Source organism: Gilliamella sp. X-46 (assembly GCF_057063525.1).
The window spans coordinates 401,918-459,588 of record NZ_JBXSQH010000001.1; the positions used below are offsets into that span (position 1 = coordinate 401,918).

At 36.6% G+C, this 57,671-nt stretch carries 53 protein-coding genes, 1 tRNA gene and 1 riboswitch; of the genes, 26 read left to right on the forward strand and 28 right to left on the reverse strand.

Annotation, left to right across the window (positions count from 1 at the left end):
• Positions 1–386 precede the first annotated feature (386 nt).
• A complete protein-coding gene (locus ACYIAJ_RS02090; protein WP_483559297.1) occupies positions 387–728 on the reverse strand; it encodes a hypothetical protein in 342 nt (113 codons plus the stop codon).
• Positions 729–837: 109 nt separating this feature from the next.
• Between ACYIAJ_RS02090 and ACYIAJ_RS02095 the strand changes: the two genes are divergently transcribed.
• The 5 genes from ACYIAJ_RS02095 to ACYIAJ_RS02115 all read left to right on the forward strand — a co-directional run bounded on the left by ACYIAJ_RS02095 (position 838) and on the right by ACYIAJ_RS02115 (position 3,142).
• A complete protein-coding gene (locus tag ACYIAJ_RS02095) occupies positions 838–1,107 on the forward strand; it encodes a hypothetical protein (protein WP_483559295.1) in 270 nt (89 codons plus the stop codon).
• Positions 1,108–1,249: 142 nt separating this feature from the next.
• Positions 1,250–1,426 carry a hypothetical protein gene (locus ACYIAJ_RS02100; protein WP_483559293.1) on the forward strand — a complete coding sequence of 59 codons (177 nt, stop codon included), beginning with the start codon at positions 1,250–1,252 and terminating at the stop codon, positions 1,424–1,426.
• Between the two features lie 14 nt (positions 1,427–1,440).
• Positions 1,441–2,049: a Sak single strand annealing protein gene (locus ACYIAJ_RS02105; RefSeq protein ID WP_483559291.1), complete on the forward strand. Its 609-nt coding sequence runs from the start codon at positions 1,441–1,443 to the stop codon at positions 2,047–2,049.
• Complete coding sequence (locus ACYIAJ_RS02110; RefSeq protein ID WP_483559289.1) at positions 2,030–2,638, forward strand: lambda exonuclease family protein; 609 nt, start codon at positions 2,030–2,032, stop codon at positions 2,636–2,638. The genes ACYIAJ_RS02105 and ACYIAJ_RS02110 overlap by 20 nt, the downstream gene beginning before the upstream one ends.
• 111 nt (positions 2,639–2,749) lie before the next feature.
• Positions 2,750–3,142: a single-stranded DNA-binding protein gene (locus tag ACYIAJ_RS02115; RefSeq protein WP_483559288.1), complete on the forward strand. Its 393-nt coding sequence runs from the start codon at positions 2,750–2,752 to the stop codon at positions 3,140–3,142.
• 64 nt (positions 3,143–3,206) lie between these two features.
• Here ACYIAJ_RS02115 and ACYIAJ_RS02120 read toward each other — a convergent pair whose 3' ends face one another.
• Positions 3,207–3,569, reverse strand: coding sequence for a hypothetical protein (locus ACYIAJ_RS02120; RefSeq protein WP_483559286.1), 363 nt, complete (start codon positions 3,567–3,569; stop codon positions 3,207–3,209).
• Positions 3,570–4,106: 537 nt separating this feature from the next.
• Here ACYIAJ_RS02120 and ACYIAJ_RS02125 point away from each other — a divergent pair.
• The gene (locus tag ACYIAJ_RS02125; RefSeq protein ID WP_483564265.1) at positions 4,107–5,159 is read left to right on the forward strand and encodes a tyrosine-type recombinase/integrase; all 1,053 of its coding nucleotides are present in this window, start codon (positions 4,107–4,109) and stop codon (positions 5,157–5,159) included.
• 16 nt (positions 5,160–5,175) lie between these two features.
• Here the strand turns inward: ACYIAJ_RS02125 and ACYIAJ_RS02130 are convergent.
• From ACYIAJ_RS02130 to bamE, 5 genes are all read right to left on the reverse strand, one after another.
• Positions 5,176–5,252, reverse strand: a tRNA-Arg gene (locus ACYIAJ_RS02130).
• Between the two features lie 206 nt (positions 5,253–5,458).
• A complete protein-coding gene (locus ACYIAJ_RS02135) occupies positions 5,459–6,241 on the reverse strand; it encodes a hypothetical protein (RefSeq protein ID WP_483559283.1) in 783 nt (260 codons plus the stop codon).
• A gap of 37 nt (positions 6,242–6,278) precedes the next feature.
• A complete protein-coding gene (gene rep, locus ACYIAJ_RS02140; RefSeq protein ID WP_483559281.1) occupies positions 6,279–8,294 on the reverse strand; it encodes a DNA helicase Rep in 2,016 nt (671 codons plus the stop codon).
• Between the two features lie 104 nt (positions 8,295–8,398).
• Positions 8,399–9,367: a tRNA dihydrouridine(20/20a) synthase DusA gene (gene dusA / locus ACYIAJ_RS02145; protein ID WP_483559280.1), complete on the reverse strand. Its 969-nt coding sequence runs from the start codon at positions 9,365–9,367 to the stop codon at positions 8,399–8,401.
• A 296-nt stretch (positions 9,368–9,663) separates the two neighbouring features.
• Positions 9,664–10,086 (reverse strand): outer membrane protein assembly factor BamE, encoded by a 423-nt coding sequence (bamE, locus tag ACYIAJ_RS02150; protein ID WP_483564266.1) that lies wholly within the window; start codon positions 10,084–10,086, stop codon positions 9,664–9,666.
• A gap of 207 nt (positions 10,087–10,293) precedes the next feature.
• Between bamE and bamJ the strand changes: the two genes are divergently transcribed.
• Positions 10,294–10,905: a BamJ family beta-barrel-assembly machinery protein gene (bamJ, locus tag ACYIAJ_RS02155; protein WP_065586230.1), complete on the forward strand. Its 612-nt coding sequence runs from the start codon at positions 10,294–10,296 to the stop codon at positions 10,903–10,905.
• Between the two features lie 41 nt (positions 10,906–10,946).
• Here bamJ and ACYIAJ_RS02160 read toward each other — a convergent pair whose 3' ends face one another.
• Positions 10,947–12,143, reverse strand: coding sequence for an MFS transporter (locus ACYIAJ_RS02160; protein WP_483564267.1), 1,197 nt, complete (start codon positions 12,141–12,143; stop codon positions 10,947–10,949).
• Positions 12,144–12,277: 134 nt separating this feature from the next.
• Between ACYIAJ_RS02160 and dapB the strand changes: the two genes are divergently transcribed.
• From dapB to tamB, 5 genes are all read left to right on the forward strand, one after another.
• Entirely contained in the window at positions 12,278–13,099 is an 822-nt protein-coding gene (gene dapB, locus ACYIAJ_RS02165) for a 4-hydroxy-tetrahydrodipicolinate reductase (protein WP_483564268.1), read from the forward strand.
• A gap of 7 nt (positions 13,100–13,106) precedes the next feature.
• Positions 13,107–13,604, forward strand: a complete 498-nt coding sequence (gene tadA / locus ACYIAJ_RS02170) for a tRNA adenosine(34) deaminase TadA (RefSeq protein WP_483564269.1) — start codon at positions 13,107–13,109, stop codon at positions 13,602–13,604.
• 132 nt (positions 13,605–13,736) lie between these two features.
• Complete coding sequence (gene hpt / locus ACYIAJ_RS02175; protein WP_085247860.1) at positions 13,737–14,276, forward strand: hypoxanthine phosphoribosyltransferase; 540 nt, start codon at positions 13,737–13,739, stop codon at positions 14,274–14,276.
• A gap of 56 nt (positions 14,277–14,332) precedes the next feature.
• Positions 14,333–16,009, forward strand: a complete 1,677-nt coding sequence (gene tamA, locus ACYIAJ_RS02180) for an autotransporter assembly complex protein TamA (RefSeq protein ID WP_483559460.1) — start codon at positions 14,333–14,335, stop codon at positions 16,007–16,009.
• A gap of 1 nt (position 16,010) precedes the next feature.
• Positions 16,011–19,814, forward strand: coding sequence for an autotransporter assembly complex protein TamB (gene tamB / locus ACYIAJ_RS02185; protein ID WP_483559272.1), 3,804 nt, complete (start codon positions 16,011–16,013; stop codon positions 19,812–19,814).
• Positions 19,815–20,573: 759 nt separating this feature from the next.
• Here tamB and ACYIAJ_RS02190 read toward each other — a convergent pair.
• Together ACYIAJ_RS02190 and mnmC2 are read right to left on the reverse strand one after the other, a co-directional pair.
• On the reverse strand, positions 20,574–21,503 hold the full coding sequence (locus ACYIAJ_RS02190) for a hypothetical protein (protein ID WP_160402418.1): 930 nt from the start codon (positions 21,501–21,503) through the stop codon (positions 20,574–20,576).
• A gap of 186 nt (positions 21,504–21,689) precedes the next feature.
• Positions 21,690–22,397: a tRNA (5-methylaminomethyl-2-thiouridine)(34)-methyltransferase MnmC2 gene (gene mnmC2 / locus ACYIAJ_RS02195; protein ID WP_483559270.1), complete on the reverse strand. Its 708-nt coding sequence runs from the start codon at positions 22,395–22,397 to the stop codon at positions 21,690–21,692.
• Positions 22,398–22,484: 87 nt separating this feature from the next.
• On the opposite strand from mnmC2, the gene ACYIAJ_RS02200 reads away from it, so the two are divergent.
• From ACYIAJ_RS02200 to ACYIAJ_RS02225, 6 genes are all read left to right on the forward strand, one after another.
• Positions 22,485–23,216 (forward strand): 1-acylglycerol-3-phosphate O-acyltransferase, encoded by a 732-nt coding sequence (locus ACYIAJ_RS02200; protein WP_483559268.1) that lies wholly within the window; start codon positions 22,485–22,487, stop codon positions 23,214–23,216.
• A gap of 3 nt (positions 23,217–23,219) precedes the next feature.
• On the forward strand, positions 23,220–23,999 hold the full coding sequence (locus ACYIAJ_RS02205; RefSeq protein ID WP_483559267.1) for a methyltransferase domain-containing protein: 780 nt from the start codon (positions 23,220–23,222) through the stop codon (positions 23,997–23,999).
• Between the two features lie 102 nt (positions 24,000–24,101).
• On the forward strand, positions 24,102–25,028 hold the full coding sequence (rfaD, locus tag ACYIAJ_RS02210; protein ID WP_483564270.1) for an ADP-glyceromanno-heptose 6-epimerase: 927 nt from the start codon (positions 24,102–24,104) through the stop codon (positions 25,026–25,028).
• Between the two features lie 15 nt (positions 25,029–25,043).
• Positions 25,044–26,093, forward strand: a complete 1,050-nt coding sequence (gene rfaF, locus ACYIAJ_RS02215) for an ADP-heptose--LPS heptosyltransferase RfaF (protein WP_483559264.1) — start codon at positions 25,044–25,046, stop codon at positions 26,091–26,093.
• Complete coding sequence (rfaC, locus tag ACYIAJ_RS02220) at positions 26,093–27,055, forward strand: lipopolysaccharide heptosyltransferase RfaC (protein WP_160402428.1); 963 nt, start codon at positions 26,093–26,095, stop codon at positions 27,053–27,055. Before rfaF ends, rfaC begins: the two co-directional genes overlap by 1 nt.
• A 23-nt stretch (positions 27,056–27,078) precedes the next feature.
• Positions 27,079–27,279: a YaeP family protein gene (locus ACYIAJ_RS02225; RefSeq protein WP_160402429.1), complete on the forward strand. Its 201-nt coding sequence runs from the start codon at positions 27,079–27,081 to the stop codon at positions 27,277–27,279.
• Here ACYIAJ_RS02225 and ACYIAJ_RS02230 read toward each other — a convergent pair.
• The 3 genes from ACYIAJ_RS02230 to trmA all read right to left on the reverse strand — a co-directional run bounded on the left by ACYIAJ_RS02230 (position 27,272) and on the right by trmA (position 30,814).
• Positions 27,272–28,684, reverse strand: coding sequence for a heavy metal sensor histidine kinase (locus ACYIAJ_RS02230; RefSeq protein WP_483564271.1), 1,413 nt, complete (start codon positions 28,682–28,684; stop codon positions 27,272–27,274). The two genes, ACYIAJ_RS02225 and ACYIAJ_RS02230, sit on opposite strands and share 8 nt — an antisense overlap.
• Entirely contained in the window at positions 28,662–29,348 is a 687-nt protein-coding gene (locus ACYIAJ_RS02235) for a heavy metal response regulator transcription factor (protein ID WP_091349598.1), read from the reverse strand. Before ACYIAJ_RS02235 ends, ACYIAJ_RS02230 begins: the two co-directional genes overlap by 23 nt.
• Positions 29,349–29,716: 368 nt before the next feature.
• Entirely contained in the window at positions 29,717–30,814 is a 1,098-nt protein-coding gene (gene trmA, locus ACYIAJ_RS02240; protein WP_483564272.1) for a tRNA (uridine(54)-C5)-methyltransferase TrmA, read from the reverse strand.
• Between the two features lie 365 nt (positions 30,815–31,179).
• Between trmA and srmB the strand changes: the two genes are divergently transcribed.
• A complete protein-coding gene (srmB, locus tag ACYIAJ_RS02245; RefSeq protein WP_483564273.1) occupies positions 31,180–32,484 on the forward strand; it encodes an ATP-dependent RNA helicase SrmB in 1,305 nt (434 codons plus the stop codon).
• Positions 32,485–32,609: 125 nt separating this feature from the next.
• On the forward strand, positions 32,610–33,212 hold the full coding sequence (locus ACYIAJ_RS02250) for a peroxiredoxin C (protein WP_483564275.1): 603 nt from the start codon (positions 32,610–32,612) through the stop codon (positions 33,210–33,212).
• Between the two features lie 95 nt (positions 33,213–33,307).
• Here ACYIAJ_RS02250 and ACYIAJ_RS02255 read toward each other — a convergent pair whose 3' ends face one another.
• Together ACYIAJ_RS02255 and ACYIAJ_RS02260 are read right to left on the reverse strand one after the other, a co-directional pair.
• Entirely contained in the window at positions 33,308–33,622 is a 315-nt protein-coding gene (locus ACYIAJ_RS02255; RefSeq protein ID WP_483559252.1) for a DMT family transporter, read from the reverse strand.
• A 26-nt stretch (positions 33,623–33,648) separates the two neighbouring features.
• Positions 33,649–33,972 (reverse strand): DMT family transporter, encoded by a 324-nt coding sequence (locus tag ACYIAJ_RS02260; protein ID WP_483559250.1) that lies wholly within the window; start codon positions 33,970–33,972, stop codon positions 33,649–33,651.
• Positions 33,973–34,531: 559 nt separating this feature from the next.
• Between ACYIAJ_RS02260 and ACYIAJ_RS02265 the strand changes: the two genes are divergently transcribed.
• The 3 genes from ACYIAJ_RS02265 to ACYIAJ_RS02275 are packed head-to-tail and all read left to right on the forward strand — an operon-like array spanning position 34,532 to position 36,763.
• The gene (locus tag ACYIAJ_RS02265) at positions 34,532–35,188 is read left to right on the forward strand and encodes a nucleoside recognition domain-containing protein (RefSeq protein WP_065639206.1); all 657 of its coding nucleotides are present in this window, start codon (positions 34,532–34,534) and stop codon (positions 35,186–35,188) included.
• Positions 35,181–35,648, forward strand: coding sequence for a YjiG family protein (locus tag ACYIAJ_RS02270; protein WP_483559247.1), 468 nt, complete (start codon positions 35,181–35,183; stop codon positions 35,646–35,648). Before ACYIAJ_RS02265 ends, ACYIAJ_RS02270 begins: the two co-directional genes overlap by 8 nt.
• Before the next feature lie 14 nt (positions 35,649–35,662).
• Positions 35,663–36,763: a M20 peptidase aminoacylase family protein gene (locus ACYIAJ_RS02275; RefSeq protein WP_483564276.1), complete on the forward strand. Its 1,101-nt coding sequence runs from the start codon at positions 35,663–35,665 to the stop codon at positions 36,761–36,763.
• A 109-nt stretch (positions 36,764–36,872) separates the two neighbouring features.
• On the opposite strand, the gene ribB is transcribed toward ACYIAJ_RS02275, so the two are convergent.
• From ribB to eco, 6 genes are all read right to left on the reverse strand, one after another.
• On the reverse strand, positions 36,873–37,517 hold the full coding sequence (ribB, locus tag ACYIAJ_RS02280) for a 3,4-dihydroxy-2-butanone-4-phosphate synthase (RefSeq protein WP_483559243.1): 645 nt from the start codon (positions 37,515–37,517) through the stop codon (positions 36,873–36,875).
• Between the two features lie 187 nt (positions 37,518–37,704).
• Positions 37,705–37,881, reverse strand: a riboswitch (FMN riboswitch).
• Positions 37,882–37,991: 110 nt separating this feature from the next.
• A complete protein-coding gene (locus ACYIAJ_RS02285) occupies positions 37,992–38,993 on the reverse strand; it encodes an ABC transporter permease subunit (protein WP_483564277.1) in 1,002 nt (333 codons plus the stop codon).
• On the reverse strand, positions 38,994–39,905 hold the full coding sequence (locus tag ACYIAJ_RS02290) for an ABC transporter permease subunit (protein WP_091349757.1): 912 nt from the start codon (positions 39,903–39,905) through the stop codon (positions 38,994–38,996). It lies immediately after the preceding gene.
• Positions 39,906–40,184: 279 nt separating this feature from the next.
• Positions 40,185–41,321 (reverse strand): putrescine ABC transporter ATP-binding subunit PotG, encoded by a 1,137-nt coding sequence (gene potG, locus ACYIAJ_RS02295; protein WP_245176386.1) that lies wholly within the window; start codon positions 41,319–41,321, stop codon positions 40,185–40,187.
• Between the two features lie 101 nt (positions 41,322–41,422).
• Positions 41,423–42,532, reverse strand: coding sequence for an extracellular solute-binding protein (locus tag ACYIAJ_RS02300; protein WP_483564278.1), 1,110 nt, complete (start codon positions 42,530–42,532; stop codon positions 41,423–41,425).
• Between the two features lie 340 nt (positions 42,533–42,872).
• The gene (gene eco / locus ACYIAJ_RS02305) at positions 42,873–43,367 is read right to left on the reverse strand and encodes a serine protease inhibitor ecotin (RefSeq protein ID WP_483564279.1); all 495 of its coding nucleotides are present in this window, start codon (positions 43,365–43,367) and stop codon (positions 42,873–42,875) included.
• Positions 43,368–43,470: 103 nt separating this feature from the next.
• Here eco and ydiK point away from each other — a divergent pair, with 103 nt between their 5' ends.
• Together ydiK and pssA are read left to right on the forward strand one after the other, a co-directional pair.
• On the forward strand, positions 43,471–44,523 hold the full coding sequence (gene ydiK / locus ACYIAJ_RS02310) for an AI-2E family transporter YdiK (RefSeq protein ID WP_483559235.1): 1,053 nt from the start codon (positions 43,471–43,473) through the stop codon (positions 44,521–44,523).
• Between the two features lie 184 nt (positions 44,524–44,707).
• Positions 44,708–46,063 (forward strand): CDP-diacylglycerol--serine O-phosphatidyltransferase, encoded by a 1,356-nt coding sequence (pssA, locus tag ACYIAJ_RS02315; protein WP_483564280.1) that lies wholly within the window; start codon positions 44,708–44,710, stop codon positions 46,061–46,063.
• A 284-nt stretch (positions 46,064–46,347) separates the two neighbouring features.
• On the opposite strand, the gene ACYIAJ_RS02320 is transcribed toward pssA, so the two are convergent.
• From ACYIAJ_RS02320 to nlpD, 7 genes are all read right to left on the reverse strand, one after another.
• Positions 46,348–48,039, reverse strand: a complete 1,692-nt coding sequence (locus tag ACYIAJ_RS02320; RefSeq protein ID WP_483564281.1) for a hypothetical protein — start codon at positions 48,037–48,039, stop codon at positions 46,348–46,350.
• 2,049 nt (positions 48,040–50,088) lie between these two features.
• The gene (locus tag ACYIAJ_RS02325; protein ID WP_483564282.1) at positions 50,089–51,816 is read right to left on the reverse strand and encodes a hypothetical protein; all 1,728 of its coding nucleotides are present in this window, start codon (positions 51,814–51,816) and stop codon (positions 50,089–50,091) included.
• Between the two features lie 364 nt (positions 51,817–52,180).
• Positions 52,181–52,618: a hypothetical protein gene (locus tag ACYIAJ_RS02330; protein WP_483564283.1), complete on the reverse strand. Its 438-nt coding sequence runs from the start codon at positions 52,616–52,618 to the stop codon at positions 52,181–52,183.
• 18 nt (positions 52,619–52,636) lie between these two features.
• Positions 52,637–53,230, reverse strand: a complete 594-nt coding sequence (locus ACYIAJ_RS02335; RefSeq protein WP_483564284.1) for a UbiX family flavin prenyltransferase — start codon at positions 53,228–53,230, stop codon at positions 52,637–52,639.
• 313 nt (positions 53,231–53,543) lie between these two features.
• Positions 53,544–54,122: a thymidine kinase gene (locus ACYIAJ_RS02340; protein ID WP_141683378.1), complete on the reverse strand. Its 579-nt coding sequence runs from the start codon at positions 54,120–54,122 to the stop codon at positions 53,544–53,546.
• A 115-nt stretch (positions 54,123–54,237) separates the two neighbouring features.
• Positions 54,238–54,990 (reverse strand): 2,3-diphosphoglycerate-dependent phosphoglycerate mutase, encoded by a 753-nt coding sequence (gene gpmA, locus ACYIAJ_RS02345; protein WP_065637836.1) that lies wholly within the window; start codon positions 54,988–54,990, stop codon positions 54,238–54,240.
• Between the two features lie 122 nt (positions 54,991–55,112).
• Positions 55,113–56,219 (reverse strand): murein hydrolase activator NlpD, encoded by a 1,107-nt coding sequence (nlpD, locus tag ACYIAJ_RS02350; RefSeq protein ID WP_483564285.1) that lies wholly within the window; start codon positions 56,217–56,219, stop codon positions 55,113–55,115.
• 506 nt (positions 56,220–56,725) lie between these two features.
• Here nlpD and rsmI point away from each other — a divergent pair.
• Positions 56,726–57,553, forward strand: coding sequence for a 16S rRNA (cytidine(1402)-2'-O)-methyltransferase (gene rsmI / locus ACYIAJ_RS02355; protein ID WP_483564286.1), 828 nt, complete (start codon positions 56,726–56,728; stop codon positions 57,551–57,553).
• The last annotated feature ends 118 nt before the right edge of the window (positions 57,554–57,671 follow it).

Consider the following 57,671-nt stretch of genomic DNA (forward strand, 5'->3'; position numbering starts at 1 on the left):
ACAAATCAACTTAACAAAAGAATTAAGCAATACCACGAGTTACTTAATTAGTTAAGCGAGATTCAAGTAGCTAGCTGGAGCATATGAAAGTACAGCGGTTTTGATAGCAATCACAGCAGTACGCATCGGGTGAGCGACTTAATCACTCCCAGCCTCGAAAGAGACCGACTGGCCATCAAGTTCTTTAGTAAGAAGATTGCTTAATTTTATATAGCAACCAGAGATTAGAGGCGGCTACTGGTTGCTGATTCCGCCTAGTGGGTGACTGGATGAATTGTGCAGGTAAACCACCAAGCAGGCTGAGAGGTCTGCGTCTAATATTCAAACCAAATGTCTTTCAACGAGAGCCATCTAGTTTGATAATTAGCAAATAGCTTACAAATAAATTATGAAATGCGTGATAATATTCTCAAAAAGACTCTTGCAGCTGCGATTATATCTGAGCAAGTATAAATGAAAACTAACCCCATTAATAGGAAGGCTAAAAGTGCCAAAACAGAGTTTTTGTTTAGTATCATTTTACATAGCCCTATTGAAGTCATTAACATCAATATGCACCTAGCTAAAAAAACTAAAAATATTAGCCCTGCTCCATAAACTGAGTTTTTAGATAAACAAAAAATTATAAATGTTGATAACTGCAAAACAAAAAAAACAAAAACACCAAACACCCAAAAAGTTACGGTTAGGCTAAGCTCTCCCCTAACTAACCTATTGAATATATTCATATCAGTTCCTTTTGTATAAATAAAACGCATTATACTGCCAAATATATTATTCACAAACTTATTTAGGAGTGAATTTATGAATTAAAACTACCAAATTTCGAGGTGAGTTATGCAATTACATAGAGCTGTAGAGAACGGTTACGAAAAAGCATATTGCAAAATGATGAACGATGTCGAAATGCAAGATGCTAAAGATAATTGGATTGAAACTAGAGCCGAAGAATTAATTAAAAATTTCGGTAACGACAATGATTGGCAAATTGTAGAGCTACTAAAAATAAAGCTAGAAAGCAAAACAATCGACAAAGAAATTTATGACCAATTTATAACCGACATATGCTATTCACAAGCAAAAACTGAGTATAGCAAGAGATTCTGACAGCTCGGAAAGACGAGCACATACTACATCCGCTTGCCCTCTTTTGAGGGCTTTTTGGGGATGACCTAATGTATTTTGACGCTGAGAGCTTCTGATTTAGAAGACATAACAGATTGGTTTTTCAAAGAATTGAGGAAATAGCATGAACACAATCCCAATTGATTACGTCGGCTGTAATGTACATGACACAGACCGATTCAGACTAAATTACAAAATAACTAAGGGCGAACAACTATACGCCCTTTTTTGTACCTACGCTTTGACATTGGGTGGGTTATTTATGTGGTTTAGCTGGATGTTAGAAGTAGCAACGAATTAAAAAGGAATATACAAATGGCAGAATCATTTGAAAAGAAAATTTGGGAAACTCTATCGCAGGTTAATGTTAACGACAAAGTTGAAAAAAAGAACGGATTAACATATTTGTCTTGGGCGTGGGCATGGGGTGTTTTAATGGAGTATTACCCTCAATCCTCATACATAATTAACCCACCAACCACAGAAATGGATGGCTCTATGACGGTTAGCGTAACGCTAACAATAAAAGAGGATAACAACGAGGCAACTCGATTTATGTGGCTACCAGTTATGGATTTTAAAAACCACGCTATTAAGTCACCAAATTCAGTAGATATTAATAAAGCGACCATGCGATGTTTAACTAAAGCCATATCTATGTTTGGGTTGGGTTTTTATATCTATGCTGGTGAAGATTTACCAGAAGAAGAAAAACAGGCGCAAAAAATTAATGAAGATGCGTTAAACAAAAAACGAGAATCATTAATCAAAGCGGTTGAACAATCTGCACAAAAAGGCATTGATGCAATGGGTGAGTTTTGGAAATCGTTATCAATTGAAGACCAAAAACTTATCGGGTCCACTGAAAAGCGCCGTATCTATGATATAGCAAAAGAGGCTAATAATGGAACAGCGAACGGATGAATGGTTTAACGTGCGACTGGGCAAAGTAACCGCAAGTAGAATTAGTGATGTGATGACTAAAACAAAAAGCGGTTATTCGACTAGTCGTCAAAATTACATGGCTCAGCTGATTTGCGAACGACTAACAGAAAAACCAACCGAATCATACTCTAACGCCGCAATGCAACGCGGCACAGAGTTAGAGCCAACAGCTAGAGAAATGTACATACTTAACCAATTTGACGTAACCGTTAAAGAAGTTGGCTTTATTCCCCACCCTACAATCGAAAACGCTGGCGCTAGTCCTGACGGGTTAGTAAATGATGACGGGCTGATCGAAATAAAATGCCCGAATACGTGGACACACTTAGAATTTATGCAATCACTAAAGCCAAAGCGTGAGTACATCTTACAAATGCAATGGCAAATGATGTGCACAGGTCGAAAATGGTGCGATTTTGTCAGTTATGACGATAGATTACCCGATAATTTGAGTTTTAGGTGCATACGAATTCATTACGACGAAGCATTAGCTCAAGAGATAGAAGCAGAAGTTATCAAATTTCTGCAAGAACTCGATGAGCGTATCAAACAAATAGAAGCCTCATAACCGTCCAAGTGACGGTTTTTTTAAAGGAAAGAATTATGACTAGATTAACTAAAACTATCAAAGAGCAAATTTGTAAAAATGCAATTGATCAATCATTAGTGGAGCAAGAAAATGGCAATTAACACAATGACAGCAACGGGTAACGCAGGAAAAGATGCGGAATTACGTTATCTACAAAACAATACAGCGGTAGCAGAATTTCAATTACCAGTTAAACAAGGTTACGGCGAACATCAAAAAACATCATGGATTAAGTGCATTTTATGGGGTAAGGTCGCGGAGGGTTATGCACCGAAGATCAAAAAAGGCGATTTGGTAGTAGTTAGCGGTGAGTTTTATGTTGAAGAATGGCAAAAAGATGGTGCAACATTCACAAGACCGTGTTTGCGAGTATCTCAAATTCAATTGACTAAAAAGCAGGATGAACAACAGCCTCAACAATCTAAACCGCAAACAACTGCGCCAGAACCACCGATGGATTTTGACGACGATATACCTTTTTAAATCAAATGGTTATAAAAAACCGCTCATGTAGCGGTTTTTTATTGTGAGTTATATTATGGAACATCTACCAAGATAATTCCTTATTGTCGGCTTTATTGTTTTCTTCATACATCATTAGTATGTTGCTATAACTACACATATCTAAACCACTATTACAATAATCTTTAATTACCTGATCCATTATTTTTCTATTTTTTGCCTTAGTAGCTTTTTTAAATGCATTTAAATTCTCTTGCTCCATCATTCTCAAATTGGAAGCTTGGCACATATCTAGTTGTTCACAATAATCTTTTTTTACGTTAGCCTTAATATATTCGATAACTTCTTGCTTTTGAGCCTCCGAACCATCAAAGTCCATTGGATGAATAAATTTAGCTTGTGCGGCTGTAGAAAATAACATCGAAAGTAATATTATCTTTTTCAACATAAGAATCCCTTTTTTGACTATTAATTTTTATTAATAATACTTTTTTATATTGTTTTTGAAAGTTCAAAAATCAAAATGAAGTAAATTGTACTTAACAAAGTATAAAATAAAGCTTTTATTGAAGCAAACTCGTTTTATACCACCCTATTCTATTAATTTTACAAATATTCTCACGCCCATTATTTGGCGTACGATAACTATTATCTAAAGGAAACAACCATGACAACACACGAACTAAAAATTAAATCAGAGTATTTTAATACAGCGAATTACTTAGTGTGATTTTTTGATGAGAGATGAGAAGAAATTTTAGGAGTAAATAATGACACCGCTACATGATATGCGATATGTGGCAAAAGCATTGAAACTATCGGAGCATACGGTACGAGCAAATCCTGCAAAATATCACATGTACAAAATCGGGGGCTTTTGGCGCATATCTGAATCGGATTTACAAAATTACATAGACGAGAGCAAGAAAAGAAATAATAATGTTATTCGGCTAGCTCTTGTTAATGACAAAAAGGAGGTTAAAAAATGTCATTATCAAAGAGAAATGGCGTCTATTATATCGACATCCGCACACCAAGCGGCGAACGAATTAGACGCTCTACTGGGGTGAGTGATAAAAAACTCGCTCAGGAATATCATGACAAAGTAAAGCATGAAATGTGGGCAATAAGCCGACTTGATAAGCGTTTAGAACGTACATTTGACGAAGCTTTATTGTTACTACTAAATGACGGAAAAGACCAAAACGATTATGCAACTAAAGTTCGTCATGCAAAATATTGGCGCGCTATTTTTGGTGGTAAAAATTTGTCATCGATTACCGGTGAAATGATAGATAATAATCTGCCAACACATAACGCGAAAAATAAAAAACCATTAGCTCCAGCTACAATAAATAAATATCGCAAAATAATACTTAGGGCGTTGAGTCTAGCTCAAAAGAACAATTGGATTGCCTCCGTTCCATACGTCGGAAAACAGAAAGAACCAAAAGTTAGGGTTAGATGGGTAACAAAGCAACAAGCTCAAGAATTGTTAAGAAACATATCTCTAGGATGGTTGCGTGATGTTTGTTTATTTGCGTTATTAACTGGTGCAAGACGAACTGAAATTTTATCATTAACTTGGGATAAGATAGATTTTCAAAACAAAATAGCTATAGTAAGCAACGATATTGCAAAAAATGGCAAAGCAAGATCGCTGTTATTAAATGATGAGGCTGTTGGGTTATTAAAAAACAGACGACTCATCAATAGCAAGTATGTTTTTGTGAGTACAAATAATAACCCATTAAAAGATATTGATCGACGCGCTTTTAATCGTGCTACGGAAATTTGCAATATTGATGATTTCCATTTTCACGATCTACGCCACACGTGGGCTAGCTGGCACGTTCAAAGTGGAACACCTCTTTTTACATTGCAAGAATTGGGTGGTTGGGAAACGTTGGAAATGGTAAAAAAATATGCGCATTTAAACGCTGAGCATTTAAGCCATTTTTCAAATGCAGTCACATTTTGGTCACAAAATCAAAATAAAGATAATCAAGCTTTGAGCTTGGCGGTTGCAAATCATTGATTATCTTATCTTTTAATGGCGTCCCCTACAGGATTCGAACCTGTGACCTACGGCTTAGAAGGCCGTTGCTCTATCCAGCTGAGCTAAGGAGACTGGGATTGGATTTGTTGATTAGACGCTGTGTATTATATAAAGCTATTTCTATCCGTCAATGATTTTTAATGGTTTATTGCGTTGGATTGTCAAAATATCACCAATCTAGGTGTTTATTTTTTGTTTTGGTCATGAATATAGACGACCTATAAGCAATTTGGTGACTATTTGATATATAGCGCTTTATTTGTTAATCGTTTTTGATTTTAGTTATTTTCCTCTATTTTTTCAGGTTGCTTTATTTTTTTGTTGGCTATTTTGCATAGTTCTTCACATTTGCTTTTTTTCATCACTTCAATAATGTGTGATAACTGTGCTTCAAATGCCGGTTGTTGAGTTATTAGTGTTTCAGCCTTTTCGATAATTTGTAGTTTTTGTTGTTCAGTTATCACATTTGCATAATTTTCAGCCGATTGTTCTAGAGTAGTGATAATATTAAGTTTGGATTGTTCAGTTAAACAGTCCGGTAGTTCCATCCACTTAAATCCACCATAATAGTATTTTAACATTTCTACTTGCATCATTTTTGTACTATATTTTATAACTCCACCCTTCTCCGCTTCTGGAAGTTCTTTATAAAACTGGTTAACCTGCTGTGATATTGCCGCAAAATACTTTATATTAAAATTACTTAATAGAATGATTTCAGCTTGGAATTTTTTTAGGTTATTGGTTAGGTCTTGGCTCGTTAATTGGTTTGATTTATTTGGCGAAAAGATCAAATACATTTCTACTATATAGTTAATATAATTGGTGATTTGCAATTGTTCGTCTAATTTATCGTTTGAAAAATTTCCAATAAGTTTGGGATCGGTGAATTTGCTAAGGATTTCTTTACCTTTTGCTGTATCCAATCTAGGTAATGTTTTTTGAGATTCAATTTGTTTAATTAATAGATAAAACTGCGTGTTGTCAGAGTGATAATTAAAGTCTATCGCATGCGTAAAGCAACTGATTAATATTAATATGACACTTATCATTAACTTCATATTTTGTATTCCTTACATTGTCATGATTAATATTTGCTTATTTAGCCTTGGCAATTTGCGCTTTTAGCATGGCTAGGCGGCTTTGTCCTTGTTGCATTTTTTTTTCGGGAGATAGTTCGTTGCGTTGATCTTGCCATGCCAAGTCATCTTGTGGCAGTTCTAATAAGAATCGACTTGGTTCGACTTGTATTGTTTCTCCAAATTGTTTACGTTGTCGGCTAAATGAAAATGTGAGCTCTTGTTGAGCTCGAGTAATGCCTACATAGGCTAGGCGGCGCTCTTCTTCGATATTGTCTTCATCAATACTGTTTTGGTGAGGTAATAAGCCTTCTGACATACCAACTAAATACACATAAGGAAACTCTAACCCTTTCGAAGCATGCAGTGTCATAAGCTGAACTTGATCGAGCTCTTCTTCGGTTTCGTTACGTTCTAGCATGTCTCGTAAGGTAAATCTGGCAACAGCTTGTTCAAGTGTCATAGCTTCGTCAATATCATCGCCTTTTAACATATCATTTAACCAGCTAACTAGCTGTTCAACATTGCGCATACGCATTTGGCCTGATGCTGGGGATGTGGATGTTTCATAAATCCAGCTTTCATAATTGATACCATGCAGTAGTTCATAAATCGCGTCCATCGGTTCATGATGTGATTTTTGAATAAGCGTATCAAACCAATGAATAAATACCTGTAGCGATTCCATGCGTTTGCCAGATAGTAGTTGAGTTAACCCCATATCATGACTTGCTTGATATAGGCTAATACCTCGGTGATTTGCCCACTCCCCTAATTTTTGGATGGTTGCTGGGCCAATTTCTCGTTTTGGTGTGTTGATAATGCGAATAAACGCATTATCATCATCAGGGTTAGTTAATAACCGTAAATAAGCCATTAAGTCTTTGATTTCAACACGTGCAAAAAACGAGGTTCCGCCCGATATTCGATATGGTATTCGGTATTGCATTAGCATTTTTTCAATAAGACGCGCTTGATGATTACCACGATACAATATGGCATATTGTCCGTATTGGCTATTATTCGTAAAACGATGACCAATAAGATCATTAATAACTTTTTCGGCCTCGTGTTCTTCACTATCGGCCGAGATGATTCTAATAACTTCACCATAGCCAAGCTCTGAGAAGAGTTTTTTTTCAAATATATGTGGATTATTTTCGATTAAGATGTTGGCAACTTTTAAAATACGACCCGATGATCGGTAATTTTGTTCGAGTTTGATTACTTCTAAATTTGGGAAGTCCTGTTTCAGTAATACTAAGTTTTGTGGACGTGCGCCTCGCCAAGAGTAGATTGATTGATCATCATCGCCCACCACAGTGAATTTAGCTCGGTTGCCAACAAGTAATTTGATAAATTCGTATTGGCTAGTATTAGTGTCTTGATATTCGTCAACTAGCAAATAACGAACTTTATTTTGCCACTTTTCGCGGACTTGTTCGTTGTTTTTTAATAATAGTGTAGGTAGTAAGATCAGATCATCAAAATCTAAAATACTACACGATTTTAGTTGTTTTTCGTAAAGTTGATAGCAGTGTGCAAAAAGCTTTTCTTTGTTAGTTTGCGCCCTTGCCATGGCAAGGGTTGAGTCGATAATGTCGTTTTTCCAATTTGATATGGTTGAGCGCAGTTGGTTGATAAGGTCTTTATCTCCATCTAACCATTGCTGTGTGAGTTCTTTTAATAGTGCTGTTTGGTCGTGATCGTCAAATAAAGAAAAGTTCGACTTGATGCCAAGGTGTTTATATTCTTTGCGGATAATATCTAACCCTAAAGTATGGAATGTCGATATTTTTAGCCCTCTAGCCTCTTGTTTGCTGAGCGATTGAGCAATACGTTCCTTCATTTCACGTGCGGCTTTGTTGGTAAAAGTGACGGCAATAATGTGGCGTGGTAAATACTCTTTAACACGAATTAGGTAAGCAATTTTGTTGATGATAACCCGAGTTTTTCCAGAACCAGCGCCCGCTAATACAAGACAAGGGCCTGAAACATATTCGACAGCTTTTTGTTGGCTTGAATTTAAACGCACTGAATAAAAACCATTATGAAAAATGTGGATTAGTATATAACGATATACTAGTTGCGTCCAATTATCATCAATATTTATCGATCATAACCGCTATTTTTTGTCATCTACTTGATGAATGTTAAAGCCTGCTCAACAACGTCAACACCCGCACTTTTTTTGTGGGCATTTTCGCTCAAATAACGTCTCCATTGCCTTGCGCCTTTGTGTCCATTAAATAACCCTAATGTGTGGCGCATGATATGATTTAGCTGTGCCCCTTGTGTCAGTTGCTGTTCAATATAAGGGTAAAGTGCCTGAATCGCTAATTTAGGTTCGATTATTGGAGAGTTTAATCCAAAAATTTGTGCATCAATTTGAGTCAGTAATAGTGGGTTTTGATAAGCTTCTCGCCCAACCATTACACCATCAACATACTTTAGATGGTGTTTTATTTCGTCAATTGTTTTAATACCACCGTTAATCGCGATAGTTAAGTCGGGATAATCTTGTTTAAGTTGGTAAACACGATCATAATCGAGCGGAGGGACTTCTCGGTTTTCCTTTGGGCTTAACCCAGACAACCACGCTTTACGTGCATGCACAATGAATGTATTAGTATAGGGCATGACTTTTTCAATAAATTGACATAAAAATGCATAGCTATCAAAATTATCAATGCCAATTCGGGTTTTTACTGTGACGGGAATATCAACCTGATCTTGCATTTGTGCAACACAGTCTGCAACTAAATCGGCTTTTCCCATTAAACAAGCACCAAACATGCCATTTTGTACACGATCGGATGGGCAACCTACATTTAAATTTATTTCATCATAACCACGTTCTTGTGCTAATTTTGCACATTGTGCTAATGCTTTAGGATCGCTACCACCTAGTTGTAAGCTGACTGGATGTTCTTCATTATTGAAAGCTAAATAATCCCCTTTTCCAAATAAAATCGCGCCAGTGGTCACCATTTCGGTATAGAGTAATGTTTGTTTAGTTAAAATTCGATGAAAATAACGGCAATGCTTATCGGTCCAATCAAGCATAGGGGCAATGGAAAAACGATTTAGACTTGACCTGTTATGCAAAAAAACCTCGACATCAATTAAAAATTTGTTATTTTACTCGACGTTTTCAAATAAAACCACAATATAAATAATAAGAATAGATACAAACCAAATAAATATCTCAATATACGGCTACTGTAAATATTTTTAATTACATTTATCTCTTCAATACTGCTTTTTATAATACACATACCTATTATTATTAATTTATACGGTAGTTATTACTAATAATCGTTGCAAGTTATTACCTTTTATAGGTATAAAATTAAAATAGGTAAACAAAAATCAAAAACCTCGTTAAATAACGAGGTTTTTGATTAAGAGTCGGAGTCAGGATTATCATCATCAGATTTTTTATCAATCGGATCTGATATACCTTGTTTATTCATTTCTTCTAATGATTTTGAACCGTCTAGTTCTGATGCTTTAATGTCTTTTACTAAGCCCATTTCATCAAAATAAACAGCATAACTTCTTTGGCTAACGTCACCATGCTGCGGTTGTTGACGAAAAACATAATACCAAACATTATCACCAAAAACAGAAGTTAACATTGGTGACCCCATAATAAACACAACTTGTTCTTTACTTTGACCTACCTTTAATAGATCAAGAGCATCTTGTGTCACATAATTACCTTGGTTGATATCAGGTCTATATACCCAACGCTCAACAACCGAACAACCAGTTAATAAAACACTCGTGACAATTGTAAAGGCGGTAAATTTACGAAACAGCATCTAACTTTATCCATAAAAAAAATAATAGACTATATTATCGCTGATATTTTGCCTGAGTGCTAGACAAATTGATAAATTCTTTAACAATTAGTTAATAATCAAGTTATCATCAAGTAATGATGCGAATTATCACTTGACTTTTATCCTTGTATCCACCAACTTAATATAGTCATAATAGACGCTTTTTTTAAACAATTAAGGTACAAAATGAAACTAGAAACAATAGATCAAAAAGCAAGTTATGCTATTGGATTACAAATTGGGCAACAATTGAAAGAATCAGGCTTAAATAATTTAGAACTCAATGCATTAAAACAAGCAATGGAAGATGTTTTAGCCGGTAATCCGCCTGCACTACCCTTGCAAGAATTACATGATGCACTACGTCATGTACACGAACAAGCAACAAAAGAAAAAGCCAAACAAGCAGAAAAAATTGCTCAAGCAGGTAAAGATTTTCTTGCCAAAAATCTTGATAAAGATGGCATTAAATCGACTGAATCTGGTTTACAATATGAAATCATCCAACAAGGTGATGGCGCTTTACCTAAAGCAACAGATCGCGTTCAAGTCCATTATACGGGGCAATTGATTGATGGTACTGTATTTGATAGCTCAGTAGAGCGTGGACAACCGGCTGAGTTTCCTGTCAATGGCGTAATTCAAGGCTGGGTTGAAGCGCTACAACTGATGCCTGAAGGTTCAAAATGGCGTTTATATATTCCTCAAGAGTTAGCTTATGGTGCTCAAGGTGCTGGTGCATCAATTCCACCATACAGTGCATTAATTTTTGATGTTGAATTATTAAAAGTTTTGTAAGCAAGAATGGACGCGACTTGGCGTCCATTTGTGTTAAGCTATTATCGTTTGGGAAGAAGATAGGCGCTAAATGCCGCTAGTAACAATAAAATACTTGCTGTACCAAACGCAACTAGATGAGTGTGTAAGTGATCGTAAGCCCATCCACCTAACCATGAACCAATCATCGCACCAATTTGATGCCCCAAATAGGTTAATCCAGAAAGTAATCCCACAATTTTTACACCATAAATATCTGCTGTAATAGCTCCAGACATTGACAAAGCGCCAGCCCAAACCAAACCACCCACTGCTGCAATAGTAAAAAGCTGCCATTTAGTTGATGCTAAAACAAGAGCAATAAAACCTAAGCCTCGTATTAAATAAACCATCATCAAAATGTTTTTTCGTTGTACTATATCAGATAGATAACCCAAAACTAAGGTACTAAAAATAGCGACTAAACCAATTAAACCAATACCATTAGAACTGGTGATAGGATCAAATCCATGATCGATAAGCATTGGGACACCGTGTGTTCCTAATAAATTCATACTGAAGCCACAGGTAAAAAGCCCAAAACTCAGTTGCCAAAATGGACGTGTTTTTAGCACATCTATAAGTTTGATATTAGGCTCTATTTTTTGATTGATAACAGGCTCTATACTAGAATTTTCGATCTCAGATTGATTATCTTTCATAATAAACAAAGCAATAGGTAAGGCAATAATCATAAAAATCACAGCAAACGAAATTAGCGTTGTTTGCCATCCATAAATAGGAATGAAGAATGCAAAAACAGGTAACATCACCGCAATACCTGCCATACTTCCTGTTGATAAAATAAATAAGGCCAATCCTCTGCGTTTAATAAACCAACGCGCTACAATGGGCGTAAAACTAACTGACCCCACAAAAGAAGTACCAAAAGATAATGCAATACCGAAAGATAGTAAAAAGCTCCAATAATTAGTTGAGTTAGCTGACCAAACTGTCGAGAGAATAATAATGATCGTGCCTAATATTAGGACAAAACGAGTGCTATATTTACCCACTAAATATCCGGCTATTGGCATTGCGATACCTGAAAAAAGCATACCTATAGCAATAATTCCAGAAAGGACGCTACGGCTAAAACCGAGATCATTTGCAATGGGAAGAAAAAAGACCCCCATACTCATTCTCAACCCACTGGAAAGTAAAGTAAGAAAAGAAGCTGCAATAACGATGTTCCAACCAAAATACCACGGAGATCGCATAATAACTCCCGATTATTTTTTATAGAAAACGGATCAAAAATTGTAGCATTAAAGTTTAGCTTATGTGTATAAGTTCTTTATTTTCCGTTATAATATTTATTTATCTACATTCACAAAAAGTTAAGGAAAGTTATATGTCAACAAACATGATTCGTATCGCGATCACTGGCGCTGGTGGCAAAATGGGACGGCAACTTATCCAAGCTGTTTCGCAAATCGAAGGGGTTACCTTAGGTGCAGCATTTGAACGAGATGGTTCATCATTAATTGGTAGTGATGCTGGTGAACTTGCTGGGATCGGTACTTGTGGTATTACAGTCACCAATAATCTAGAACAAGCTAAAGACCAATTTGACGTATTAATTGATTTTACTAGACCTGAAGGTACCCTTGCACACTTAGCTTTTTGTGTTGAAAATAAAAAAATGATAATCATTGGCACAACTGGTTTTGATGATGCAGGTAAACAAGCTATTGCTGATGCAGCTAAAAACATTGCCATTGTATTTGCCGCAAACTTCAGTGTTGGTGTTAACTTAGTGCTAAAATTATTGGAAAAAGCCACCAAAATTATGGGCGGTTATACTGATATCGAAATTATTGAAGCGCATCACCGTCACAAGGTTGATGCGCCGTCTGGTACAGCATTAGCCATGGGTGAAGCAATAGCAGATGCACTTGATTGCAACTTAAAAGAGCGTGCAGTTTACTGTCGCGAAGGTCACACAGGGGAAAGACCACAAGGCGCTATCGGCTTTGCAACTATCCGAGCTGGGGACATAGTAGGAGAACATACCGCTATTTTTGCCGATATTGGTGAACGTGTTGAAATTAGTCATAAAGCATCCAGCCGTATGACATTCGCTAATGGTGCTGTACGAGCTTCACTCTGGCTTGCCAAACAACCTGTTGGTTTATACAACATGCGTGATGTCCTAAATCTCAATAATTTATAATTTGAAAATGTCAGATAAAATTTGGATGCGACATGCATTAATGCTTGCTAATCGTGCCGAATCGATAGGAGAGATCCCTGTCGGTGCGGTGATTGTTGATGAAAATAATCAAATTATTGGTGAAGGTTTTAATCAACCTATTAGTAAGCATAATCCCACAGCTCACGCCGAAATACTAGCTATTGAACAAGCGGGTAAGTTTTTGAATAACTATCGCATAATTAATACAACCTTATATGTCACTCTTGAACCTTGTATTATGTGTGCTGGCGCCATTATTCATAGCCGTATTAAACGTGTAGTGTATGGTGCAAGTGATTACAAAACTGGCGCAGCAGGTTCTTTTATCGATATTCTTGCTCAGCAAGGCATCAACCATTATGCAGAAGTGACAGGCGGAGTACTAGCTAACGAATGTAGTACTATTTTGAGTGATTTTTTTAAAAAACGGCGTTTACAACAAAAGGTGACTAAAAATAGTTATCAAAAAATTTTAGGTAACTAGGTGTTCAAGCATAAAATACGAAAATCTATTCCCATGTCAGTTTAATAAAAAATGAGTTCGCTTATTCTTTTTACCAAGGAAAATTGCTAGAATCTCATTTAATTTTTTTAAAATTTAATTTGAGCATTATTAATGAAAAAACACACATTAGAAATGATGATATCTACTGATGATATCCAAAAGCGCGTGATTGAACTAGGTCAACAAATCAGTCAAGATTATCAACATAGCCAAAATGAACTTATTTTAGTTGGTCTTTTACGTGGCTCTTTCATTTTTATGGCCGATTTGAGCAGAGCAATTACCGTTGGACACGAAGTTGATTTTATGACAGCGTCAAGCTATGGTAATGCTGTGATTAGTAACCGTGATGTTAAAATATTAAAAGATTTAGACGAAGATATCCGTGATAAAGATGTATTGATTATCGAAGATATTATAGACACGGGTAATACACTTAGCAAAGTTATGGCTATTTTAAAATTACGTCATCCACGCAGTATTGAAATTTGTACACTGCTAGATAAACCTTCACGGCGCGAAGTGAACGTTCCAGTGAAATATATCGGATTTTCGATTCCTGACGAATTTGTCGTAGGTTATGGTATTGACTATGCTCAGCACTACCGTCACTTACCTTATATTGGTCATGTCACTTTACTTGAATCTTAATATTATACGAGGTCTATGTGTCGCGATTTTCCTGTTCATTAGGTTTACTGTTAGTGATGACAGCGACATCAAGTTACGCTGACATGAAATTATCCATTAAAGGATTATCAGGAGAATTAGCTGACAATGTCAATACACGTGTTTCATTAATTTCCCCCAATAAAGTGGTTGATACGCCCGCTTTTAAGCGGTATTTTGAAAGTGAGGTGCAAAAAGCACTACGCGCATTAGGTTACTATTCGCCAACTTTTGAATATAACGCACAAGATCCCAAAGTCCTTGTCGTTAACATATCACCAGGTGATCCCGTATTAGTTGAGCAGCTCAATGTCAATATTACTGGGGATGGACAAAAAGATCCCGATTTTCAATATTTGCTAAAAAACAACTTACCCAAAATTGGCGATGTGTTAAATCATGGCATTTATGAGTCATTTAAGAAAAGCTTACAAAATTTATCACTAAAAAAAGGTTACTTTGATGCCGATATGCCTAAACATCAATTGGCTGTTTCGACAGTTGAAAATAAAGCCTTTTGGAATATTGATTACACTACAGGTAAACGTTATCGACTAGGTAAAGTCACTTTTCATAACGCCAAAATCCGTGACGATTATTTAGCAAATATTGTTCCATTTAAAGATGGTGAGGAATATACAGCCGAACAATTGTCATTATTAAATAGACGCCTTACCTCAACAAACTGGTTTAATTCAGTGGTTGTTGTACCTGACTTTCCACATTTAACAAAAGACAAAGTTCTACCTATTGATGTTGAAACCTCGCCTCGCAAAAAAAATAATATGGACTTAGGTTTAGGCTTTTCAACAGATAACGGTGTACATGGAAAAATTGGTTGGAACAAACCTTGGATCAATAGCCGAGGACAAAGTTTTCAAAGTAACTTATCGCTATCTTCACCAGAACAACTGGTCACTATGAGTTACAAAATTCCATTAAAAAAATCACCTCTTGAGCAGTATTATACCATTCAAAGTGGTTATAAAAAGATAGATAATAACGACACCTACTCACGTTCTTATACGTTTGGAGCATTGCGCAACTGGGATAATTTTTATGGATGGCAAACAGCATTAGGTTTTAATCTATTACGAGATGATTTTACCCAAGGTGATGCAAGTTTCAAAACATTTTTGTATTACCCTTCACTTAGCTTATCAAGAATTCGTTCTGATGGTGATTTATTAGCGATGTGGGGGGATTCGCAACGTTACTCTGTCGAAGCCGCTGGAGAATCATTAGGGTCAGATATTAATTTAGTTCGTTTTCAAGCTCAACAAGCTTGGATTCGCTCGCTACATAAGTCGCATCGATTTATTGCTCGTGGCAATTTCGGTATTATACAAGCAAGCAATTTTGATCGAGTTCCACCATCGTTTAGATTTTTTGCGGGTGGTGAGCGCAGTATTCGTGGTTATAGCTATCAATCTATTTCACCTAAAGATAAAAAAGGCAAATTAAAAGGTGCCTCTAAACTCATCACAGGTTCAATTGAATACCAGTATAATTTATCAGGTCCATGGTGGGGGGCTGCCTTTGTTGATACTGGCGAAGCCATAGACAAAGTTGATACAACCAAATTTTATACAGGAACAGGATTTGGCATTCGTTGGGCCTCTCCTGTTGGGCCAATAAAAATCGATTTAGCAACACCATTAAATAAAAACACCGGTTCTATTCACCTATATATTGGTCTAGGAAGCGAGTTATAATATGGCTAAAAATTTAGTTAGAATAAAAAAAGTAAAAAAATTAAAACAGATACGCAAATGGAAAAAGCGAAGCATAGCCATTTTATCTGTTATCGTCTTTCTAATCGTTTTTGTTATTTTGTTTATATATACCAGTCTTGGTGTAAAACTAACTACCTATGTTTTAAATAAATTTCTACCTGAGCTAAAGATAGCTCAAGTTGAAGGCACATTACATAATCTGCATATACAAGGACTTTCGCTTGAATTACCGAATGTTAATGTTCAAGTTAATGATGCTTCATTTTCATTAGCTGGACATTGTTTATTAAAAGCCCAAGTCTGTGTAAATCAATTTAATGCCGATGGTGTAAAAGTTTCAATTAATACTGGACAAATAGATAGTTCGCCTAGAGAAGAGCCTAACACAGAAAAACGTTTTGAACTCAAAACACCGTTACCTATAGATCTTAAAAATACCCACTTAACAAATATAAAAGTCACCGTTGATGATATGCAATTTGGTATGTCAGACTTTACTGGTAAAGCAAGGTGGATTAATAATCAAATTTATGTTTATCCCGCTGTAGCAACAGATTTAAGCGCTATTTTTGCCGATAATAAAACAACCAATTTACCTGTTGAAGCAACAAACGAAGATATCGCGCTTAATGAAAAAATTAGCCAAATTTTTAATCAACCACTGATTGATTCATTACCTCAAGTTAATATTCCATTAAATATTAATGTGATAAGTTTAACTGGTAATAACTGGTTATTACATATTGGTGGGCAAGATTATCGATTCAATAACGTTATAATTCAGACTAATATCGTCAATAGTCGTATCATTGTAAAACAAGTCGATACAGATGCTACCACCCCTTACGCAAGCGGACATGCTTCGGTTTCGGGCGAAATCACATTACATGACGACTGGCCAGTATTAGCATTAGTGAAAGCAAATACCGAACAAAATCAATTTGATGCACAATTTTCAGGTAAATTGCTTGGAGAGCTATTAACTAACGCAACTCTTGATGGCTTGAATCAAATAAAAATAAATGGGCGCATCAATTTTATAGAAAAATACTTGCCTATCATGACCCAACTCGAAGGTAAGCATATTCAATGGCCAATTGAAGGACAAGCGCAATATGAATTAAATGATTTTTCTGCATCAATAGAGGGTAACGTGCAGCAGTATCAAATGTCAGCTAAAGGCCATATAAAAGGAGAGGAATTAGCCAACACGATGTTTGATATTGCCGGTACAGGCACCAATCAAGGTGCAATGATCGACCATGGAATAATTAAATTACCCCAAGGTGAAATTAATATAGCAGGAACTGCAAATTGGCAACAAGCACTACAATGGGATACCGACATAAAACTCAATAACGTTGATATCACTAAAGAATTGCCAAATTATCCAATTCGATTAAACGGTCAATTGAAAACAACCGGCTCGCTAGAAAGTGACAAATGGGCATTTAATTTATCCGATTTACAGTTAAAAGGTAATATCAATCATGCTGATTTTTTGGCATCAGGTAATCTATCTGTTAACTCTGAAAATAAAACCACTGCAGATGATTTTGCGATAAAATGGGGAAAAAATCAGCTCAATATAAATGGCTCAAGTGAAAGTGGCAATTTACTTACAAAGTTAAATTTCGAATCGCTATCGTTATTGATTGACGGCATGCAAGGATCTGTTGTGGGCAATATTGAACTCAATGGCGCTGCTAACAATGCCACTATTGATACCAATTTGTCGGTTAACTCATTTTCTTTTAACACAATCAAACTAGCTAAAGCTAATCTTATTGGCAAAATTCGGTATAAAAACCAATTAAGTGGTAATATCAAGCTCACTGGTCAAACAATAGAGCTACCAAGCCAAATCATCAAAAAAGCAAATATTGAGTTATCAGGCAGTGAAAATCACCATACTTTAACGGTAAATATTGATGGTGATCCAGCATCATTGACAACTTCGTTAACAGGGCAACTTGATAAAGATCGCACAAAATGGAGCGGGACCATTGCGCATGCCCTACTTAATTTAGGCAAGAACAATAATTGGCAACTCGCTAAATCGTTGGACTTATCTTATGACATAAAGAATCAAATACCAGCCATTAGTGCCCATTGCTGGATAAATGAAAAGTCAACTATTTGCCTTGATAAACAATTTTCGATAACTAAAAACACCGATACCAGTATTACGTTAAAAGAAATTAATCTATCTAAACTACCAATACCTAACGATGGTGAAACCAAACTTGCTGGTAATGTAAATGGCAAAATAATCATACAATTTAAAAATGACAATAAAATACCATCAATAAAAGCGAATATAACCAGTCATGATGTTTATATTCAACAAATTGTTACCTCACAGTCGTTGCCACTGCCTTTCGAACTTTTCAAAATCAATGCAGAATTTAATGAACAACAAGCTAAATTAGATTGGATTTTTGGCCTAAATAAACTAGGAAAAATCAGCGGAAATATAGTGATAACAGATCCAACCAATCAAAAAACATTAAGTGGCCAATTAAATATCGATCATTTAGCTTTAGCGATTATTAATCCATTATTAGACAGTAAAGATTATGCTAAAGGTGCCATTAATGGTACGGTTAAATTTTCTGGATCATTAAATGACCCATTGCTAACAGGTAATATTAGCTTGAAACATAGTGAAATACAATCAAGCCAATTACCCATTGACATCAAATCAGCTAAGTTTGATATCAATTTCAATGGGAAATCATCCACATTAAAAGGTGTTTTAACCACTCAAGCAGGTAATGTTAATATTAATGGTAATGCCAGCTGGAATACCTTAGATAAATGGCAAGCTTCGTTAACAGTTAATGGTGCCGCCATGGAAGTTTCAGTGCCACCAATGATTGTTATGACCATTATTCCTGATATTAAAATCAATGCAACACCAGACGAATTAACGTTATTAGGAAAAGTAAGTATTCCAAAAGGTAAAATAACGGTTGAATCGCTACCCTCATCAAGCGTTGATGTTTCGCCCGATGAGGTCATGCTTGGTGCAAATCGAAAAGAAATTAAGGCCCAAGAATTTGGCATGAAAATCAATGGACATATTGAAATTAATATTGAGGATAAAGTTACTGTCGATGCCTTTGGATTAAATGCATCGCTTAAAGGTAATTTAATTGCAACACAAACCAATAAAGGACTCGATCTACATGGAGAGATTTCAATTCCAACAGGTCGATTCCATGCCTATGGGCAAGACTTGATTATTCACAAAGGTATCATCACATTTTCAGGTGCAACCGATCAAGCTATGCTCGACATTGAAGCAATCCGTAATCCAGAATCAATGGAAAATAATAACATCATGGCGGGGATTCGTGTTACAGGATCGTCGGAATCACCTAAGATTGAAGTGTTTTCAGATCCTGCCATGTCACAGCAAGAAGCCCTTTCCTACTTAATTCGAGGTCAAGGACTTGATAGTGCGGAACAAAGTGATAGTGACATGATGACCGCATTACTCGTTGGTATTGGCACAGCAAAAACCGGTAAATATATTGGTGATATAGGTAATGCATTTGGTATCAAAAATCTAACGCTTGATACACAAGGTGCGGGTAACAACTCTAAAGTTGTGGTTAGCGGGTATATATTACCTAACTTACAACTAAAATATGGTGTCGGCATTTTTGATTCATTGGCAACGTTTACTTTACGTTATAGGCTTATGCCGAATCTTTATTTAGATGCAGCATCAAGCTTAGCGCAAACATTGGATCTGATTTATCAATTTGATTTCTAACATTACCCCAAAGGACTCTATGCCCATTACCTTACGCAGAACCTCAATGGAGTAAAATGCTAACACCAGCCTAGCTAAAGCGTGCTAACTGACACTTTAATTAGGCTGCATATCAGATTATGCCATTTCAGTGATAAAATAGTGCTATCAGCATTTATTTTTGTCCAATGGCACATAAACCCATAACACCAAAAAAACTTCAATGAAATCAATATCTTTTCTGACTGATTTTGGGCTAGTAATTAGATCTCTTTAACCAAAAACACCTCCACAAAATCTAACCCAAGGTTATGTTGTTTGTCTTGCTTGACGTCAGAATGTGCCACGATAGAGCGAGGCTAGCACGCCAAACAGGAACGTTTGGCTAGTTTGTGCTGTGCTATTTGAACGTCTGAGCAAAGCAAAGATGGCCTCGTAAAGGCAAGTGTCAGGATGATACAAGTAATTGTGGAGAGCAGTCTGAAAGGTCACATTATGCAGATAAAGCCTGGGGTCGCTAAGGGAATTCGCTTCAAATTCCCTTAGCTCGGACGTGGTCACTGTCGCCATTTTAATCACTTAAAGCCAAAACATCCGAAACTATCACACAAAACCAAATCAACCCTCCCCAAAGCATCACCTGATTTAAAGAAGAAAAACCATTGATTTTATTAAAATTTTTATTTACTAAGTTTACAAATCTATTAGCGCAAAGAACTCGCTAAAAGCGAGTTCTTTGTCAACAATCGATTCCATTCTAATAGAACACGACTAATTGGGTTATTCTTCAATTTTCTTATAAAACCAAGAGTATCCCATTCCTCTTTTCGTGTAAGCATCTTTCACTTGACTACAAGGGTATCCTTCTTTTATTGCTTTTTGTAATTTATTTTCTTCATTCCAGTTTAATTTCTGAGCTTTAACAGCTTCTAATTTATCTATGCATGAGTTATATGTAGCAACAAATTCCGCATTATTTTCTGTATAGAATTTGACGTACTTATCACTTTCTTTTTTCCATGCTTTTTCCCAACTAACGTTACAAGCTGATTGAAAAACCAGATCCTCTGCACAGTATAGCGATTTTTTTGATTCAATGGTTTGAATATCGACATTGGCTAATTCATCAGCCGCCTTTTCTTCTAGTGCTTTTTGGGCAACACTACACTTAGAGCCAGTTCTTTTATCTAATTTACATAAAGACTGCATTTTTGCTTTAATTTCATTAAAAGATAGCTGTTTTAACTCTTTTTTGCCTTCATCTACTTTTTCTTTATAAACCGTTTCCCAAGCTTCACATTTCGGGCTTTTATTAAACGAAAAACTACTCTTACACTCATCTACCTTTAAATATTCATCAACTGATTCGCCCCATGACATACCAGAAACTTGTTGTCTGATGGCGCTCATTTCAGATTCTACCGCTTGTTTTTTTTCGTCTTCTTTCCGTTTTTTTTCTAATTCATATTTTATCTTTCTGTCTTTTTCAATTGCAGACATTGCAGCACGACATTCAGGATTTTTTTCTACCTTTTCGATACCGCCTTTATCATTTGCTATAAATGCCTTTTCTAAATCCTGATTACATTGCTCTACTTTTTTATTTGCTGAGTCTATATTGTTTAAATAATATTCCTCGTTTTTTTCTTCACAACCCGTTAAAATCATAGCGGTGGTTAATATAATTAAAACGTTTTTTAAGGCTTTCATTTGTTCTCCTATTTAATTTACTATTATTTTTATAACTATATTAATCAATAATAAATTGTTATTATTGATTAATATGTTACATGAATTAGCTTATCACTTCTAGAAAATTACTTAATTTTGGGAGTGACTTGTTTTGTTTTCTGTAATTTGAGAAATGACGGTAGTGGATACAGGTAAAAAGCAAACTCACTTATACCCTACTAACATTTCACGTTTTGCGCCAAACCCTTTTCGTTTTTCAACGGTAAATCCGGCGCTCATTAAATGACGACGAACAAAACCAGCAGCCGTAAAAGTCGCAAAACCACCGCCTGGGGCTGTTAGGCTAAAACAATTGCTAAATAAACATTCTGACCACATATCAGGATTTTTAGCCGGTGAAAAACCATCAAAAAACCAAGCATCAATCAATACATTTTTCTTAACTAGAAAATCTGAAAAATGCCTAATATCATCATAGCATATTGTCAAACTAACGTTGTCAAATTGGCAGGTAGAATCAATCAAACTAGCCTGAAGTTGTTTTGCTAACGAAAATAACGTTTCATTTTTAGAAACCACATTATCATGTATCTTTATTAGTTCATCTAAAGATAATGGATACTTTTCGACACTGAAAAAGGCAAGATATTTCAGTATATGATTTGGATGCTCACTTCTAAAATTTAAAAACGTTTGCCATAAAATTAAAAAACTTAGCCCTGAACCAAAACCTGTTTCACCAACAATAAATGTATCTTGCTTATGCTGTAAAAAACGCTGATGTAAATCATTACCGTCAATAAATACATACCTTGTTTCCTCAATGGCGCCTTCCGTATTAAAATACACATCATCAAAATGAACAGAAATAGGCGTCTGATTTTCATTCCAAATAATCGTCGATTTATGCATAAATTTCCTTTAAACAGCTATATTTAACAACTGTATATTAATGTTAATTATGTATATAATACGCTAAGTTAACTTATGAGGTAAATTATGGTATTTCTTTTCCGCTTAATTAGTGTGGTTATCATTGGTCTTGTTATTTGTGTGTTAGGCACTATTTTTTGCTTATTTAATCCAAGAAATCCCCAAAATGTGGCAAGATTTGCTCATTTATTTGGTTTTTTCTTTAAACCTATATTTGGCGTAAAAGTTGATACTCGCATTCACCCTAATATTAATAAAATAGGTAGTTGTGTATATATTGCTAATCATCAAAATAACTATGACATCATCGTAGCATCAGATGTCGTACAACCTAAAACAGTCACCGTCGGTAAAAAAAGTTTAGCTTGGATTCCATTTTTTGGGCAACTTTATTACCTTACTGGCAACATTCTTATTGATCGTAATAATAAATCAAAAGCTCGCGATACAATCGAACAAGTTGTTAATGAAATCAAAAAACGTGGCATATCTATTTGGATGTTTCCTGAAGGTACTCGTAGCCGCGGACGTGGATTGTTACCGTTTAAAACAGGGGCATTTAAAGCCGCAATTGCTGCTGGAGTACCCATTGTGCCAATTTGTGTATCGCAAACTAATGATATCAAATTAAATCGTCTAAATAATGGACATTTTATTGTTGAAATGCTAGAGCCTATAGAAACAAAAGATCTAAGCAAAGAGGATGCTAGAACCTTAATGGAACAATGCTATAACCAAATGGCTGCTAAAATAGCGCAAATAAATGATGAAGCAAAACAATTAAATAATCAAAAATAACTCATGAATAAACAAGATCGTAATTTTGATGACATCAGCAATAAGTTTGCACAAAACATTTATGGCACAACCAAAGGAAAAATTCGCGAAGCGATAGTATGGCAAGAATTAGAAAAAATTTTAGTTACTTATCCAACCAATAAGCCACTAACCATACTTGATGCTGGTGGTGGGCAAGGTCAAATCGCCGGCAGGCTTGCCAAGCTTGGACATCAAGTAACACTTTGTGATATCTCAGAACAGATGCTAGAACTAGCAAAACAAAAGGCTCAAGCAGAAAAGGTAAATATAAATTGCCTTTGCTGCCCTATCCAACAGCTTGATAACTTAATTAACCAAAAGTTTGATTTAGTCATTTGCCATGCGGTATTAGAATGGGTAGCAGAGCCAATTGAATTAATAGCATCATTAAAAAAACATCTCAAACCAGAAGGCTATTTATCGTTAATGTTTTATAATTATCATGCACTTTTATTTAAAACTGTCACATTAGGCAATTTTGGTTACACACAATCAGGGTTAGCTAAACGCAAAAAGAAAACACTTTCTCCCGATTTTCCAAGAGTTCCAACAGACGTATATCACTGGCTTACACAACTGGATTTTACTATTTTACAAAAAACAGGGATTCGCATTTTTCATGATTATCTTACCAATAAATCCAAAGCCGAAACTCACTTCGAACAGTTATTAGAACTTGAGCAAACATATTGCCAAACTGAACCTTATCTTAATTTAGCAAGATATATATTAGTTACTGCAAAAAATAAAATAAATTCGTAAATAAATCCGCTCTCGATTATGCTTTTTTAAATGATCACTCGAAAAATTTATCATAAATCGTTATCATAAGCAGATTAGTTTTTTTGGTTAAGGAAAATAATCATGATTGTTGTAACGGGCGGTGCCGGATTTATTGGTAGTAATATTGTGAAAGGTCTGAATGATCTAGGACATAAAGACATTTTGGTTGTTGATGATTTAACCGACGGCACTAAATTTGCCAATTTAGCTGATCTAGATATTGCCGATTATATGGATAAAGACGAGTTTATTGCAGCTATTATTAGTCATGAAGATCTTGATATTGATGTTGTTTTTCACCAAGGTGCTTGTTCATCAACCACTGAATGGGATGGTAAATTTATGATGGAAAACAATTACGACTATTCAAAGGACTTATTGCATTATTGTTTAGACTTCAACATTCCATTTCTATATGCATCATCAGCTGCGACGTATGGCGGACGCAGTGATAACTTTATTGAAGACCGTGCTTACGAAAAACCTTTAAATGTTTATGGTTATTCTAAATTCTTATTTGACCAATACGTAAGACAACTATTACCCCAAGCTAATTCACCGGTTTGCGGATTCCGTTATTTTAATGTCTATGGACCTCGCGAATCGCACAAAGGCAGCATGGCGAGTGTTGCATTTCACTTAAATGAACAGATTAACAAAGGTGAAAAACCAAAACTTTTTGCTGGCAGTGAAAATTTTAAACGTGACTTTATTTATGTTGGTGATGTCGTTGCGGTCAATTTGTGGTTCTGGAAAAACAAAATCTCAGGCATTTATAACTGTGGAACAGGTCGAGCAGAATCATTTCAAGCTGTTGCTGATGCAGTACTTAACTACCATAAAAAAGGCGAAATTGATTATATTCCTTTCCCTGAGCATCTAAAAGGGCGTTACCAAAGCTATACTCAAGCTGATCTGACTAAATTTAGACAAACAACATGTTCAATCGAATTTAAAACCGTTGCAGAAGGCACTGCTGAATATATGAAATGGCTAAATGAACAATAAAACGGAATTAATTAAATGAAAACACTCATTATTGGTCCTTCATGGGTTGGCGATATGATGATGTCGCAAAGTCTGTATCGTACATTGAAACAACTTGATTCTAATAACCAAATTGATGTTTTAGCACCTGCTTGGTGTCGAGCGCTGTTAAATAAAATGCCAGAAGTGAATCAAGCAATTGCAATGCCATTAGGGCATGGTGAGTTTGCTTTAGCAAAACGTCACGAAATAGGAAAATCACTACGTGATAACCATTATGATCAAGCAATTGTGTTACCTAATTCATTTAAATCCGCATTAATCCCATTTTTTGCAAAAGTATCTAAACGCACAGGTTGGAAAGGTGAAATGCGTTATGGATTATTAAATGATATACGAAAACTTGATAAGCAGGCCTTTCCACTAATGGTTGAACGCTATGTTGCACTTGCTTATCCTAAAAATCAAATTCACTCGGCATCGGACTTACCACAGCCTCTGTTATGGCCTAAACTCAATGTTGAACAAGATGAAATAACGCAATCACTTTCAACTTTTACAATTGCACAAGATAAACCATTAATTGGTTTTTGCCCAGGAGCTGAATTTGGCCCTGCAAAACGTTGGCCAGATTATCATTACGCAGCTCTTGCCGATATGCTAGTTCAACAACATGCTAAAATTATTATTTTTGGTTCAGTAAAAGATCGCAACGTTGGTGAACAGATTATTGCAAAAATGACACATGGCGATCAATGTATTAACTTAGCTGGACAAACCCAATTAGAACAAGCAGTGAGTTTAATTGCCGCTTGTAAAGCGATTGTTACTAATGATTCCGGATTAATGCATGTTGCTGCTGCATTAGATAGACCACTGGTGGCACTTTATGGACCAAGTAGCCCTGATTTCACACCACCATTATCAAATAAAGCCGAAGTTATTCGTCTAATTACTGGCTACCAACGTGTGCGCCAAGGTGATGCTGAACAAGGCTATCACCAAAGCTTAATTGATATTAAACCTGATAACGTATTTGAGACATTAATGAAACTCATTATGCGTTGTGAAAAGAGTAATGGATAATGCGTGTACTAGTTGTTAAAACATCATCCATGGGGGATGTACTTCATACTTTACCAGCATTAACTGATGCGGCCAACAGCTTATCAAATATAGCTTTTGATTGGGTAGTAGAAGAAAATTTTGCCCAAATACCCAGTTGGCACTATGCAGTAAATAAAGTGATCCCTGTTGCAATAAGACGCTGGAGGAAAAGCTGGTTTGCCAAAACAACTCGCCAAGAACGTCATGACTTTATCCAGACCTTAAGACAACAACAATATGATGCGATTATTGATGCGCAAGGACTTATTAAAAGTGCATTCCTTATTACTCGTAAGGCTCAAGGCATTAAGCACGGTTTAGATCGAAAAAGCATCAAAGAGCCCATTGCCAGTTGGTTTTATGATGTAAAACACAATGTACCCAAACAGATGCATGCCATTGAGCGCATTAGATTGCTGTTTGCGCAAAGTCTACAGTACCAACTACCTAATTCAATGGGTGATTATGCCATTGCGCGCCACTTTTTATCTTCACTACCTAGCGATAATCAGCAGTATCTAATTTTTTTACACGCAACAACCCGCGATGAAAAACATTGGAGTGAAGACGCTTGGCGAAAATTAATTAAATTAGTTGAACCAACAGGATTAAGAATAAAGCTACCTTGGGGGGCACCACATGAACAAGCACGAGCAATTCGCCTAGCTCAGGGATTTCAACATGTCGAAGTACTTCCCAAATGTCCACTTTCTGACATAGCAACCATTATTGCTGGAGCAAAAGCGGTTGTTTCGGTTGATACAGGACTAAGTCACCTAACTGCTGCATTAGATCGTCCCAATATTACTTTATTTGGCAAAACTGATCCTAAACTAATCGGAGGATATGGAAAAAACCAATTCAGTATTATCTCAAACGAAAAAAGCATGCAAACCATTCAAGCCGAACAAGTTTATCAACAATTAGCTAACTTTTTATAAGTTAATCAAAAGGAAAGTATGCAATGAATAAATATAGCGAACTTATTTGCGAAAAATACGCACAAATTGGCAGTAACGATCTGGGTTATATTGAAGATGCCTTAGGGGCTGTCATGCAAGTGTTGGACGATATTGTTCGTAACGATCAAGTACCGCAAGAACTAAAAGATAAAGCTGCTTATGCAGCAGCTAATTTATTGATCAGCGACTTTGATGTTAAATAGCCGCTGGTAAACTAATAATAAATCTCGTAGATTGCTCATCGGATTCAGCATAAATCGAGCCTTTATGCGTTTCAACAATGGATTTTACGATCGCAAGTCCTATGCCTGTACCCGAACTATCATTACCATTACGGTGGCGTGACTCATCAACCCGATAAAAGCGATCAAAAAGGTGTGGTAAATGTTTACTATCAATTTTTTTACCTGGATTAGCAATAATGATCCTAATGCGTTTTTCACTAACTTGACTTAAAGTTATTGTGATAATTTGGTTTTCTGGTGTATAACGAATTGCATTGGATAAAATATTACTAATTGCTCGCCCTAACATCATCTTGTCCCCTTGAATATGGGAACAGTTACCTTCAAGGTTAAAGATGATATTTTTCTCATCAGTCAGTGGTTCAAAATACTCACACATCATTGTGATCATATCATGTAAATCAATATCAATTAAATTGGGTACCAATTGACGATTATCTGCTTGTGCTAAAAATAGCATATCAGAAATCATCTGCGACATTTTTTCGTATTCTTCTAAATTAGAATATAAAATCTCACGGTATTCGTTAGTCGATCGAGCATTACTAAGCACAATTTGTGTTTGTGTTGTTAGATTGGTAATAGGTGTTCGCATTTCATGAGCAATATCTGCCGTAAAATTTCGTTGACGCTGAAACACATCTTCCATACGATTCAGCATATGATTAAATGCTTTCACTAAGCTAACGTATTTAATGGGAACCAAAGATGTAGGAATACGGTAATTCAAGCTTTTAAGATTAATTTTCTCGATCTTTTTAATCAATCGATTTATGGGTTTTTGAGTAAAATAGATACTAATAAAAGAACCAATTAATGCCAAAATACAAGCAATACCAATAAGTAATCCTAAACCATCGTGTAATCGCTGAATAAATTCAATATATAAATCACGACCAACAGCAGCTATAGTAGTGTATTGTTTACCATTTTCAATAACAACGCTTGACGCAGCAACCCGATACGATGCTTTATCTTGATTCCAAATAGCTGTGCTGTGATTTTTAATAATGGTATCAAAATCAATTTGAGTTTTAGCAAAAGTTAAATTTGGACCACGGGTTCGATAAACAATTTTACCTGTATCATCAATAACATAAACAAACAAACGGTGATGACCAGTTAAAATTAGTAATAAATTCTGAATAAACTCATCACGATTATCGTCTGGAGAATAGTAAACAAGCTCACGTTCAATAGAATCAATAACCGAATTAAGTTCGGAGACATTGTGTTGAATTGATATTTTTTCAAAAGAGTGTTCAATTAAAAAACTGAAACAATAAAGCAGACCACTTGTTAACAAACAAACAGCAAGCGGCAAACGAAATGAGATTAACTTACTCGTTTTCATCCAAGACATCTAACTTATACCCCATTCCACGAACTGTATGAATTAACTTTGGTTCAAAATCGGCATCGATTTTATTACGTAATCGTCGAATCGCGACATCAATCACATTAGTATCGCTATCAAAATTCATATCCCAAACTTGAGACGCAATTAAGGAACGAGGCAACACCTCTCCTGGATACCGTAAAAAGTACTCTAACAATAAAAATTCTTTATTAGTTAAATCAATACGTTTATCTCCACGAGTTACTGTTCGTTTATGAAGATCCATGACCAAATCAGCAATACTCAATTGAGAATTATTGACCTGAGGAACATTACGACGAAGCAGAGATTTAACTCGTGCTAATAATTCGGCAAACGAAAAAGGTTTTACTAAATAATCATCTGCACCTAAGTTAAGACCTTTTACTTTATCATCCACACTACCCATAGCTGTGAGCAACATAATTTGGACATCTTTACCTGCTTCACGCAATGACTGAACAATTTTCCAACCAACAATATCTGGCAACATGACATCTAAAATAATTAAATCATAGTCTTCAGTCATGGCTCGATGATAGCCATCAAGGCCATTATTTGTTAGATCAACAACAAATCCAGATTCAACTAAACCCTGGCGAAGATATTCACCTGTTTTTTGCTCATCTTCAACTACTAACAATTTCATATTTGAATACTTCCTTTGTTATTTGTCTGATTGCCGAAATTGCATAACAATGTTATAGAATAAATGACAGACGCTAAACCAACCATGATAAATTTATGACTATTTTGTAATAATAATGTCATCAATTAGTTGGTTTTTCTTTGTTATAGTAGCCACACAATGATTCATGAAGCTAGACATTACTGTTTCATTGTTTTATTTCCTTTCATCCATTCCTTGCAATTTAATGCACCCTAGTTTATCTAGGGTTTTTTTTATTCTAAATCGATGTAAGTTTGTATATAAACTGGAAACGGCAAGCAGTTAGGTATAGATGTCGGAGTATTTTAGCAAATAATATTCTATATTCTACATTCTTTTACTTTCTTTTACTTTTTACACAACACAATACCTGTTTCAATATGATCGGTATAAGGAAACTGATCAAACATAGCAAAATGTTGAATTGAATGTGTTTTGGTCAAAAGGTGCAAATTATCACGCAATGTATAAGGATTACAAGAAATATAAATAATAGTTTTATAGGATTTCAATATATCAATGGTATTTAAATCCAATCCACCACGGGGTGGATCAACAAGTACCGTATCACACTGATAATCATCTAAATTAATCCCTTTTAAACGATTAAACTCGCGTTCTTTTTTAATTGCGCAAGTAAATTCTTCGGCCGATAATCGTACAATAATAAGGTTATCAATATGATTAACAGCAATATTATACTGAGCTGAATAAACCGATGCTTTAGCTATTTCGGTAGCCAACACTTTGCGAAAATTTTGTGCCAGCGCTATTGAAAAGTTACCATTACCACAATAAAACTCAAGTAAATCACCTAACGAGTTTTTAGTGACTGATATAGCCCACTGTAGCATTTTAATATTTACCGCAGCGTTAGGCTGAGTAAAACTATTTTCGACTTGACGATAAACGAACACTTTATCCATTACAGGCAAAACTTCATCAACATAATCGACATCTATGGCAATTTTTTGATTACTTGCTCGCCCAACGATATGAACATCTATCCCCTGCTCAGCTAATTGCATTTTTAATTTTTTTGCTTCAATAATCCATGCATCATTTAACTTTTTATGATACAAAAGCGTAATCAATAGCTGACCACTTAATGTCGAAAAATAATCAATTTGAAATAATAAATGGCGAAGTAACTGATTATGTTGCAACAAAGGCAAAATAGCTTGCATGGCTCGATTAATGAGTTTAGTTGCGATAGGAAATTCATCGACCCTAATCCTTTTTTTTGTTTTTTTATCATACATAACATGATAAAGATCTTCGCCATCATGCCAGATTCTAAACTCGGCACGCATACGATAATGGCTTATAGGCGATGAATAAACTGCTAATTCGGGAAGTGAAAAGTCTGATAATAATGCCTTTAAATTATCTACTTTTTTTTCTAATTGTTGATTATAGTTATCATTCGAAAAACATTCAGTCATAGTCATTATCTGGTAGTGATTATAGGAGTACTATTTAATATGAAATTCTAAATTAATTTGCGTTAGCTTATAAAATGGTTAAGCACCAAACTATTTAAATTAATTTAATGTCTACAGTGTAAACAAATAATCATTTCGCATGGCATAACCACACCTTAATCTTAGCATAAATAACCAATGATGATAAGTTTTGCTGAAATAAAGCGTATAATTATCAGACATACAGACAGGCTTTAAATCACAAAAAATTACCAGCAATTAAACACCTCATAAAGAACGAATAATAATCCATCATACTTTTATTGATTGTAGTTATAACAATTGCCGTTATAATGTGCCCTATAATTTTAGATAACAAGAACACTATGACAGCACACACTTTTTCTGATTTAGAATTAGATGATATATTAATTCACAATCTTCAAGCACAAAATATAAATACTCCAACAGTTATACAAGCGCAAACCATTCCCGTTGCTTTAGATGGCAAGGATATTTTAGGTTCCGCTCCCACTGGTACCGGTAAAACACTGGCTTTTTTAATTCCTGCTGTACAACATTTATTGGACTTTCCACGCCGTAAACCTGGTCCACCACGCATTTTGATATTAACACCAACACGAGAGCTTGCTATGCAAATTGCTGAACAAGCCAAATTATTAACAGAATCGACACATTTAAGCATTGCAACTATTACCGGTGGTGTTGCGTATATGAATCACGCCGAAGTATTTAGCAAAAATCAAGATATTGTTATTGCTACAACCGGTCGTTTATTACAATATATAAAAGAAGAAAATTTTGATTGTCGAGCTGTTGAAATGTTGATTTTAGATGAAGCGGATCGCATGCTAGACATGGGCTTTTCGCAAGATGTTGAAACTATATCAGCCGAAACTCGCTGGCGTAAGCAAACCTTATTATTCTCAGCTACACTTGAAGGCGAAGGACTACATAATTTTGCCAGTCGAATTTTAAATGCACCAATCGAAATCAACGCCGACCCATCGCGTAAAGAACGCAAAAAGATCTTACAATTTTATTATCGTGCTGACGATCTAACTCATAAAGTAGCACTGCTTACTCACTTGTTAAAACAAGAAGAATTAAAAAAAACAATTGTATTTGTTCGTAAACGTGAACGTGTGCACGAATTAGTTAGTCTGCTGCATCAAGCAGGCATACATAGTTGCTATTTAGAAGGCGAAATGGTACAAGCAAAACGCAACGAAGCAATCAAAAGAATTAGTAATAATACCGTTAATGTACTGGTTGCAACAGATGTTGCAGCGCGTGGGATTGATATTGACGATATAACCCACGTCATTAATTTTGATGCCCCGAAAACCGCCGATGTTTACTTACACCGCATTGGTCGCACAGCTCGCGCTGGAAAAAAAGGCACTGCAATAACACTAGTCGAAGCGCATGATAACGAATTGTTGCAAAAAATTGAGCGCTATATTCAAGAACCGATCAAATTAAGAACTATTGACGAATTGCGTCCTAAAACGAAAGCGCCAAAACCAGCAACTAAGAAAAAACCTTCACAAAAGGCAAAATTAAAAAACGCCAACAAAAAAGAAGATGTAAAAAAGAAAAAAGTAAAGCAACGCCATCGAGATACCAAAAATAAAGGCAAACCAAAAAAATTAATAATTAATGCCTAACAATAACTCGCACATCAATAGTTTAAAGTTATGGTATCAATTGTTTATAACAACTTGGACAATAAGTTTAAATCGCTATAATACGTAGCAACAAATTTGCACTAATACATAGGAGAAAAAAACGCATGACATTAGTCACTCGTAAAGCACCAGATTTCACATCAGCAGCTGTTTTAGGTTCTGGTGAAATAGTTAACAACTTCAATTTATCACAACATATTCAAGGTAAATATGCTGTTGTATTCTTTTGGCCAATGGACTTCACTTTTGTTTGCCCATCAGAAATTATTGCATTTGATCACCGCCTCGAAGAATTTAAAAAACGAGGAGTTGAGGTAATTGGTGTTTCAATGGACTCAGAATACGTGCACAATGCATGGCGCAATACCCCACAAGACAAAGGCGGTATTGGCGAAGTCAAATTCCCAATTGTTGCCGATATCAAACACTCAATTATGCAAGCTTATGGCATTGAACATCCTGAAGCGGGTGTTGCACTACGTGCTTCATTCTTTATTGATAAAACAGGTATTGTACGTCATGAAACCATTAATGACTTACCAATCGGTCGCAATATCGACGAAATGATTCGTATTGTTGATGCATTTCAATTCCATGAAGAGCACGGCGAAGTCTGTCCTGCACAATGGACAAAAGGTAAAAAAGGCATGAAAGCAAATCCAAACGGTGTTGCTAGTTTCTTAAAAGAGCATGCTAACGAAATCTAATTTCTTTTTATTCATCCAATGATCTTAATTTACATTTTACATTGCCGGAGTTTATCTCCGGTTTTTTTTATCCGCAATAAACTAACGAAAAATAATCATAAAGTAACATGTAGACCTATAACACCAATAATAATAATGGAAAGCCCACACAAACGAGGAAAGTTTTTAGGCTCATTAAATAATAACATATTAGCTAACACCGCACCCGATGTACCAAGCCCTACCCAAACAGGATATACAATACTTAAATCAAGATAATGAAGTGAAAAATAAAAAAGGACAAAAGAAACAAAAAATCCCCCCCAATATAACACAAGTCTAAACAAATTTTTTTGCTCAGCATACAGCTTAAGGCCAATTGCACCAACTACTTCAAAAACTGACGCGATCAATATCAACAGCCATCCCATGATTAAAATTGTCCTTTATTATAATATTAACTATCGGCTCGTTTGAGTTGTATAACACCAATAATAATTAGTGCCACAAAAAAAAGTTGAATTAATTTAATCTCTTTTCCAAAAAGCAACATATCAATCGCAGTTGCCCCAATTGCACCAACCCCAGAAAATATGGCATAAACTGTACCTGTCGGAATTGTCTTACAAGCATTAGTCAAAAACGTAAAATCGACAATAATGAGCAACACAATAATACCCCATTGCCAAAGCTCGGTTGCGAAACTAAACCCTAAAATCCAACATAATTCAAAAAAGCAAGTTAGCATCACAAATGCCCACTCTTTATTCACGCTAAACATAGCTACCTCGCTTCGCTATTTTATTTTTGCCGTAGTAATCAATTTTTTACTGCAATCTATTTTTAGTATAATGATTGATTATGCTATATTGCCGATAAGCAACGGCAAAACAGAAGATGGTTCGCAAACAAAGATCTGCCACCAAAAGATGTCAATTGTTATATATTCCTAATGATTAAACCAAAACCGCTTAACGTTATGAAACATCTTCACAATTTTTATTCTTATTTTTCAAATAAGTAAGTAATTCTATAATGAAGAATTATAAATGGCAAGGACAAAATTGTATAATTCAATATTTTAGCATTTATACAAGCTCACATCCGCTGCCTTTATAGGCCGATATTTTTTGCAAGATATAAACGAACCAGATGAATTTTTAGAAAAAAATAAAAATAGTTATATCTTTTTCAATTTAATTTAGAATCGTTATAGAATAATAAAATAGCACTTTTGGGCTATTTTATAAGTAAAACATGAAGTAGACATTTTTTACACTTCTAAAATATTGCCATTTATAGGATATCAGTATTTTAAATCAAATGAAAAGGAAGATAGCATGTCAAAAAAATCAGACAATGAGTTCAAAGTGGGTATAAAAGCCTATGTGTCACTGGTGGTGGCAATTTTGTTTTTTTCGGGGTTGTTTTTTAATGTAGAGGGTAAAGAATGGCTAGGTGCATTTGATTTTACTAGTTTAAGCGGTAAATTTGGCACCATGCTTCATCCTGAAAAGAACACCTTTGTAGGTGAAGGAGGTAACAGTGCAAGAGCTGGCTTTATTTTTGCTTTATCTCTTATACCAACGGTTATGTTAGCTTTAGGCGTGTTAGAGATCTTTACCCATTACGGCACAATCCGTGCAGCACACAAATTATTAACGCCATTATTAAAACCAATTTTAGGCGTTCCGGGCAAAACTGGACTTGCATTAATTACCGATCTACAAAGCACTGATGCAGGTGCGGTATTAACCAAAGAATTATATGACGAAAAGCAAATTACCAAAAAGGATCTGATCATCATTAGTGCTTGGCAATATTCTGGTGCAGGTTTAATCAATAACTACTTTTCGATTGGTTCAGCATTATTTGCCTCAATGACCGTGGCTATTTTTATTCCTCTTGTCATTATGTTAGTGCTTAAATTTGTTGGTGCCATACTGGTCCGCTTGGTATTAAATTCAATTTATAAAAAGGATTTTATCAATGAGTAATTCACAAAAACAAACAAATAACCCTTTAGATATCTTTGTTATTGGTGCACGCAAAGGATTCAATATCGCCATTAACAATTTAATGCCAAACATCTTAATGGCATTTGTTATCACCGAAATTCTAAAACGTTTAGGTATAATGCAATTTATTGGAACTTATTGCGCGCCAGTCATGGAAATTTTTGGCCTACCTGGCGAAGCCATTACCGTACTATTGACCGCATGGTTATCAGCATCAGCGGGAACTGGTGTTGCCGTTAACTTATTTACTAGTGGCACACTTAATGTGACAGCAATAACCATTCTTGCTCCCGCTATTTTCTTAATGGGCTCACAATTGCAATATATGGGACGATTATTAGGCGTTGCAGATGTACCTAAAAAATACTGGCCGTTGCTTATGTTAACCAGTATTTTTAATGCACTTATTGCAATGATTATTATGCGATTTATTGCTTAATAAAGGAGATCTCAATGTCCAACGTATTAGAACATTACCAATATTTACATCAAATTCCTGAATTAGGGTTTGAAGAACACAAAACATCAGCATATATTGCACAGCAGCTTGAACAAGTCGGTTATAAGGTAAGCCGTAATATTAATAACACAACAGGCATAGTTGCCCAATATGATAGCGGAAAACTAGGTCCAGTACTTGCTTTACGAGCTGATATGGATGCATTGGGTCATATCATTGATGGTAAGCATTGTGCAAGACACACATGTGGTCATGACGGCCACTCATCAATATTATTAACTGCGGCACAAGAACTAATAAAAGAAAACAACATCAAAAAAGGACGATTAAAACTGATCTTCCAACCAGCTGAAGAGCTTGGTTCAGGCGCTTTAGCCATGATTGAAGGTGGAGTTATTGACGATGTTGACATGATTATCGGCTTACATTTACGCCCTAAAGATGAATGTCCTAAAGGCTTTGCCTCAGCAGCCATGTACTATTCGGCATCCACTACCGTTGAAGCAAGTATTCATGGAATACCTGCGCATGGTGCTCGCCCACATTTAGGTATTAATGCACTTGATGCAGCAACACTTGCCATTCAAGCGGTTAACACCATTCACCTTGCACCAAGTTTAACTTATAGCGTCAAAGCAACACGTTGCATTTGTGATGCAGGGGTAACTAATGCCATTCCATCTGAAGCGTATGTATGTTGGGATCTAAGAACCTCAACAAATCCAGCTATGAATGAACTAAAAGCCAAAACTCTAAATGCAATAAAACTCAGTGTTGAATCTATCGGTGCCAAAGTGGATATCAATGTAACTAAAGAGATCCCAGCTGCTGAAATTGATAACGATGTCACCCAAATTATTGCCGAAGCAATTATTGATGTACTTGGAAAAGAAGGTTTAAAAGATCCAATCTTTACTCCAGGTGGAGAAGATTTTTTCAACTATCCATGTCAACGCAATGTCAAAGCTGGCTTTTGGGGATTAGGTGCTGATTTAACCCCAGGATTACATCATCCAGAAATGAAGTTCGACACTTCAGCATTAGAAAACGGAGTCAAAATAACAAAAGCCTGTGCTTTAAAGGTACTTGGTTGATTTCAACTCCTATCCGCCGATGTTTTCGGCGGAAAATGGCATAAATAGCAAACAATATTTTAATATTACTATGATTTAAAAAAATTATTTAAAGTCATTTTTTTTATTACTACACTGTTAACGATTTACGATACTCAACAATATCTTCAATGGTCACAACGGGCATATGATATTGTTTAGCAAACTTAACCACTTCAGGTGCTCGTGCCATAGTACCATCATCGTTGGTTAACTCACACAGAACTGCGGCAGGTTTTAAACCTGCTAATGTCACTAAATCAATCGACGCTTCAGTATGGCCGCGGCGAACTAAAACACCGCCCTCTTTAGCAACTAAAGGAAACACATGCCCCGGATGATTAAGATCGCTCGGCTTAGCATTGTCATTCACCGCCGCCTTAATAGTTGTAACGCGATCAGCAGCTGATACACCAGTTGTAACTCCATTAGCAGCTTCAATCGAAATAGTAAATGCTGTATTGTTTTTGCTGGTATTATTTGCCACCATCATTGGCAAATGTAACTCATCACAACGTTTTTGTGGCAAACATAAACAAACAATGCCACTCCCGTAACGAATCGTCAGCGCCATTTGCTGGCTAGTAATAGACTCGGCAGCCCAAATAATATCGCCTTCGTTTTCACGGTCTTCATCGTCTAAAACCAGCACACCTTGACCGGCTTGAATTGATGCGATCGCTTTTTTGACACGTTCAATGGGCGTGCCAAACTCATTTAAATTAAACTGATTCATGGTAAATACCTATATATTTTCACTTGCTCATTTCATTATTTACTTAATCAACTTTAAATCACCGTTTAACCATTTAACAATGATCTATTTAGCCATTAAATTAATTAAGTACAAATAAATAAAATACCAGAATCAGGGCAGTGCTCGACTAGCATGGTTTTGCCTTTCAGCAAATATTGGAAAGATAAGCAACTCTCTTTTATCCAGACTTTAACTGTCGGCTTTGGAATTTCACCAAATCTGCTTGACCTTAACCTCTTAAAATTAACTGAACAATAAAAAAATCACCACAGTTAACAAGACAAATTAAGCGCTCGTGGGCTATACCACCGGTGGGGACTTACACCCCGCCCTGAGAATTTTGCCAAAAAGATTGACAAGTCACACTATAATACAAAATGATAAAAAAAACACGGAGATTTTAAAACGAAATATTGCCGCAAAGCGCGGCAATAATAGAAAGTGCGGTGTGTATTAATGCATACGAGATCCATTTATTCGACGTCGTTCAGCTTGACGCATCCATAACCATGAAATAAACCCGATAATACCAACTATCAATAAAATAATAGTTGCAAGCGCATTAACTTGCGGATCGACGCCTAATTTCACTTTTGCAAAGATCAACTTCGGTAATGTCTTTGCTCCCGGCCCCGTTACGAAATTAGCAATCACGACATCATCAAGAGACAAAGTAAAGGCTAATAACCAACCAGAAACTAATGCCGGTGCAATCATTGGCAATGTAATAATAAAGAACACTTTCAATGGATTAGCACCTAAATCTAAAGCAGCTTCTTCAATTGATTTATCAAGTTCACGGAGCCTTGCACTAATCACCACTGTTACATAAGCCATACAGAAGGTCGTATGCGCCATCCAAATAGTAATTGCGCCACGGTCCTTTGGCCACCCAAGAATTTGTCCCATACCGACAAATAAAAGCAATAATGCCAATCCTGTAATAATATCAGGCATAACAAGCGGTGCTGTTGTCATAAATGAAAACAGATTTGCCCCTTTAAATCGTTTAAAGCGAACAACAGCATAAGAAGCAAGCGTACCTAAAATTGTTGCAAAAGTCGCTGCACATGCGGCAATTGCTAAACTCAGGCCAACAGCTTTAAATAGCTCTTCATTATGCATTAGCTCAAAGTACCATTTAGTTGAAAATTCAGCCCACACCGTAACTAAGCGAGAACTATTAAATGAATAAACAATTAAAATAATCATTGGGATATATAAAAAAGAAAATACCACCAATAAAATAAGTCCTTTAAGGCATCGAAAAATGAGCGATAATGTCACAATCACTGTCACAATAAAACTAAAGATCAAACAGTTAACATATAAGCTCATATCGATAAGCAGATTTAACCCAGCCGAACTAATCAATATCGATAGTACTAACGAACCCAATAGCAATGAAATAAATACAATCACAGAAGATCGCAAAATAACAGGTAAATCATTCATCTATTTACCCTCCATTTGTCGGCTTTGAAACTTATTGAAATAGTAAATTGGCACTATTAAAATCAACAACATAACTGTCGCAACAGCAGATGCTGCCGGCCAATCAGTATCCCGAGAGAATATAGTCCAAATTTGCGTACCAATCATGATACTTTGAGATGGTCCTAATAATTCAGGTATCACATATTCACCAACGGCCGGAATAAACACCAGCATACCGCCTGCAATAATACCATTTTTGGTAAGAGGCACAATAATCTTGAAAAAGGTCCTTATTGGCTTACAACCTAAATCTAATGCAGCTTCAATTAACGTCGAATCCACTTTGCTTAATGAAGTATAAATAGGTAACACAACAAACGGTAAATAAGAATACACAATACCAATATAAACTGCCAAATAAGTCTTTATAATCACCAGCGGTTGATCAATAACCCCTAACCACATTAAAAAGTGATTTAACAAGCCTTCTTGATTTAAAATACCAATCCACGCATAAACTCGAATTAAAAATGACGTCCAAGACGGCAAAATAATCAACAATAATAGAATATTACGTGTAGATTGTTTACATTTTGAAATTGCCCATGCTAATGGGTAACCAATTAAAATACATAATATGGTTGAAATAGCCGCAATTTTTAATGATTCTAAATAAGACTCAATATAAATATTATCAGTAACTAAGTTAATATAATAACCAAAGTTCAAAGCAATATTTAGCAACCCGTCATCGAAACTAAACAAATCAGTATAAGGCGGAATCGTAAAGATTTTTTCAGAAAAACTAATCCTAAATACAATTAAAAATGGCAATAAAAAGAGCAAAAGCATCCATAAATAAGGAATGGCAATAACAATTAATCGTCCATAAAGAGTCATTAGATCGGCTTCTGAGCGTTGTTGTTGCATTTTTTTATAACCAAAATAGATTGCCACAAGCCCCGCAGGGACAAATAATATACTGCCAGCAATAATCAGCCTATAAGCAAACCTAGATGGTTTATAATTTACTAAATATAACCCCAAGCATGACAATAAAAAGCTCAATGTCATTGCGGTAAATAGCGCATCTAAAAATAAGTTATCAAACGCCCCTGTTGTTGCAAAACGCAAATAAACATTGAGCAACACAAATGCATTTAACAACAATCCTAATACAATGGATCGCATTATGATATCCTCTTATGTTTATTCAGTAAGCACAACACAACTATCTACTTCCCAACTTAAGTTAACTATGTCACCCCAAGTTGGCATACCTTTGCGATAGCGATGCTCATTTTGTAGCTGTGCAATGATAATTTGTCCACTTGGTAATTTAACGTGATAAATCGACAGATCCCCAAGGTAAGCGATTTCAACGACTTCACCAGTTGCCACATTGTAGCCATCTTCTGGGATTTCGTCGCATAGTTTAATTTTTTCTGGACGTAGTGCGACTTGTGTTGGCACACCTTCAACTGCAGGCGAATCATAATCGACTTTTAATGGATGCTTAATCATAGGGCAGCTAATGATCAAACCATCTTCTTGTGTTTCTTGCAAAATACCGTCAAAAACATTTACCGAACCAATAAACTCAGCACTATAACGGCAATTTGGGTGTTCATAAATCTCTTCAGGCTCGCCGATTTGTACAAATTGGCCTTTATTCATAATGGCAATACGCCCTGCCATGGTCATGGCCTCTTCTTGGTCATGAGTTACCATCACACACGTTGCGCCCACCTGTTCTAAAATGCTCACTACTTCAAGTTGCATACGATCACGAAGTTGTTTATCTAACGCACCCATTGGCTCATCAAGCAATAATAATTTTGGACGTTTGGCTAAACTTCTGGCTAAAGCCACACGTTGTCTTTGACCGCCAGATAATTGATGCGGTTTACGCTTACCAAATTGCTCCATATGCACAAGGGCTAACATTTCATCAACGCGTTGTTTGATTTCGGCTTTATTTAATTTGTCTTGTTTTAAACCAAAGGCAATATTCTGCTCAACCGTCATGTGAGGAAACAGAGCATACGATTGAAACATCATATTAATTGGACGATCATAAGGTGGAACTTGCGATAAATCTTTACCATCAAGAATAATCTGCCCCGACGTAGGCTGTTCAAAACCGGCAAGCATTCGTAACAAAGTGGATTTACCACTGCCTGACGCACCTAATAAAGCAAAAATTTCGCCAGTGTAGATAGTCAAATTAACATCATCAACAGCATAATAATCATCATTAAAAACTTTGGTTAAATTTTTGATCTCCAACAGTGGAGTTATCATCTTTTTTTTAGGCTGTACCTGATTTGTTGTTTTATTGTTCACTCTATTTTCCTCATAACAACAAGCCAAAAAAAACGAGACGGAAAGACTCAATAGCCCATCCGTCTAGAATTATCATTTTAACGCGATATGCAAAATATCAACTATTTACCAGTTTTGAGTTTAGTCCACGTACGAGTAATTACGCGCTCAAGTTTAGGATCTTTAACTTGCAAAGTGAATAGTTTTTCCATCACTTCTGGTTTTGGATAAACCGCTGGATCGTTTTTCACTTTTGGTTTTATAAATTTGTCATTTGCTTCTTTATTAGCGCTAGCAAAGTTCACATCGTTAGTGACTTGTGCGGCAATTTCAGGTTTCATAACAAAATTTAAAAACTCATGAGCTTCGTCAGGGTTGTCTGAATCTTTTGGAATTGCAAAGGTATCAAAAAAGACTAATGCGCCTTCTTTTGGAATTTGATAACCAATATGCACACCATTTTTCGCTTCGTTTGCTCTATCACGTGATTGTAAAATATCGCCTGACCAACCTAAAATCACACAAATATCGCCATTGGCTAAATCGGTAATATATTGTGAAGAATGGAAGTAACGAATATCAGGTCTTACCTTTTCTAACAACTCATAAGCCGCACCTGTGTAATCTTTAGCGTCAGTACTGTTTGGATCTTTACCTAAATATCGAAGTGCACTCGCAAAAATTTCGGTTGGCGCATCTAAAAATGCCACACCACAATCTTTGAGTTTTTCCATATTTTCAGGCTTAAAGACTAAATCCCAACTATCGACTGGCGCGTCTTTGCCCAAACGTTCTTTCACTTTATCAATGTTATAGCCGATACCTGTTGTCATCCACACATAAGGGATGGCATATTTATTGTCAGGATCGTGCGTTGCCATTAACCTCATTAAATTTGGATCAAGATTTTTCCAGTTTGGTAACTTGCTTTTATCTAACGGTAAATAAACATCTGATTTAATTTGTTTAGCTAAAAAGCTATCAGAAGGAGAAACCACATCAAAACCAGAATGGCCCGCCATTAATTTACCTTCAAGGATTTCGTTCGAATCGTACACATCATAAACAAGTTTAATGCCAGTCGACTCTTCAAAATCCGAAATAGTATTAGAACCAATTTGCCCTGCCCAATTGTAAAAATGCACAACGCGATCTTTAGCAATAGCAGATTGAGATAACGCTAGTGAAACACCAGCCACGATTGAAAGAATTGTTTTACGTTGAGTAAACATGCTCACCACTTCTCCTCTAGTTGTAGGGATATTACATGTTAGACACAAGCCCATTGCAAAGACACAACGGACCCCCAAATTTTGCTATCGACGATGCTAACAATGATATAAATAACCAATATTACAATCGCCAAGCGAAACCGAGGTAATCAGGCAATCACAAGTCATTAATAAATTAAATGAACGAGTAGAGCTAACCTTGCATTACGAGGGATAAAATACCTTTTTTTTTCAAGATGTCTACTTAAAAAATCAAATATTAAAACTTTCGTAACTGAGTGGCTATGTTTTAACCACTCAGGGAATAATTGATGACCATTTAGCAATTAATTACCCATTATTATTCGGCAGTAGCTTGCATGATTTTACCATTAGGTTGCCAAACTTGATATTTAACTTGCAAATCGTTTGGCACATAAAAAACTAACGGTAAACTACTGTTATAATTCAACAAACCTAAATTATGGTTAATCGTCACAAATTGATTTTTATTAGTACCTTCTGGGCAAGCCATTAAGGTTGACAGGTTACCAACGGTCTTTTCAACAACATAATAAGAGTATCCCCAACCTTTAAGCTCTTCTTGCTTAACTACACCACCTAAATTATGGAAATTACAATCAACATTCATCTCTTTACCAATGATCACTTCAACTTTTGTATTGTTCTCATTAGCAATAGCAGGCAAATGGATAGCATAACGCGTAAAGCCAACTTGAGCTGCAGGAAATGGCGCTGTATCATTAGCATTTTGTGCAACAGGCTTCACTTTTGGGGAATTTGCACATGCGGTTAACGCCACACCTAATAATGTTAATAACAGTAATTTTTTCATTTTAAAATCTCCATTAAAATAATTAATTATAAACACCATCGTATTAATTTGAAGTGATAATGCGTATAATGACGCCATCAAGATTAATAAATATGGTAAAAAAATGCCAGCAGAAAAAAACACTACTGATTTACTCAAGTTGATTTTAAACCTGTTAATCATTGGGTTGCTAATCATTATTACCTATCGTGTTATTGAAGCATTCTTATTTGGATTCTTCTGGGCGGTAATGGTAGTTATTGCCACTTGGCCACTAATGATAAAAATTCAACAAAAGCTATTTAACAAACGCTGGTTATCGTTACTAATAATGGCGCTCATATTGGCACTTGTTTGCATTATACCCTTTATATTAATTATTAGTTCGGTAGCCCAAAATGGTCACCACCTTATTGAATGGGCAAAATCACTTTCACATCAAGAGTTGCCAAAGTTAGACTGGCTAAATAACATCCCCGCTTTTGGTCCTGAACTACACCAAAAATGGTTAAACCTGATTCAAACTGATGGTTCTGACTTAGTCTCAAACATACAACCTTATATTGGCACCATGATAGGTTGGCTACTTGAACAAGTCACCAACATTGGCATATTCATCTTTCATGCTGGCGTCATGATTATATTTAGCTTACTTCTTTTTTTAAAAGGCGAAAGTATCACAAAATATGTCTACTTACTTGCTAATCGACTATCAAAACAATACGGCACAACCACCGTCACTCTTGCTGGACAATCTATTCGTGCAGTAGCACTTGGGGTTGTGGTTACGGCTATCACCTTAGCCCTAATTGGCGGATTAAGTTTTCTATTAACCGAAATGCCATTGCCTGGTGTACTAACGCTGATCTTATTTATTTGCTGTGTAGCACAAATTGGTCCTGTGATTGTGATGCTAGGGTGCATTTTTTGGCAATTTTGGTCTGGCAATACCATTGCAGGTATCATCTTAATTGTTGTTGCGGTGATATTAACAACCTTAGATAGCGTAATGCGAGCCTACTTAATAAAAAAAGGGGCTGACTTACCGTTTTTACTTATATTATTTGGCGTCATTGGCGGATTACTTGGCTTTGGCATAATGGGGTTATTTATTGGTCCAGTGGTACTAGCATTGACTTATAAAATAATTCAAACATGGGTTGATGAACAATCTTAAACCATTTATTATCACCAACAATAAAGCATAAACAGGTTGCAAGAGGCATAACATTGCACGCTGAACCTAAAGCAACTTAGCAAAAATGCATACAAATAAAAGGAGTGTTATTCTTACTGGCTTTATTTAAATTACCTTAGATAAAATCCTAACGTAACTGGTCAGTTATAACGATAAATAGATCATGCGAATACCATTTATAAAATACAATCATCAAAAGCATCTTGATGAACTAGCCAAAATTCAACAAAATGCTGACCAATACCAAATTTTATATGATCCTAAAGCATATCGACTAGCTTTAATTGAAAACATAAAACAAGCACAAAATCGCATTTATATTGTTGCGCTCTATCTAGAACAAGACGAAGCTGGCAAAGAAATTCTTAACGAACTGTATCAAATCAAACAACAGCGCCCAAATTTAGATATCAAAATATTTGTTGACTGGCACCGCGCACAACGGGGGCGAATTGGTGAAGACAAAGCCCACACCAACGCCAACTATTACTACCAGCTCAAACAACAACACCCTGATATCGACATCCCTATTTATGGTGTACCCGTAAACCGCCGAGAAGTGCTTGGCGTACTGCACCTAAAAGGTTTTATTATTGATAATACCGTCATATACAGCGGTGCAAGCATCAACAACGTCTATTTACATCAACTTGAAAAATACCGTTATGACCGCTACCACTTAATTACCAATCCATTATTAGCTGATAGCATGGTGCAGTTCATCAACGACCACTTTATACCGTATGAGGCTTTACAATTGCTCAATACGGGCGTACACAAAACGCGCAAACAAATCAAATCCGAAATAAAAACCCTGCGCCAACACCTAATGGATGCCAGCTACCAATACAACGGCAATGCCGACAACGAAACATTATCGGTTGCGCCAATAATGGGGCTTGGGCGTAACAACTCACTCAATAAAATTATCCATCACCTAATAAATATAACCGAACAAAAAATCATTTTTTGCACGCCTTACTTTAATTTACCTAACATCCTAGTGCGCGACATCATTCGCCTGTTACGCAAAGGACGTCAAGTTGAATTAATCATTGGCGACAAAGAAGCCAACGACTTCTATATCCCACCCGACCAACCCTTTAACATATCGGGCGGACTGCCTTATTTATACGAAATCAACTTAAGACGCTTTATTGAACGCCTACAAAATTTTATTGATAAAGAGCAACTCACAATAAGATTATGGAAAGACGAATCTCAAACCTATCACTTAAAAGGCATCTGGGTAGATGATAATTGGGCACTCATAACCGGCAACAACCTAAACCCACGAGCGTGGCGCCTTGACCTTGAAAACGGTATACTAGTGCACGATCCAAAACAAGAATTAAGAGATAAGTTCAATCAAGAACTTAACACGATTCGCCAAAAAACAACGTTGGTTACGCACTTTCAACAAATCCAAGCGAGCCAATTTTATCCTACCCAAGTCCATAAATTAATAAAGCGGCTGAGCCGCATTAAAGTGGATAGGATTATTAAGCGGTTGTTGTAAAGATAGGATGTTTTGAAAGAGAAGATTGGTTAAAAAAATAATAAAACCAATGGCTTTTCAACTAATATTGAAGAAGCTAAATGGTTTTTGCTATGAACTAAAAACAATCATTCTTCACCAAAATTCTGCTTATAAATTTAACTTATTTTGAGAAAAAAGCGCTTTTACTGTTAAACAGCAAAAGCGCAAACTCGGTCTAGGTTTAAGATTAAGGTCTACAAATAGGTGCATTTTCATCATTGTGTAAGAAAATATCGCTTTTGACAAGAAAAGCACGTATAGACTTAAGGGGTAACACAAGCCATAAAGCGACTATTAGCTGTACTCTGCAGGTCAATACCTCCATCGGCTGAATAAACACTATATAGACTGCCATTATATGAATTAGCCCAATAACCTGTATCATTAGCCCAATTGTTACCAATACTGAGATTCCAGTCACTACCTTCATAGAAATTATTCATAGTATTGGCAGTAAACCCCCACTCGTTAAATAATCCCCCAACCCATTTACCGCTAATATTTTTATAACTGACTTTTCGTTGACAGTTATTAATACTTCTTCCCGATAAACCTTCAGTCCAGCCTGCTCCATTCCCATTGGTATAATCATTTATATCGGGAATTCGATAACCATTTCCTAAATTACGACAAAAGTTTTGAGCATCTGCATACCCATATCTTACTGTCGATCCTGGTTGAGAGATATACCAACGTTCTATCTTAAAGCTATACAGTAATTTTGTATGATTTACATCAGAATAAAGCTTAAATAACGAAGGAGAAAAAGCCTTATTACTTGAATTTATCGAAGGACCTTTTAATACAATCTTCAATGCTTCATCGCCACCAGGATAAAGGTTACCACCTCGAATACAAGTTCTACATATCCTCTCTAGGTCAATAGCCCAATGTTGTGTATTCTCTTTGCTTAACGATAATGATACACCACTACCGCTAACCGCACTCACCGTTGTACCATTTGCAGCTATAACTTGTTCAGGGGAGATCCCTCCCAATAATAAATAGAAATATAACCTATCTGATCCCGTCGTCGGGAAGTTCTCTGCTATATTACTATTATTTGTGACTTTAAACCCTTTTAACGAAACCCAATTTGGACCATCCATATCCCAAATGGTAGTACCAAAAGCATGGTCATCGTAAGCTAAATTTGGTTGCGCATAGCAAGCAACTGGCCTATTCATATTGCCATTAATATAGTAACTGTGGTCATTACCCGTAAAGCTGCTACTATTGGGAACACCATACTGTGTTGATAAAGTGCCTGCAGTTGCTGTTAAGGTAAGTTTATAAGGCCCATCACAAAGATTAAACCGTTTATTCGGATTGGCTTTAACCTCTCCTGTAATATCTGTACCATTTTTATCTTGCCATTTTATGGTTAACTGTCCTGTTGCATTTATATTATCATCGCCGTCATCGTCATGACCATAATTATAAGGTGAAACAACTAAATCATTTAATTGAAGTTCAGGGTAATTTACCAATGGTACTATTGTTTGTATATCGGCAAATGTATCCGTTATATTTGCCATCTCGATCGGTGCATTTACGTTCGATTGATCTATTGTTGCATTAGGATAAAGTGCACTATTTGCCCCCTGAGGAATATAGCTGATATTTGGCAGCCTTATGCCCAATAAGTCTTTCATGCTAACAACTTTAGTTACACCATCAATGCTTAAATATGGTGCGGAGCCTTGAATGACCTGCTGGGACTGGACTGACAATGCCAGCGAACTCACCGAGTACGGCAGTAAGAGTAATGGCGCAAAAGCTAACAGCGACTTGGATAAGTACTTCATCCTCGACAATAATCTTGCCGATAAATCGGACAATTTTGCTAGACTAGGCAATAAAAAAGAGAATAGAGCCGGTTTTTGGCTACGGTGAAAATGAAAAAAATTTAGGGCATAGGTTTGGCAGGCCATATGCCATATGCCATATGCCAAAGATGATAGCGCATTTCGATTATCCTGTCAAGTAATTTTTTGTTTTATTTGAATTTTTATAATTAACTGCTCAACTTATTAGCATTATTTTGCTTTAAAAGCGGTTAAATTATAGTCGCTTGAATAATAATGCGCTAGTTTTTTTGTTAAAATTTTATAAAGTTTTGTTAAGACCTAAGCCAGTTTACATTGACGTGCTTTGGGGAATGGTTTTGGTGGTGGTTTTTGGCTAAAAACCACTAAATAAAAACTTTAATAAAATCAATACCTTTTCTGACCGATTTTTGGACGGAAAATCAGGCCTTTTTTGTTTTGGTGAATAGAATAAATTGAGTGCAGTGGTTTCGGACGTTTTGACCTTGGGTGGACAAAATAGCTATCGTGACTACGTCCGAGCTAAGGGAATTAAAGCGAATTCCCTTAGCAATCCCGCGCTTTGGCTGCAGAATGTGGCCTGCGGCTACCCTCCGCCGTCGCTCGGTCTTGACGCACCGTTTGTGGACGCGCTCCCGGCGCACCACAAACTCGCCAAACATCCTTGTTTGGCGTGCTAACCTCGCTCTGTTGTCGGCACATTCTGACGCCGGAATAGGACAAATAGCATAACCATTTTTTGGGAAGATATTATGTTTTATAATTATACGTTTGATTTTATTTGAATTAAACGCCTACACGGCGTTAAGGATATCATCGTTGAGTATAACAATATCGGTGAATTTCTAAACCGCCTACACGGCGTTAAGGAACAATAATATACTTGGAAAGATTACTGTCTTTTTCTAAACCGCCTACACGGCGTTAAGGTCACGTATCATATTGCCGACGTTGTCAATCTTTTTCTAAACCGCCTACACGGCGTTAAGGTAGAGCTCAAGATTTGATAAATCTTGCTGTATAAAGATAAACAACAATTTTGGTTTTGAAAACCCTTTTTTTGAGGTGTTTTATAATTTATTGATTTTATTTAATTTTAAATTGTCGTTAAAAAAAAGGTTTGGAGCGGTTAACTTGCTGTTATTGGGGCGCTATTCGTGGTTTTGTTGATTTGTTGTATGTCGGCGATTTGCTTAGGTTGTGTAAGTGATTGATTTAGCTTAAAAACAGAAAAACAAAAACTTCAATAAAATCAATACCTTTCCTGACCACTTTTTAGATGTAATTGCATGGATTTTTAACATAAAAACAACTCACCCAAAACACCTAAAATTATGTTATTTGTCCTATTTCGGCGTCAGAATGTGCCGACAACAGAGTGAGGTTAGCACGCCAAACAAGGATGTTTGGCGAGGCTATTCTCCGTCTGGAACGGATAATAGCCGGTGCGTCAAGACCGAGCGGCGGCGTCGGGGGAGCCGCAGGCCACATTCTGTAGCCAAAGCGTGGGATTGCAAAGGGAATTCGCTTTAATTCCCTTTGCTCGGACGTGGTCACTGTGGCTATTTTATTCACCAAAGGTCAAAACGTCCGAAACCACTGCACAATTTATTCTATTCACCAAAACAAAAAGGCTTGATTTTCCGCCAAAAATCGGCCAGAAAAGGTATTGATTTTATTAAAGTTTTTATTTGGTGTTTTTTAGCAAAACCCGCCTTATAAAAACACAATAACCCATCCCAAAAACGATGGCTATTTTGTCTGTCTTATTCCGGCGTCAGAATGTGCCGACAACAGAGCGAGGTTAGCACGCCAAACAGGGATGTTTGGCGAGTTTGTGGTGCGCTTGGAGCGCGTCCACAAACGGTGCGTTAAGACCGAGCGACGGCGGAGGGTAGCCGAAGGCCACATTCTGCAGCCAAAGCGTGGGATTGCAAAGGGAATTCGCTTTAATTCCCTTTGCTCGGACGTGGTCACTGTGGCTATTTTATTCACCAAAGGTCAAAACGTCCGAAACCTTGCCGTACTATAAATAGACCACAAATTTAAACCGCAACAGCGCAACCCTAAGGGAAAACGCCCCAACTGACGCGGGGGCGTTATTCTTTGTTAGATTGTCCTCTCAGGCACCATAACCCCCCCGCGGCCCAAGGATTAAGGACTAAACGCTAAAAACTAATGTGCGGTGCAAACAGCACAGAAGCGGTCGCTAGCACTGTCCCTGCCGATGTAGCCGTCGCTCGAGGTGACAGAGAAGAACTTATCGCTATTTGCTGCTTCGCTCGTCCAGTAGGAGTAGTAGGCGAAGCCCGCATCAGCGTAGAAGTTCATGAAGCCCCACTCCGTGAAAAGACCTTTACCTATGTTACGCTGGTAACCATTACCACTAACATTACCAATAGTACGCGAACTGGTTAATTCCTCAATCCGTGGCAATCGATAACCCAAACGACTACACCAAGTGGATTGGTTGGACTGAGTATCCTTTTTACCACCCCGACTGACGAACCACTGCTTTAACACAAATCCATACCGAACCTCATTACCTCGACCATCCCTACCGACCAACTCAAATGTCTGTGGCAAAGATGGCTTGGTAATTTGACTTGGATTAGAATTGCTCCACTGGCTTCTTGCCTCTGGACCATGCAACGTTACCCGTGTTACATAACGGGATTTATTTTCAATCCATTTATCGGCTTGGACAGTTCTTCCTGCAGGGTCTGTGAATGTACCAGAACGCGGCCTTGTCCAACTCACCGTTGCCGTTATTCCACCACGAGAAACAGGAGACCACGTCAACTGACTTGCATCGACCCCACCACCTATGTCCAAATCAAAATACAACCCATCAGCACCCGTTGTCGGAAAATTTTGGCCGTAAGAGGATGGATTTATTGACTGAGTTAAAAAACCCTCATCAAAAGACCATATGCCACCTGGACCTCTGTGCATGTCATCTCTATCACCATACGACAAATTCGGCCTGACCGAACAAACTTCAGGTTGTGACGGCTTGATATAATACGTCGCACTGCCTCCACTAAAAGTACTACTTTTTGGCAAACCATATCGAGTAGTTAAACTCCCCCCACTACTAGTTAACTTTATCCTATAAGGAAGATTACAGCTAGATAATCTAAGTGTACGAACAAATCTCATATAGCTGAGTGTATTTCCAAACTCTACCGATATACTCCCTGTAGCAGTAACACCATTTGTACCCTGTCCATCTCCATCATCATCTCCCCACCTCCCTTGGCTAACCAAATCATTTATATCTACTGAATACCTTTCACCTGTCCATGGGGCCGATGCCGGTACCACTGTGTGTATATCATTAAAAGTAAAATTACCATTGGGTAATCTTATCGGATTTGTGGGACTCGATGTGTTAGTTGAAGGCGTGATAGTTCTACCATCTGGCAACTCTATTGCCAAAAAGGTATCCGTATTAGCTGCCTTTGTCTGTCCCCCATCAAACGTTAAATACGGCGCACTTCCCTCTATGACCCTTGATGTATGTGCCGTTAACGCCTGTACCCCCTGCGTATAGGACAATAACAACAATGGCGCAAAGAACAGTGCCGATTTAGATAACAATGAAAGTCTAAACCATAATGGCGGTTTGAATACTAATGGCGGTTTTAACAACCACTTGGATATCGACGATAATTTTGCCGAAGAGGTGGCCGATGACCTGACCAAAGAGGTTTCCGAGAATGTTGTCGAAGGACCCGACGAAAACATCGCCTGAAAAAACCGCGATGACGGCGTCCATTTCGCTACGCGAAATGACCTCGGTGATGAAAATAAGAATTGAGTCTGATTTCGACTACGGTGAAAATTAAAAAGTTTTAGGGCGTAGGTTTGGCAGGCCAGATGCCAGATGCCAGATGCCATAAATGGTAACGCATTTTGCTTATCCTGTCAAGTAATTTTTTGTTTTATTTACACTTTTTATAATTGTCCGCTCGACTGACGAGCTTTCCCTTGCTTTAAAAGCGATTAAATTATAACCGCTTGATTAATAATGCGCTAGCTTTTTTGTTAAAAATTTGTAAAGTTTTGTTAATTGTGGGCGGTTAAGCTTTTGTTGGTGTGTTTTGGGGAATGATTTGGTGAGGTTTTTTTGAATAAAAAACATTAAATAAAAACTTTAATAAAATCAATACCTTTTCTGACCGATTTTTGGGTAGTAATTGCGTTGTTTTTTAACAAAAAACACCCCCAAATCTTTTCAGGGGGAACGTGGGATCTTTTTATTTTATCTGTTTTGTTGTTTTACCCAATGCGTTTTTTTGGCAAATCCTAACAAGTTGTTGGTCATTTTTATGCTTTGCAGTTCTAATGCCCAAATCGGCGCTTTGATGACTCTTGCAAAAGGAAACGCTCGATAATATTGCCTATAGGCTTGTTCGGCTTGTTCATTTTGTAATTGGGTTGCTTTAGCTTGGAATTGGATGCCTTGGATTTGTGCGATAGTTTTGGGAGTGACGCTAATTGTTCCTGCCACCTGAGGGTGTATTATCATGGCTTTGGCGTGTTGGGTTTTTAGTTCGGAAAGAAGATATAGGTGCATTAGCTGTTCATCAAATACATAGAAGGTGTTGCATGCCCATGGAGTGTTGTCGGGTAAGATGACGCTGAGCGTTAATACATGGTTCTTTTTGATAAATTTGGTAATCTTAGGATCGGCTTGCATAGTTTGGGCTTGTGCGAGTTATTCGGGTTTGTTATTTAGGTGCAGGTCTTCACCCCAACGTGGTAGTGTTGGAATATCAATTCCAAATAAGTCGAGCGCTCTGGCAACACTGTGGGTGATGATGTCATCAATGTTGTTAATATGTTGATATAGCGCAGGCACAGGTGGACAAATAACGCCTCCCATGAGGGTGACTGCTTCCATGTTTTTTAGGTGTGCTAGGTTAAAAGGCGATTCGCGGACCATTAGCACTAAGCGACGGCGTTCTTTTAATACAACATCGGCAGCGCGAGTCAGTAAATTATCAGATAGGCCTTGTGCTATGGCGGCAAGCGTGCGCATTGAGCAAGGGGCAATTAGCATGCCCATAGTTTTAAATGAACCACTTGCAATGGCGGCGCCAATGTTGTTAACGGGGTAGACCTTGTCGGCCAGTGATGCGATTTGAGCTAAACTTAGATCGGGCGCTTCGTGAGCACGCGTGATGTGTGCCGCTTTTGAGATCACTAAGTGTGTTTGGATGTTGAGTGGTTTTAAAAGCGTTAGGGCTTTTATTCCGTACGCAAACCCGGTTGCGCCACTAATGCCAATCACTATCCGCTGTTGTGTCATGTTGGTTCCTTTATTAATATCAAATTGCAATAAAAATTGTTAATCACTATTTTAAGTAGTTAACCAATCAAATGATACTTTAAAAAAATAAGCGATACTAAAGCTTGCTATCAAAGGATTGACTATACCTATCTATTGATAGTGAATCAAGTAGCAGATAGTTACGAACATGGTTATTGCATTAATAATATATAAATTAGGGGGGGAGCTGGTTGTTTATTGGGTTGAGTTTATTCACACTTTTTCACTATCCTATAGGCTCACTGATAAATGTAGTCTATATGTAGGAATAAGTGTGAAATATATAGAAAGATCAGCTTTTAGGTCTTATTTGACCGGCTTTCCAATGTTTTCGGCATACTGAGTGGTATTCGCTGTCGCCAAGATGGATGGAGTTACCAAATTTTACAATTTGTCCGTCTTCACCTTCTAATAAGATCATGGTGGCTTTTTTTCCACACCAACATACAGTTTTGAGCTCTCTAAAGTTGTCGGCAATTTCGAGTAGTGTTTTTGAACCTTCAAATAAATGTCCCATATAATCGGTTTTGATGCCAAAAAACATGATGGGTACGCCTTGTTCGTCACAGACATCTGATAGTTTCCAGATGGTGTTGCGTGACAGGAATTGGCTTTCGTCAATGAGTATGCAGGCGTAGTTGCTTTGTTTGATGTGCTCTATGATGCTATCAACCGTTGTGTCATCAAGCTGTAACGCTTTTTTGCGTAACCCTAAGCGAGAGACGATTTCAACTGCGGAGTCACGCGTGTCAACCGATGATTTAAGCAGCAACGTTTGCATGTTGTTACTTAGGTAGTTGTGGTCAATTTGAAGTAATTCGGTAGATTTGCCGGCATTCATTACGCCATATATATAGTAGATCTTAGACAAAATAACGCTCTCAAAATTAAAATAAGTCAGTCAATAAAAATGAATGAATAAAAAGCCATTATGCAGATAATAAAAAAGGTAAGTTAAATAACCTACCTTTTTGTTTAAGGAATAATTATTTTGCTTTACCTTGGTTTGCAACCGCTGCTTGTTTTGCCGCGATTTCGTCTGCGTTGCCTAGGTAATAGTGTTTGATAACTTTCATGTTGTCATCAAATTCGTACACTAATGGCACACCTGTTGGGATGTTAAGTTCAATGATGTCGTCATCGCTGATATTATCTAGGTGTTTTACTAATGCACGTAGTGAGTTACCGTGAGCGGCAATAATAACACGTTCACCTTTAGCTACACGTGGGGCAATAGTTGATTCCCAGTAAGGTAATACGCGTTTGATAGTTAATGCTAAACTTTCGGTTAATGGTAGTTCTGATTCAGGTAATTTGCTGTAACGTGAATCGTGACCTGGGAAGCGTTCGTCTGATTTTTCAAGTGCTGGAGGCGTGATTGCAAAGCCACGACGCCATAATTTTACTTGGTCATCACCATATTTTGCTGCTGTTTCAGCTTTGTTTAAACCTTGTAATGCACCATAGTGACGTTCATTTAATTTCCAACTTTTTTCAACCGGTAACCATGCTTGATCAACTTCGTCTAAAACGTGCCATAATGTGTGAATAGCGCGCTTTAATACTGATGTGTAGGCATAATCAAATGTGAAACCTTCTTTTTTTAGCAATTTACCTGCTTCAGCCGCTTCTTTGTTACCTTTGTCAGATAAATCAACATCAGTCCAACCACAAAAACGGTTTTCTTGGTTCCAAACACTTTCTCCATGTCGAATAAGCACTAATTTTTTTACAGCCATGAGTATAACTCCTTTATTACGTAGATTTAATTTTTAGTATATCCTGTTCTTTTATGGATAGACTTAGCTGTTGCTGAGCATATCCATTGGTTTTGCGCTAACCAATTAACGCAAAACGCTTGTTATTTTGGTAAGTATTTTAACGGGTCAACTGATTGCGCTTTGTATCGAATTTCAAAGTGTAATCTAACCGACGAGGTACCTGTAGCCCCCATTGTGGCAATTTGTTCACCTGCACGCACGGTTTGTTGTTCTTTAACTAATATAGATTGGTTGTGCGCATAAGCCGTTAAGTAATCATCGTTATGTTTGATGATAATTAAATTGCCATACCCCGGCAACGCATTGCCAGAATACACAACTCGTCCATCTGCCGCTGCCATCACTTTGTCGCCAAGTGAACCCGATATATCAATACCTTTGCTTGCACTTGAGAATTTTTCAATAATTTTACCTTTTGATGGCCATTGCCATGCAATGTTAGCAACATTCGATTTTGGAGGAGTTGTAGTTGGTATACTGCTAGCTGAATCTAATGGTTCAGTAACGGTTTCGGTTGTTTCGGTCGTAGTTGGTTGTTGATTTTGATCCGTGGTGGTAACCGAAGTCGTTGTTGTTTTGGTTATTGTTGGTTTGGTTCTTGCCTGACTTGCCGCGATGCTTGAGTCATCTTTATTGGCCTTGTTTGATGTTGTGTGATTTGTTGTGGTTTTTTGGGTTACAACAACCGTTCCCCCACTGACGTCTAACACTTGTCCAACATTAACAGCAAAAGGTTCTTTGATGTTGTTTTTAGCCGCTAATGAGCGGTAATCATTACCTGTTACCCACGCAATGTAAAATAAGGTATCACCACGTTTAACTGTGTAGGTGTCGCCTTTATATCCCCCTTTGGGAATATCTTCATAATTACGGTTATAAACAATGCGCTCGTTACTAATTACTGTGCCATGGTGGTTGTTGTTGCTGGCATTATTAGTAGTATGGGCTGTCTGTGTGTTTGTTACCGCCGTCTGTGTTGATGAAGGTGGATTGTAAGTAGTAGGAGTAGAAGATATTCTTCCTCCTGTTGAGATGTTAGCTGGTGGTTTAGTATAGACAGAGGACGTTGATGGTCCACCTGCGCCAGAAATGTCTTCAATTTCGGCCTGCTCGGTTTGTGTACAAGCAGCAATCAGCAAACTTAAGCAACTTAATGTCAGTATTTTTTTCAAAGCAACACCTTTCATTCGTGAATTTTATTTTTATCTAATTTGCGTTCAATAGCGTTCTATTTGCACATTTTAGCGTTTTTACAGCAAAAAGCTATTATCAAATAAGTTATTATCAAAAAAATTATTATATTGATTACTTATCGGTTAAATCAACAAATTCATCAATCATTTGCCTATTCTAACCGATATTTTTAGCCCATTCTCTTTTCTCATCAACGTTAATTAGTCTATTTTAGTGATTGATAACCGTGAGCATGCATATTAATTTGATTATCACACCATTATTTATCTGTTTTTATTAATGTGACTTAATTCTTTTTAAAATCCTTTATTAATCAATCTATAAGCGAAAGCCATATGCAGGTAAGTTGCTATTAGTTAGTTATTTTTACACTCGGGATGTTCGCTATTTCGTTTGCTTTGTTGGATTTATTTTGAAAGTAATGAGTATATACAATAAAATAGGCTTTCGTACAGTATCTTTACCGTATTTCTATAAAAATTTAATGTGAATTAAAATAATGACTTTATATATCGTTGCAACACCAATCGGAAACTTAGATGATATTACGCTTAGAGCAATCAATACACTTAAAAGCGTTGATCTTATTGCGGCTGAAGATACTCGCCATAGCGGTCTACTTTTACAGCATCTTGGTATTAAGGCGAAGCTGTTTGCTTTGCATGATCATAATGAGCAAGAAAAGTCTCACCTTCTGATTGAGAAATTAAAATCCGGCTTGTCTATTGCCTTGATTTCAGATGCTGGTACGCCATTAATTAATGATCCAGGGTATCATTTGGTTAAGGCTTGCCGTGATAGTGATATTCAGGTCGTCCCTATTCCCGGTGCTTGTGCTGCTATTGCGGCATTGTCTGTTGCTGGATTGCCTTCTGATAAATTTAGTTATGAAGGCTTTTTGCCGGCAAAAAGTAAAGCTCGGCAAGATAGTTTGAGCCAATTAATTGATGAGCCGCGTACCATGATTTTTTATGAATCAACACACCGATTGTTAGATACGTTACAAGATATGCAAGCCGTTTTTGGCGCCGATAAGCGTATTGTGTTGGCTAAAGAACTCACCAAAACATGGGAAACCATCGTTAGCTTTACCGTAAATCAGCTTATTGCATGGCTAAACGAGGATGCCAATCGGCAAAAAGGCGAATTTGTTTTGATTGTTGAAGGTCATGCAAAAACAGAGAATGATGTTGATCAAAAAGCCATTAATACCCTTAAGTTATTGCAAAAAGAGTTACCCCTTAAAAAAGCCGCTGCGATCACGGCCGAAATTCATGGGCTAAAGAAGAATCAGCTTTATCAAATTGGATTGATGTTAGAAGAATAATTTTACCAAGCTAATAGTAAAACGTTACGATTGAATTACTAAACAAAGTAAAATCAGCAATAAGATCATTGGTACAAAGTGCGTTATTTGATATAATCCCCCGCAATTTTTATAACAT

Coding starts and splice junctions, on each gene's coding strand:
- ACYIAJ_RS02090 (WP_483559297.1), bottom strand. CDS start 728: ATGAATATATTCAATAGGTTAGTTAGGGGAGAGCTTAGCCTAACCGTA.
- ACYIAJ_RS02095 (WP_483559295.1), top strand. CDS start 838: ATGCAATTACATAGAGCTGTAGAGAACGGTTACGAAAAAGCATATTGC.
- ACYIAJ_RS02100 (WP_483559293.1), top strand. CDS start 1,250: ATGAACACAATCCCAATTGATTACGTCGGCTGTAATGTACATGACACA.
- ACYIAJ_RS02105 (WP_483559291.1), top strand. CDS start 1,441: ATGGCAGAATCATTTGAAAAGAAAATTTGGGAAACTCTATCGCAGGTT.
- ACYIAJ_RS02110 (WP_483559289.1), top strand. CDS start 2,030: ATGGAACAGCGAACGGATGAATGGTTTAACGTGCGACTGGGCAAAGTA.
- ACYIAJ_RS02115 (WP_483559288.1), top strand. CDS start 2,750: ATGGCAATTAACACAATGACAGCAACGGGTAACGCAGGAAAAGATGCG.
- ACYIAJ_RS02120 (WP_483559286.1), bottom strand. CDS start 3,569: ATGTTGAAAAAGATAATATTACTTTCGATGTTATTTTCTACAGCCGCA.
- ACYIAJ_RS02125 (WP_483564265.1), top strand. CDS start 4,107: ATGTCATTATCAAAGAGAAATGGCGTCTATTATATCGACATCCGCACA.
- ACYIAJ_RS02135 (WP_483559283.1), bottom strand. CDS start 6,241: ATGAAGTTAATGATAAGTGTCATATTAATATTAATCAGTTGCTTTACG.
- bamE (WP_483564266.1), bottom strand. CDS start 10,086: ATGCTGTTTCGTAAATTTACCGCCTTTACAATTGTCACGAGTGTTTTA.
- bamJ (WP_065586230.1), top strand. CDS start 10,294: ATGAAACTAGAAACAATAGATCAAAAAGCAAGTTATGCTATTGGATTA.
- ACYIAJ_RS02160 (WP_483564267.1), bottom strand. CDS start 12,143: ATGCGATCTCCGTGGTATTTTGGTTGGAACATCGTTATTGCAGCTTCT.
- dapB (WP_483564268.1), top strand. CDS start 12,278: ATGTCAACAAACATGATTCGTATCGCGATCACTGGCGCTGGTGGCAAA.
- tadA (WP_483564269.1), top strand. CDS start 13,107: ATGTCAGATAAAATTTGGATGCGACATGCATTAATGCTTGCTAATCGT.
- hpt (WP_085247860.1), top strand. CDS start 13,737: ATGAAAAAACACACATTAGAAATGATGATATCTACTGATGATATCCAA.
- tamA (WP_483559460.1), top strand. CDS start 14,333: ATGACAGCGACATCAAGTTACGCTGACATGAAATTATCCATTAAAGGA.
- tamB (WP_483559272.1), top strand. CDS start 16,011: ATGGCTAAAAATTTAGTTAGAATAAAAAAAGTAAAAAAATTAAAACAG.
- ACYIAJ_RS02190 (WP_160402418.1), bottom strand. CDS start 21,503: ATGAAAGCCTTAAAAAACGTTTTAATTATATTAACCACCGCTATGATT.
- mnmC2 (WP_483559270.1), bottom strand. CDS start 22,397: ATGCATAAATCGACGATTATTTGGAATGAAAATCAGACGCCTATTTCT.
- ACYIAJ_RS02200 (WP_483559268.1), top strand. CDS start 22,485: ATGGTATTTCTTTTCCGCTTAATTAGTGTGGTTATCATTGGTCTTGTT.
- ACYIAJ_RS02205 (WP_483559267.1), top strand. CDS start 23,220: ATGAATAAACAAGATCGTAATTTTGATGACATCAGCAATAAGTTTGCA.
- rfaD (WP_483564270.1), top strand. CDS start 24,102: ATGATTGTTGTAACGGGCGGTGCCGGATTTATTGGTAGTAATATTGTG.
- rfaF (WP_483559264.1), top strand. CDS start 25,044: ATGAAAACACTCATTATTGGTCCTTCATGGGTTGGCGATATGATGATG.
- rfaC (WP_160402428.1), top strand. CDS start 26,093: ATGCGTGTACTAGTTGTTAAAACATCATCCATGGGGGATGTACTTCAT.
- ACYIAJ_RS02225 (WP_160402429.1), top strand. CDS start 27,079: ATGAATAAATATAGCGAACTTATTTGCGAAAAATACGCACAAATTGGC.
- ACYIAJ_RS02230 (WP_483564271.1), bottom strand. CDS start 28,684: ATGTCTTGGATGAAAACGAGTAAGTTAATCTCATTTCGTTTGCCGCTT.
- ACYIAJ_RS02235 (WP_091349598.1), bottom strand. CDS start 29,348: ATGAAATTGTTAGTAGTTGAAGATGAGCAAAAAACAGGTGAATATCTT.
- trmA (WP_483564272.1), bottom strand. CDS start 30,814: ATGACTGAATGTTTTTCGAATGATAACTATAATCAACAATTAGAAAAA.
- srmB (WP_483564273.1), top strand. CDS start 31,180: ATGACAGCACACACTTTTTCTGATTTAGAATTAGATGATATATTAATT.
- ACYIAJ_RS02250 (WP_483564275.1), top strand. CDS start 32,610: ATGACATTAGTCACTCGTAAAGCACCAGATTTCACATCAGCAGCTGTT.
- ACYIAJ_RS02255 (WP_483559252.1), bottom strand. CDS start 33,622: ATGGGATGGCTGTTGATATTGATCGCGTCAGTTTTTGAAGTAGTTGGT.
- ACYIAJ_RS02260 (WP_483559250.1), bottom strand. CDS start 33,972: ATGTTTAGCGTGAATAAAGAGTGGGCATTTGTGATGCTAACTTGCTTT.
- ACYIAJ_RS02265 (WP_065639206.1), top strand. CDS start 34,532: ATGTCAAAAAAATCAGACAATGAGTTCAAAGTGGGTATAAAAGCCTAT.
- ACYIAJ_RS02270 (WP_483559247.1), top strand. CDS start 35,181: ATGAGTAATTCACAAAAACAAACAAATAACCCTTTAGATATCTTTGTT.
- ACYIAJ_RS02275 (WP_483564276.1), top strand. CDS start 35,663: ATGTCCAACGTATTAGAACATTACCAATATTTACATCAAATTCCTGAA.
- ribB (WP_483559243.1), bottom strand. CDS start 37,517: ATGAATCAGTTTAATTTAAATGAGTTTGGCACGCCCATTGAACGTGTC.
- ACYIAJ_RS02285 (WP_483564277.1), bottom strand. CDS start 38,993: ATGAATGATTTACCTGTTATTTTGCGATCTTCTGTGATTGTATTTATT.
- ACYIAJ_RS02290 (WP_091349757.1), bottom strand. CDS start 39,905: ATGCAACAACAACGCTCAGAAGCCGATCTAATGACTCTTTATGGACGA.
- ACYIAJ_RS02300 (WP_483564278.1), bottom strand. CDS start 42,532: ATGTTTACTCAACGTAAAACAATTCTTTCAATCGTGGCTGGTGTTTCA.
- eco (WP_483564279.1), bottom strand. CDS start 43,367: ATGAAAAAATTACTGTTATTAACATTATTAGGTGTGGCGTTAACCGCA.
- ydiK (WP_483559235.1), top strand. CDS start 43,471: ATGCCAGCAGAAAAAAACACTACTGATTTACTCAAGTTGATTTTAAAC.
- pssA (WP_483564280.1), top strand. CDS start 44,708: ATGCGAATACCATTTATAAAATACAATCATCAAAAGCATCTTGATGAA.
- ACYIAJ_RS02325 (WP_483564282.1), bottom strand. CDS start 51,816: ATGGCATCTGGCATCTGGCATCTGGCCTGCCAAACCTACGCCCTAAAA.
- ACYIAJ_RS02330 (WP_483564283.1), bottom strand. CDS start 52,618: ATGCAAGCCGATCCTAAGATTACCAAATTTATCAAAAAGAACCATGTA.
- ACYIAJ_RS02335 (WP_483564284.1), bottom strand. CDS start 53,230: ATGACACAACAGCGGATAGTGATTGGCATTAGTGGCGCAACCGGGTTT.
- gpmA (WP_065637836.1), bottom strand. CDS start 54,990: ATGGCTGTAAAAAAATTAGTGCTTATTCGACATGGAGAAAGTGTTTGG.
- nlpD (WP_483564285.1), bottom strand. CDS start 56,219: ATGAAAGGTGTTGCTTTGAAAAAAATACTGACATTAAGTTGCTTAAGT.
- rsmI (WP_483564286.1), top strand. CDS start 56,726: ATGACTTTATATATCGTTGCAACACCAATCGGAAACTTAGATGATATT.